The organism is Salinivibrio sp. MA607, from assembly GCF_001996245.1.
GTDB lineage: Bacteria > Pseudomonadota > Gammaproteobacteria > Enterobacterales > Vibrionaceae > Salinivibrio > Salinivibrio costicola.
In genome coordinates this window covers 57672-115342 of record NZ_MUFJ01000003.1, presented here as the reverse complement: position 1 = coordinate 115342, position 57671 = coordinate 57672, and the positions used below count along the sequence as shown (strand labels likewise).

Annotated in this window: 52 protein-coding genes (2 of these 52 cut by a window edge); 28 read left to right on the top strand and 24 right to left on the bottom strand. The window is 51.2% G+C overall.

The genetic code is table 11. The features are described from left to right. Positions 1-701, top strand: partial view of a thiamine/thiamine pyrophosphate ABC transporter permease gene (gene thiP / locus BZG81_RS02595; protein ID WP_077669225.1) — the 3' end only. It extends 889 nt beyond the left edge of the window; the window shows 701 of its 1590 coding nt (coding positions 890-1590); its start codon lies off the left edge, out of view; its stop codon occupies positions 699-701. Further along, on the top strand, positions 695-1393 hold the full coding sequence (gene thiQ, locus BZG81_RS02590) for a thiamine ABC transporter ATP-binding protein (RefSeq protein WP_021023364.1): 699 nt from the start codon (positions 695-697) through the stop codon (positions 1391-1393). Before thiP ends, thiQ begins: the two co-directional genes overlap by 7 nt. 38 nt (positions 1394-1431) lie before the next feature. Here the strand turns inward: thiQ and BZG81_RS02585 are convergent, their stop codons facing one another. Then, positions 1432-2805: a PhoH family protein gene (locus BZG81_RS02585; protein WP_021023363.1), complete on the bottom strand. Its 1374-nt coding sequence runs from the start codon at positions 2803-2805 to the stop codon at positions 1432-1434. A 315-nt stretch (positions 2806-3120) separates the two neighbouring features. On the opposite strand from BZG81_RS02585, the gene rapA reads away from it, so the two are divergent. From rapA to BZG81_RS02570, 3 genes are all read left to right on the top strand, one after another. Next, positions 3121-6030 carry an RNA polymerase-associated protein RapA gene (rapA, locus tag BZG81_RS02580; protein ID WP_077676669.1) on the top strand — a complete coding sequence of 970 codons (2910 nt, stop codon included), beginning with the start codon at positions 3121-3123 and terminating at the stop codon, positions 6028-6030. Positions 6031-6075: 45 nt separating this feature from the next. Continuing rightward, positions 6076-6798 carry a bifunctional tRNA pseudouridine(32) synthase/23S rRNA pseudouridine(746) synthase RluA gene (gene rluA / locus BZG81_RS02575; RefSeq protein WP_077676668.1) on the top strand — a complete coding sequence of 241 codons (723 nt, stop codon included), beginning with the start codon at positions 6076-6078 and terminating at the stop codon, positions 6796-6798. Between the two features lie 69 nt (positions 6799-6867). Next, a complete protein-coding gene (locus tag BZG81_RS02570; protein WP_077676667.1) occupies positions 6868-7848 on the top strand; it encodes a D-2-hydroxyacid dehydrogenase in 981 nt (326 codons plus the stop codon). A 33-nt stretch (positions 7849-7881) separates the two neighbouring features. On the opposite strand, the gene djlA is transcribed toward BZG81_RS02570, so the two are convergent. Further along, on the bottom strand, positions 7882-8703 hold the full coding sequence (gene djlA, locus BZG81_RS02565; protein ID WP_021023359.1) for a co-chaperone DjlA: 822 nt from the start codon (positions 8701-8703) through the stop codon (positions 7882-7884). 154 nt (positions 8704-8857) lie between these two features. Here djlA and lptD point away from each other — a divergent pair, with 154 nt between their 5' ends. From lptD to apaH, 6 genes are read left to right on the top strand one after another with little or no spacing between them, the layout of a single operon-like run. Then, complete coding sequence (lptD, locus tag BZG81_RS02560; protein WP_077676666.1) at positions 8858-11182, top strand: LPS assembly protein LptD; 2325 nt, start codon at positions 8858-8860, stop codon at positions 11180-11182. Between the two features lie 53 nt (positions 11183-11235). Continuing rightward, positions 11236-12531, top strand: a complete 1296-nt coding sequence (gene surA / locus BZG81_RS02555; protein ID WP_077460039.1) for a peptidylprolyl isomerase SurA — start codon at positions 11236-11238, stop codon at positions 12529-12531. Beyond that, positions 12518-13507, top strand: a complete 990-nt coding sequence (pdxA, locus tag BZG81_RS02550) for a 4-hydroxythreonine-4-phosphate dehydrogenase PdxA (RefSeq protein ID WP_077676665.1) — start codon at positions 12518-12520, stop codon at positions 13505-13507. Before surA ends, pdxA begins: the two co-directional genes overlap by 14 nt. Beyond that, on the top strand, positions 13504-14310 hold the full coding sequence (rsmA, locus tag BZG81_RS02545) for a 16S rRNA (adenine(1518)-N(6)/adenine(1519)-N(6))-dimethyltransferase RsmA (RefSeq protein WP_077669219.1): 807 nt from the start codon (positions 13504-13506) through the stop codon (positions 14308-14310). Before pdxA ends, rsmA begins: the two co-directional genes overlap by 4 nt. A gap of 14 nt (positions 14311-14324) precedes the next feature. Then, complete coding sequence (apaG, locus tag BZG81_RS02540; RefSeq protein ID WP_021023353.1) at positions 14325-14708, top strand: Co2+/Mg2+ efflux protein ApaG; 384 nt, start codon at positions 14325-14327, stop codon at positions 14706-14708. 17 nt (positions 14709-14725) lie between these two features. Next, complete coding sequence (apaH, locus tag BZG81_RS02535) at positions 14726-15541, top strand: bis(5'-nucleosyl)-tetraphosphatase (symmetrical) ApaH (RefSeq protein WP_077676664.1); 816 nt, start codon at positions 14726-14728, stop codon at positions 15539-15541. Between the two features lie 8 nt (positions 15542-15549). On the opposite strand, the gene folA is transcribed toward apaH, so the two are convergent. The 6 genes from folA to rplU form a co-directional block, all read right to left on the bottom strand. Continuing rightward, positions 15550-16032 carry a type 3 dihydrofolate reductase gene (folA, locus tag BZG81_RS02530; RefSeq protein WP_077669217.1) on the bottom strand — a complete coding sequence of 161 codons (483 nt, stop codon included), beginning with the start codon at positions 16030-16032 and terminating at the stop codon, positions 15550-15552. Positions 16033-16050: 18 nt separating this feature from the next. Further along, positions 16051-16515 carry a threonine/serine exporter family protein gene (locus BZG81_RS02525; protein WP_077646015.1) on the bottom strand — a complete coding sequence of 155 codons (465 nt, stop codon included), beginning with the start codon at positions 16513-16515 and terminating at the stop codon, positions 16051-16053. After that, complete coding sequence (locus tag BZG81_RS02520; protein WP_077676663.1) at positions 16512-17291, bottom strand: threonine/serine ThrE exporter family protein; 780 nt, start codon at positions 17289-17291, stop codon at positions 16512-16514. The genes BZG81_RS02525 and BZG81_RS02520 overlap by 4 nt, the downstream gene beginning before the upstream one ends. Before the next feature lie 145 nt (positions 17292-17436). Then, positions 17437-18600 carry an Obg family GTPase CgtA gene (gene cgtA, locus BZG81_RS02515; RefSeq protein WP_077459967.1) on the bottom strand — a complete coding sequence of 388 codons (1164 nt, stop codon included), beginning with the start codon at positions 18598-18600 and terminating at the stop codon, positions 17437-17439. A gap of 218 nt (positions 18601-18818) precedes the next feature. Beyond that, entirely contained in the window at positions 18819-19076 is a 258-nt protein-coding gene (gene rpmA / locus BZG81_RS02510; RefSeq protein WP_025675203.1) for a 50S ribosomal protein L27, read from the bottom strand. Positions 19077-19094: 18 nt separating this feature from the next. Then, the gene (gene rplU, locus BZG81_RS02505) at positions 19095-19406 is read right to left on the bottom strand and encodes a 50S ribosomal protein L21 (protein WP_021023346.1); all 312 of its coding nucleotides are present in this window, start codon (positions 19404-19406) and stop codon (positions 19095-19097) included. A gap of 361 nt (positions 19407-19767) precedes the next feature. Here rplU and ispB point away from each other — a divergent pair, with 361 nt between their 5' ends. Beyond that, the gene (gene ispB / locus BZG81_RS02500) at positions 19768-20739 is read left to right on the top strand and encodes an octaprenyl diphosphate synthase (RefSeq protein ID WP_021023345.1); all 972 of its coding nucleotides are present in this window, start codon (positions 19768-19770) and stop codon (positions 20737-20739) included. Between the two features lie 180 nt (positions 20740-20919). Here ispB and mdh read toward each other — a convergent pair whose 3' ends face one another. After that, entirely contained in the window at positions 20920-21858 is a 939-nt protein-coding gene (gene mdh / locus BZG81_RS02495) for a malate dehydrogenase (protein WP_077676662.1), read from the bottom strand. Positions 21859-22164: 306 nt separating this feature from the next. On the opposite strand from mdh, the gene argR reads away from it, so the two are divergent. The 3 genes from argR to BZG81_RS02480 all read left to right on the top strand — a co-directional run bounded on the left by argR (position 22165) and on the right by BZG81_RS02480 (position 26005). Beyond that, on the top strand, positions 22165-22635 hold the full coding sequence (gene argR, locus BZG81_RS02490; RefSeq protein ID WP_077459970.1) for a transcriptional regulator ArgR: 471 nt from the start codon (positions 22165-22167) through the stop codon (positions 22633-22635). A 306-nt stretch (positions 22636-22941) separates the two neighbouring features. Then, positions 22942-25512 (top strand): TRAP transporter permease, encoded by a 2571-nt coding sequence (locus tag BZG81_RS02485; protein WP_077676661.1) that lies wholly within the window; start codon positions 22942-22944, stop codon positions 25510-25512. Between the two features lie 61 nt (positions 25513-25573). Next, the gene (locus BZG81_RS02480; RefSeq protein ID WP_021023341.1) at positions 25574-26005 is read left to right on the top strand and encodes a universal stress protein; all 432 of its coding nucleotides are present in this window, start codon (positions 25574-25576) and stop codon (positions 26003-26005) included. A 71-nt stretch (positions 26006-26076) separates the two neighbouring features. Here BZG81_RS02480 and BZG81_RS02475 read toward each other — a convergent pair whose 3' ends face one another. Together BZG81_RS02475 and mpl are read right to left on the bottom strand one after the other, a co-directional pair. After that, on the bottom strand, positions 26077-26706 hold the full coding sequence (locus BZG81_RS02475) for a flavin prenyltransferase UbiX (RefSeq protein ID WP_077676660.1): 630 nt from the start codon (positions 26704-26706) through the stop codon (positions 26077-26079). Then, positions 26696-28069, bottom strand: a complete 1374-nt coding sequence (mpl, locus tag BZG81_RS02470) for a UDP-N-acetylmuramate:L-alanyl-gamma-D-glutamyl-meso-diaminopimelate ligase (protein WP_077676659.1) — start codon at positions 28067-28069, stop codon at positions 26696-26698. The genes BZG81_RS02475 and mpl overlap by 11 nt, the downstream gene beginning before the upstream one ends. Positions 28070-28328: 259 nt before the next feature. On the opposite strand from mpl, the gene fbp reads away from it, so the two are divergent. Both fbp and ppa read left to right on the top strand, forming a co-directional pair. Beyond that, positions 28329-29351 carry a class 1 fructose-bisphosphatase gene (gene fbp / locus BZG81_RS02465; protein WP_077459974.1) on the top strand — a complete coding sequence of 341 codons (1023 nt, stop codon included), beginning with the start codon at positions 28329-28331 and terminating at the stop codon, positions 29349-29351. Between the two features lie 128 nt (positions 29352-29479). After that, entirely contained in the window at positions 29480-30007 is a 528-nt protein-coding gene (gene ppa, locus BZG81_RS02460; RefSeq protein WP_077459975.1) for an inorganic diphosphatase, read from the top strand. Positions 30008-30056: 49 nt separating this feature from the next. Here the strand turns inward: ppa and tamB are convergent, their stop codons facing one another. Further along, positions 30057-33797 (bottom strand): autotransporter assembly complex protein TamB, encoded by a 3741-nt coding sequence (tamB, locus tag BZG81_RS02455; protein WP_198533619.1) that lies wholly within the window; start codon positions 33795-33797, stop codon positions 30057-30059. Between the two features lie 23 nt (positions 33798-33820). Further along, positions 33821-35524, bottom strand: coding sequence for an autotransporter assembly complex protein TamA (gene tamA / locus BZG81_RS02450; protein WP_077676657.1), 1704 nt, complete (start codon positions 35522-35524; stop codon positions 33821-33823). A 163-nt stretch (positions 35525-35687) separates the two neighbouring features. On the opposite strand from tamA, the gene msrA reads away from it, so the two are divergent. After that, complete coding sequence (gene msrA, locus BZG81_RS02445) at positions 35688-36320, top strand: peptide-methionine (S)-S-oxide reductase MsrA (protein ID WP_241827342.1); 633 nt, start codon at positions 35688-35690, stop codon at positions 36318-36320. A gap of 89 nt (positions 36321-36409) precedes the next feature. Here msrA and BZG81_RS02440 read toward each other — a convergent pair whose 3' ends face one another. Continuing rightward, the gene (locus BZG81_RS02440) at positions 36410-36616 is read right to left on the bottom strand and encodes a DUF1107 domain-containing protein (protein ID WP_077459979.1); all 207 of its coding nucleotides are present in this window, start codon (positions 36614-36616) and stop codon (positions 36410-36412) included. A 371-nt stretch (positions 36617-36987) separates the two neighbouring features. Between BZG81_RS02440 and BZG81_RS02435 the strand changes: the two genes are divergently transcribed. The 7 genes from BZG81_RS02435 (at position 36988) to BZG81_RS02405 (ending at position 42274) form a co-directional block, all read left to right on the top strand. Beyond that, positions 36988-37542 (top strand): YtfJ family protein, encoded by a 555-nt coding sequence (locus tag BZG81_RS02435; RefSeq protein ID WP_077660528.1) that lies wholly within the window; start codon positions 36988-36990, stop codon positions 37540-37542. A gap of 99 nt (positions 37543-37641) precedes the next feature. Beyond that, positions 37642-37929 carry a DUF2607 family protein gene (locus BZG81_RS02430; protein WP_077459981.1) on the top strand — a complete coding sequence of 96 codons (288 nt, stop codon included), beginning with the start codon at positions 37642-37644 and terminating at the stop codon, positions 37927-37929. 26 nt (positions 37930-37955) lie between these two features. Continuing rightward, positions 37956-38639 carry a zinc uptake protein ZrgA gene (zrgA, locus tag BZG81_RS02425; protein WP_077676655.1) on the top strand — a complete coding sequence of 228 codons (684 nt, stop codon included), beginning with the start codon at positions 37956-37958 and terminating at the stop codon, positions 38637-38639. A 41-nt stretch (positions 38640-38680) separates the two neighbouring features. After that, a complete protein-coding gene (locus BZG81_RS02420; RefSeq protein ID WP_077676654.1) occupies positions 38681-39376 on the top strand; it encodes an ABC transporter ATP-binding protein in 696 nt (231 codons plus the stop codon). Continuing rightward, positions 39373-40632 carry an ABC transporter permease gene (locus tag BZG81_RS02415; protein WP_077676653.1) on the top strand — a complete coding sequence of 420 codons (1260 nt, stop codon included), beginning with the start codon at positions 39373-39375 and terminating at the stop codon, positions 40630-40632. Before BZG81_RS02420 ends, BZG81_RS02415 begins: the two co-directional genes overlap by 4 nt. A gap of 3 nt (positions 40633-40635) precedes the next feature. Beyond that, a complete protein-coding gene (locus tag BZG81_RS02410; RefSeq protein WP_021023528.1) occupies positions 40636-41133 on the top strand; it encodes a DUF3299 domain-containing protein in 498 nt (165 codons plus the stop codon). Between the two features lie 238 nt (positions 41134-41371). Further along, positions 41372-42274 carry a TIGR03899 family protein gene (locus BZG81_RS02405; RefSeq protein ID WP_077459986.1) on the top strand — a complete coding sequence of 301 codons (903 nt, stop codon included), beginning with the start codon at positions 41372-41374 and terminating at the stop codon, positions 42272-42274. Between the two features lie 5 nt (positions 42275-42279). On the opposite strand, the gene cysC is transcribed toward BZG81_RS02405, so the two are convergent. The 4 genes from cysC to cysG all read right to left on the bottom strand — a co-directional run bounded on the left by cysC (position 42280) and on the right by cysG (position 46828). Continuing rightward, positions 42280-42900: an adenylyl-sulfate kinase gene (gene cysC, locus BZG81_RS02400; protein WP_077676652.1), complete on the bottom strand. Its 621-nt coding sequence runs from the start codon at positions 42898-42900 to the stop codon at positions 42280-42282. 145 nt (positions 42901-43045) lie between these two features. Then, positions 43046-44470 carry a sulfate adenylyltransferase subunit CysN gene (gene cysN, locus BZG81_RS02395; protein ID WP_077676651.1) on the bottom strand — a complete coding sequence of 475 codons (1425 nt, stop codon included), beginning with the start codon at positions 44468-44470 and terminating at the stop codon, positions 43046-43048. A 9-nt stretch (positions 44471-44479) separates the two neighbouring features. Next, positions 44480-45388, bottom strand: a complete 909-nt coding sequence (cysD, locus tag BZG81_RS02390; RefSeq protein WP_077459989.1) for a sulfate adenylyltransferase subunit CysD — start codon at positions 45386-45388, stop codon at positions 44480-44482. Positions 45389-45400: 12 nt separating this feature from the next. Further along, positions 45401-46828, bottom strand: a complete 1428-nt coding sequence (gene cysG / locus BZG81_RS02385; protein WP_077676650.1) for a siroheme synthase CysG — start codon at positions 46826-46828, stop codon at positions 45401-45403. Positions 46829-47116: 288 nt separating this feature from the next. Between cysG and cpdB the strand changes: the two genes are divergently transcribed. Continuing rightward, positions 47117-49081, top strand: a complete 1965-nt coding sequence (cpdB, locus tag BZG81_RS02380; RefSeq protein WP_077459991.1) for a 2',3'-cyclic-nucleotide 2'-phosphodiesterase — start codon at positions 47117-47119, stop codon at positions 49079-49081. 84 nt (positions 49082-49165) lie between these two features. Then, positions 49166-49633, top strand: a complete 468-nt coding sequence (locus tag BZG81_RS02375) for a GNAT family N-acetyltransferase (protein ID WP_077676649.1) — start codon at positions 49166-49168, stop codon at positions 49631-49633. A gap of 56 nt (positions 49634-49689) precedes the next feature. On the opposite strand, the gene BZG81_RS02370 is transcribed toward BZG81_RS02375, so the two are convergent. Further along, complete coding sequence (locus tag BZG81_RS02370) at positions 49690-51321, bottom strand: methyl-accepting chemotaxis protein (protein WP_077676648.1); 1632 nt, start codon at positions 51319-51321, stop codon at positions 49690-49692. Positions 51322-51727: 406 nt separating this feature from the next. After that, positions 51728-52384 carry a LysM-like peptidoglycan-binding domain-containing protein gene (locus tag BZG81_RS02365; protein ID WP_198533618.1) on the bottom strand — a complete coding sequence of 219 codons (657 nt, stop codon included), beginning with the start codon at positions 52382-52384 and terminating at the stop codon, positions 51728-51730. Between the two features lie 125 nt (positions 52385-52509). Here BZG81_RS02365 and BZG81_RS02360 point away from each other — a divergent pair, with 125 nt between their 5' ends. Next, complete coding sequence (locus tag BZG81_RS02360; RefSeq protein WP_021023517.1) at positions 52510-53130, top strand: FKBP-type peptidyl-prolyl cis-trans isomerase; 621 nt, start codon at positions 52510-52512, stop codon at positions 53128-53130. A 63-nt stretch (positions 53131-53193) separates the two neighbouring features. On the opposite strand, the gene alr is transcribed toward BZG81_RS02360, so the two are convergent. The 4 genes from alr to BZG81_RS02340 all read right to left on the bottom strand — a co-directional run. Then, on the bottom strand, positions 53194-54429 hold the full coding sequence (gene alr, locus BZG81_RS02355; RefSeq protein ID WP_077676646.1) for an alanine racemase: 1236 nt from the start codon (positions 54427-54429) through the stop codon (positions 53194-53196). 265 nt (positions 54430-54694) lie between these two features. Continuing rightward, the gene (locus BZG81_RS02350) at positions 54695-55474 is read right to left on the bottom strand and encodes a phosphoadenylyl-sulfate reductase (protein WP_077676645.1); all 780 of its coding nucleotides are present in this window, start codon (positions 55472-55474) and stop codon (positions 54695-54697) included. Next, positions 55467-57182: an assimilatory sulfite reductase (NADPH) hemoprotein subunit gene (gene cysI / locus BZG81_RS02345; protein ID WP_077676644.1), complete on the bottom strand. Its 1716-nt coding sequence runs from the start codon at positions 57180-57182 to the stop codon at positions 55467-55469. Before cysI ends, BZG81_RS02350 begins: the two co-directional genes overlap by 8 nt. Next, positions 57182-57671, bottom strand: the end of a protein-coding gene (locus tag BZG81_RS02340) for an assimilatory sulfite reductase (NADPH) flavoprotein subunit (RefSeq protein WP_077676643.1). 1319 nt of this gene lie beyond the right edge of the window; only the last 490 of its 1809 coding nucleotides appear in the window; its start codon lies beyond the right edge, outside the window; the stop codon is at positions 57182-57184. Before BZG81_RS02340 ends, cysI begins: the two co-directional genes overlap by 1 nt.

The window sequence follows — 57671 nt, the reverse complement described above, 5'->3', positions numbered from 1 at the left end:
TACCACCTCTCGGGGTTGTGATCGCGCGTGGCCTTAACCCTAGCGCGTTAATTGTGCTGAGCGACACGGCATTATGGCAAGCCACCATGCATTCACTGCTTATCGCTACCGGAGCAATCGTCTTGGCCTTCGTGTTGGCCACCTCTGTCATCTTAGCCAGTCGTCATTGGCGCTTGAACGGGCGTAAGAAACAAGCGAATGGCATTGAAACGTTAGGGGCGATGATTTTAGTGGTACCCAGTATTGTCCTCAGTACCGGGCTTTTTTTACTGTTTCGCCAGTTTAGCGATGTATTCAGCTTGGCGCTGTGGTTGGTGATGGCCGTGAACGCCCTGATGGCGTTGCCCTATTTAATAAAAGTACTGAGCGCGCCCGCCTATCAACTTGCCCAGTCCTATCACAATCTTTGCGCTACCTTGGGGCTAAAAGGTGTCAACCGTCTACGTCTTATCGAATGGCAGTGTTTACGCGCCCCGATCGCGCGCGGCGTGGCGGTGAGTTTTGTGTTATCGATGGGCGATCTTAGTGCGATCGCACTTTTTGGTAGCCAAAATTTTCAAACCCTGCCGCTCTATTTGTTTCGCTTGATGGGGAGCTACCAAATGGACGCAGGCGCTGCCGCTGCCATGCTATTACTGCTTACCAGTTTGGGTTGCTATGCCCTAATCACTCGTCTGATCCAATGGAGACACGCATGCTGACGCTTTCCAATGTCCACTATCGTTACCAGCAAGATTGGATGATCTTTGATGCCCAAATAGCCCCTGGAGAGATTGTGGCTGTGCTCGGGCCCAGCGGTGCAGGCAAAAGCACCTTATTATCACTGATTGCTGGGCTGATCGCGCCAGATAGTGGCGAGATCACCATTGATGGCAAGCCTGTCACCACGACGCCCGCCCACCAGCGGCCACTGTCTATCTTGTTTCAAGAGCACAACGTATTTACCCATTTGTCAGTATTCGACAACATGGCAATTGGCTTGTCTCCCTCGCTTAAACTCACGGCCACACAGCAAGAGGCCGTGCGCCATGCTGCACACGCAGTAGGGTTGACCGATTATTTATCTCGTCTACCCAGCCAACTATCGGGCGGCCAACGCCAACGCATCGCCTTGGGGAGAAGCATCGCACGCAACCAGCCTTTATTACTGCTCGATGAACCCTTTTCGGCACTTGATCCGGCGCTAAAACAAGACATGTTAGCCTTGGTCAAACGTACCGCTCAAGAACAAGGCACGACGGTGGTGATGGTCACTCACCATCCAGACGATGCACAAGCGATCGCCAATCAATTTATCTATCTCGATAATGGCCGAATCCAGCTTCACGATCCGGTTGATACGCTCAAAACACCGCCAGCCATCATGCGTGATTATATCGGTGTCACGGCGTAACCCCATCAGTGGCGGCATAGAGGCCGCCACCTTGATGGTTAAAGGTTCTCTTCGGCAAACTCAGCCAGCCGGCTTCGCACCACACCATTGAGGTACACACACGCACTGCCTTCAAAGTTTTTAAACCGCTCGACAATGTAAGTCAGTCCGGATGTTACAGGTGTCAAATAGGAAGAGTCGATTTGCGCTAAGTTCCCCGAGCACACTAACTTAGTCCCCTCCCCACAACGGGTGATAATGGTTTTAAGCTGAGAGGCGGTCAGGTTTTGGCACTCATCCAAAATCACAAACGCGTTTTGAATCGAGCGTCCGCGCATAAAGTTAATCGATTTAAACTGCAGATTCGCTTTTTCCATAATGTAGCGCATCGAACCGTCAGTGCATTCATCATTCATGTGTAACGCTTCGAGGGTATCGGTCACTGCGCCGAGCCATGGCAGCATTTTCTCTTCTTCTGTCCCGGGGAGAAAACCAATCGACTCGCCAATATCTGGCGTATTACGGGTAACGATAATCTTATCGTACATGCCCTTTTCTACCACTAACTCTAATGCCGCAGCCATGGCTAAAATCGTTTTCCCACAGCCTGCAGGCCCTGTCAGAATGGTTAGATCAATCGTGGGATCAAGCAACGCATCCATTGCCATGCCTTGGTAGATATTTTTCGGTTTAACATCCCAAGCAGCACGGTGCATTAATCGCTCTCGACTGAGATCTTTGATGATCGCTTTATCACCATCAATGGCTTGTACTCGTGCGGCGAAGTCGTCACTTTCATCCAATAAGTACTGGTTCACAAAAGGCGTTTCTAATAGCTCAGCCGGTAATGTGTGGCGTGTTTCGGAGCCATAGGCCTGGCTGTCGCATTGCCCCACTTTATCCCAAAAACTGCCCGCACATTGATGGAAGCCTTTGGTGAGCAACCGAACATCATCAATCAGTTGGTCGGTACGGTAATCCTCGACATACATCACCCCCGCCCCTTTGGCGCGCAGGCGCATATTGATATCTTTGGTCACCAGCACGACTTTGCGCGGTGAGCGTTTGGTTTGAAGGTATAACACCGCATTTAAAATGCGATTATCGCCCGCTTTATCGGCAAAGGCATGGACCGTTTCTTTAATCTCAAAATCAGCCAGAATGGAGACGGTACCCGTCGCATCGCCTTTACCAACCACAATACCCTCGCCAATTTCATCGGGTGTGGCTTCTTTAAAGATATCTTCCAAGGCACGAATCGCCACACGGGCATCCCGAGAGACATCACGCTTGCTATCTTTAATACGGTCAAGCTCTTCGAGGACGGTCATAGGAATCACGACATCGTGTTCTTGGAAGGAATAGATGGCGAAAGGTTCGTGGAGGAGAATGTTAGTGTCTAATACAAACAGCTTCCGGTCGGCGTCGCCCATAGGCACCTCCTGTGTCGGCAATTCACTGTCGATGACAGCGCTTAAAGTAAGCATAGACCTGGCCGTTGCGCATCGCCCAACTTGTTTGATTGTGCCAGTTCACGTTTTCATCTTTGCCGCGCGTTGATGACGTTTGTATGTCAAGACGATCTTTGCCGCGATTGATGGAGTTTCATCGTGACCCTCCTCACAAGTTCGAGTACTATTGGCGACCAATTTTTTCAGTGCCACACTGAATAACACACTATTTAATCGGGTTGCGTTTGCGCGGCACCGAGTCTTTCGACAATCGAGTTAATTCAGAGGTTTTCCCTTATGTCATTTGCGCTTGGACAACGTTGGATCAGTGATACGGAGCATGATCTTGGACTGGGCACTGTGGTGTCCGTTGATGGCCGTACCGTGACCCTAATGTTTCCTGCTAGTGATGAAACACGGCTGTACGCCAGCCATGATGCGCCCGTGACTCGGGTGATGTTCAACCCCGGCGATGAGGTAGAAAGTCACGAGGGCTGGACCATGACCGTCTCGCGCGTTGAAGAAAACGACGGGGTGTTGACCTATTACGGCTATCGCGAAGACACCGAGGAAGACGAAGTCTCGCTGCGTGAAATCTTACTCAGCCATCAGATCCGCTTTAACAAGCCGCAAGACAAACTCTTTGCCGGTCAACTTGACCGCATGGATCGTTTTGCGTTGCGTTATCGGGCGTTAACCAATCAGCATCAGCAGTTGCGTAGCCCTCTACGGGGGTTGACGGGGATGCGTGCTGGATTAATTCCTCATCAACTTTACATTGCCCATGAGGTGGGTCGTCGTCACGCACCGCGGGTTTTGCTCGCGGATGAAGTCGGCTTAGGGAAAACCATTGAAGCGGGCATGATCATTCACCAGCAAGTGCTTGCAGGCCAAGCCGAGCGGGTACTGATCGTGGTTCCAGAAACCTTGCAGCATCAGTGGTTGGTCGAGATGATGCGCCGCTTTAATCTGCACTTCTCTATTTTTGACGAAGAGCGCTGTGTCGAGGCCTTTGCTGACTCACCCAACCCATTTGATACCCAGCAACTGGTGTTATGTTCACTGGAGTTTTTACGCAAAAACCGGCGTCGCGTCGAGCAAGTCTGTGACACCCATTGGGACTTATTGGTGGTGGACGAAGCACACCATTTAACCTGGACACCAACGGCACCGAGCCGTGAATATCAGATTATCGAAAGCATTGCTGAGCATACCCCTGGGGTGTTGTTACTCACCGCGACCCCTGAGCAGTTAGGTCAGCAAAGTCATTTTGCGCGTTTACGCCTGCTCGACCCTGATCGTTTTTATGATTATGACGCCTTTGTTGAAGAAGCCGAACAATATGCCCCTGTCGCCGAGGCGGTTGAAGCGCTACTTGCCGATGCCCCGTTAAGTGATAATGCCCAACGTAGCATTCGGGCGCTATTGCAAAGTGACGAGCTTGATGAACGCTTCAGCGCTATTGATAGCGATGATGATGCAACCAAGCACACCGCTCGCCAACAGCTGATTGATGATTTAATGGATCGCCACGGTACCGGGCGCGTTTTGTTCCGTAACACGCGGGCTGCCATCAGTGGCTTCCCTAGCCGGCATCTGCACATGCACCCTATGGCGTTACCGAGCCAGTATCAAACTGCCATGCGGGTGGCGGGCATGATGGGACGCACAAGCTCGAGCGAACAAAAAGCGGTACAAAATCTTTATCCTGAAGATATTTATCAGCAGTTTGAGGGCGATAGTGCCAGCTGGTGGGGCTTTGACCCACGTATCGATTGGTTGCTGGATTATTTAAAAACCCACCGTCGCGACAAAGTACTGATCATTTGCTCACGCGCGCAAACCGCACTGACGCTTGAGCAGGCCTTGCGCGAGCGTGAGGGGATCCGTGGCACCGTGTTCCATGAAGGCATGTCGATTGTTGAGCGTGATAAAGCGGCAGCGTACTTTGCCCAAGAGGAAGGCGGGGCTCAAGTCTTGATTTGCTCTGAAATTGGCTCAGAAGGCCGGAACTTCCAGTTTGCCCATCAGCTGGTGATGTTCGACTTACCGATGAACCCCGACTTGCTCGAGCAGCGCATTGGTCGCCTTGATCGTATTGGTCAGCGTCAAGATATTGCCATTCACGTTCCTTACCTTGAAGGCACAGCGCAAACCATTTTAGCGCGTTGGTATCACGAAGGGCTTGATGCCTTTGAGGATACCTGCCCAACCGGCCGTGCGGTGTTTGAGCAGTATGGCGAGACATTGTTAACCCTGTTAGCCAATAATCAACATGATGATGCGCTAAATACGCTCATTCACGATAGCGCCGCCATGAATCAACGCCTTAAAGCAGAAATGGAGCAAGGCCGCGATAAACTGCTCGAGATGCACTCACACGGCGGGGAGGCTGCCAAGCAGCTGGCGCAAACCATCGCCGATCAAGATGGCGATACGGGCCTTGTCACCTTCACGCTCGGTCTGTTTGATACCATCGGCGTTAATCAAGATGACAAAGGTGAAAACGCCATCGTGGTCAAGCCGTCGGAGCAGATGATGGTGCCCAGTTACCCTGGCCTACCAACGGATGGGTGCACACTGACCTTCGACCGCGATACGGCACTCAGTCGCGAAGATGTGCAGTTTGTCTCTTGGGAGCACCCGATCGTGCGTGGCGGTATCGACTTATTGCTGAGCGAAAACATCGGCACCACCGCGGTCTCTTTGCTCAAAAACAAAGCGCTGCCTGTGGGAACCCTGTTTGTTGAACTGATTTACACCATTGATGCACAAGCCCCTAAATCGTCGGGTATTCATCGCTTTTTACCGCAAACGCCGGTGCGGTTGCTTTTGGATGCGAACGGCAATGATCTCTCAGCCAACGTTGAGTTTGAATCGTTTCATCGCCAGCTCAGCCCGGTGAATCGTCATTTAGGCAGTAAAATGGTCAACTCGGTTCAAGCCCAAGTCCACCAGCTGATTGAGAAAAGCGAACCGCTGGCCCAAAAAGCCTTGTCTGAGATTCAAACGGCCGCCCACCAAGAGATGGACAGCGAGCTGAATCAGGCCTTAGCACGGCTCGATGCACTGAAAACGGTTAACCCCAATATTCGTGATGATGAGCTCGACGCACTACGGGATCAGATCAGTACCTTGTCGCATCATATTCAACACGCACAAGTCGATTTAGACGCCCTGCGTTTGATTGTGGTCAGCCACCAATAATCACCCTTTGAACGAAGGCGGGGCCAGCCGGCCCCGAACCCTTATATGGCAATCATTGAGTATCATCCTCCCACTACACCTTGGCTCGATATCTTGTATCAAGATGCCGATCTGGTGGTAATTAATAAACCCAGTGGATTATTGGCTAACCCTGGCCGTGATCCTGCGCATTACGACAGTGCGTGGTCACGGGTTAAAGCCGAATTCCCGGACGCAGAGCTGGTCCATCGTTTAGATATGTCGACCTCTGGCGTCATGGCGTTTGCCGCGCACAAAGCCGCTGAGCGACACCTTAAAGCGCAATTTCGCGAGCGCGTGCCCACCAAGTTGTATTACGCCGAAGTGTGGGGGCACCCTATACACGACGAGGGAAATGTCGATCTGCCCTTGATTTGCGACTGGCCCAATCGCCCCAGACAGAAGGTCTGTTTTGAACACGGCAAGCCCTCGCAAACGCACTACCGCTGTTTGCATCAGCATGCACAGACAAGCTTAATGGCATTGTATCCTCTCACCGGCCGCTCTCATCAGCTCCGTGTGCATATGCAGGCCCTTGGGCATGGGATTGTCGGCGATGAGTTTTATGCGCTGCCAGAAGCTTTTGAGTATGCCTCTCGCCTTCATTTGCATGCCGCAGAATTAAGCATTTTGCATCCTGTCACTGAAACGCCGATGCACTTTCAAGCGCCCTGCACATTTTATCCGCAGATGCCGGATAATCGACTAGCGAGTGAGTATCAGCTTGCGCCTGCTAACCTCACAGGCTGACCATTAAGGTTTGCAGAAAAGCTACTAATCTCACATTCTAGGGCCATGCATTGAGACACGGAGATCAACATGGCTCATCACACCCCCATCAAGGTGGTTTTTCTCGATAGAGACACCATTCCTGCTCACATTACGCTGCCAACGCTTCATCACCCCCATCATTGGCAATCCTACCCTGCCACCGCTCCCGGTGACGTGATCGATCGCCTGCAACATGCCGATGTGGCAATCACCAATAAAGTCGTGATCAATGAAGCAATACTGACTGCACTTCCCAAGCTAAAACTGATCGCGGTCGCGGCAACCGGGGTCAACAATGTCGATTTAGCGGCTTGTCAGGCACACGGCGTACAAGTCTGCAACGTACAAGGGTATGCCACCCAATCCGTGCCCGAGCATGTCATGGCTCTGATTTATGCCTTGAAACGTCAGCTGATGGGTTATCATGCCGATGTGCGTCAAGGTGAATGGCAAAAACGGGGCCAGTTTTGCTTTTTTACTCACCCGATAGGCAGTGTCGCTGGCAGTTCCTTAGGGATTATTGGCAAAGGCGCACTAGGAGAAGCGGTCGGGCAATTGGCCCAGGCCGTTGGCATGAAAGTCATGTTTGCCGAGCATCAAGGGGCGAGCCATTGCCGGCCAGGCTATCAGCCCTTTGAACAGGTGATTCAACAGGCTGATGTGCTGTCGCTGCATTGCCCGTTAACCGACAAAACCCGACATCTGATTAATCAAGATGTGTTGGCCAAGATGCCACAGCATGCCATTTTGATTAATACTGGGCGCGGCGATCTCGTGGATGAACATGCCCTGTTATATGCGTTAAAACGCGACCAAATTGGTGGTGCTGGCTTGGATGTACTCAGTCAAGAGCCCGCCCCCGACGCACATCCGTTAGTTGCAGCATCATTACCCAACCTTATTGTCACCCCGCATATTGCTTGGGGCGCTGACGAAGCCGTTCACATTCTGGCACAACAGCTGATCGCCAACATTGATGGGTTCTTTCGTGGTGCACCACAACACACCCTGATTGATGCGCTTGATTGATGATCGCGACGATTAATCAACCTAACGAGCCCGCTATATATCGCGGGCTTTTTTCACTACGTCGTACGCTTTTTGGATTTCTTGCGCTTTTTCTTTCGCCATCTCCATCATTTCTGGCGGTAAACCTTTCGCCATCAATTTATCGGGGTGATGCTCATTCATCAGTTTCCGATACGCTTTTTTCACCTCCTGAGAGGAAGCAGAAGCGTCAACACCTAACACATCATAGGCATCGTCGATTTCATTCTGCTGCGGCGGCGCACCGGGGCCATCGGATTGATGCTGCCAGCCGCCTTGATAGCCTTGACTAAAGCGAAACGCAGCTTCTTGCATTCGCAAGCGCTGTTCCAGTTGCTGTGGCGAAAAGCCCAACTTTTCGGCAATTACATACAAAAGTTCACGCTCTTTAGGATGGATCTCACCATCGGCAAACGCAGCTTGTATCTGCATTTCCAAAAAGACACGCGATAAATCACGTTGCCCCTGGCTTAAGGCACGAATACCGTTGAGGGTTTCATCCAGCGGAAAGTCACTGTCTTTTCCCTCGCGAAACGCCTGCTGGGCCAATTGCCTGGCTTCACCTTGCAACTGCATGCGATCCATCAATAAGCTGGCGAGCTGAATTTCTTGTTGCGTCACCTGCCCTTTAGCTTTCGCCATATGTCCCATCACGGCAAAGGTGCCATGGAAAAAAACACGTTGTGCTTGTGGCCCTTGGCCACCCAAACCGCCGAAACGCGCGCGCTGTTTCGCTTTATCAAACTGATGACCTAAGAAAAGGCCAAGAAGAAAACCGATTGGGCCTCCCAACAATGTGCCGAGAATTGCCCCAATTACCTTGCCATTTAGTCGCATGCCATGGTCTCATTGCTAGTTTCACACCCTGCACATTTAAAGGTGATGCCGGGCGCAAATTGATTTATGATAATCGCATTTTGCAGCCAAAGCATACTGATGCGTTGCCTTCGTGTACACCACGCAATCAGATAAAACAGGAATGTCTTCTTCAATGTCACCGACTGCACGTAGCTTTTTAGCCACCATGATCAGCTTGGCGCTCTACGGCCCAGCCCTTGTGTTTGCCAACACAGACCCAGCGACTCAGCCTTGCTCTGACAAGGAGGCCCAGTGCGTTCCGGCCAGCGAGCAGACACAGGATGTGAATAACGCCCCCATTCGTGTGGTCGCAGATCGTGCTGAGGCGCAGACCAACGACAAAGCCATCTATAGTGGCAATGTCGAAGTCACGCAAGGCCACCGAAAGATGACGGCCGATACCGCAACCTTACGCGATCCAGAGCGGATCGTTACGGCACAAGGAGATGTGGTATTCAATGATGGCCAGATGATGGTGACATCAGATTATCTACAAGCCAACCTCGAAAGCGAAGACACCACGCTGAATAACGCCCAGTATAAGATGCTATGTACCCCAGGACGGGGCGAGGCGAAACGGGTGTTTAAAAACGGCACCACCTTCTACGAGCTTGAGGATGGCACCTATACCACGTGTCCAGATGAAGATAAAAGCTGGCGTTTTTCTGCCTCAAAAATTGAGAAAGAAGACAGCAGCTTATTTGCTGATCTTTACCACCCTAGATTTGAGGTAATGGACGTCCCGATCTTTTATCTGCCTTATTTGCGTGTACCGGTAGAAGAAGGTCGGCTGACAGGCTTTTTGTATCCGTCGCTTACCTGGAGTGATCGTGATGGCATCGAGATGGAAACGCCGTTTTATTGGAATATCCATCCGCAACTGGATGCCACACTGACACCCAAATATATGTCTGAGCGAGGCGTTCAATTAAAGACCAATATTCGCTACCTTACGCCAATAGGAAGCGGGTCGCTTTACTCTGAATACCTGCCTGACGATCAACTCAACCCCGAGCTCGATTCACGTTGGGGGTTCAATTGGCAACATAGCGGTGTACAAGGTCACTGGCGTTACGAAGCAGATTACAGCAAAGTCAGTGATATCGCTTACTTTCAGAGCCTGGACTCTAATGTGGGTAAACGGGAAGACAACACGCTACTCCAAACAGGCGAGATCAGTTATCGCGGTTTAGATTGGAACAGTACAGTTCGTGTTCGTGACTTCCAAGCGCTAACAGAAGGCACCCGTGTCTATCGCTTGATGCCACAAGTGGATCTTAACTATTACGCGCCACAAGTCACGGACTGGCTCGATATTAGTGTGCCTGCGCAATTTAGTGTATTTGCTAACGATGACCCCAATAAACCCGAAGCCACCCGGACACATTTAGCCCCGACCCTAACGCTGCCATATACCCGCCCTTGGTTTAATGCTACGGCGGAAGCCAGCATGCTGTATACGCACTATGATCAGCGATTTGATAGCGCCATCCAGGATGCAGAATCTAATGCGGAGCTAAGTCATTCAGTCGAGCGAAAAATCCCGACTCTGCGCCTGCACTCTGGCGTTGTCCTAGAGCGTAACTTCTGGGCCATGGGCGGTCATTTCAGCCAAACTATCGAGCCGCAAGTCCAGTATTTGTATATTAAAGATGTGGATCAAGACGGTATCTATAACCCGGTCAACTTTAGTGGCGGCGGTTATGATACCGCACGCTTGCAAACCGACTACTACGGCCTATTTCGCGGTAATCAATTCAGTAGCATTGATTACATTAATCCGGCAAACCAACTCACCTACGGCGCGACGACCCGCTTTTACGATGGCGGATATAAAGAGCGTCTGAATTTGTCCTTTGGGCAAATTTACTACTTTGACCAACCGTCTAACCAAGATGCAGAAACCTTTGATTATTCGTCTTGGGCGTTAGAAGGGGAAGCCAACATTGATGACAACTTGTTTGTCCGCGCATCGATGCAATATGACAGCAACTTACGCGAAATGCAGTTTGGTAACGCGATTGCTGAATATCGCCGCGGCCAGTTTTATGCACAAACCAGTTATCGCTACGTCGCACAGGAATATATTGTCTCGACGCTGCCAAACCGAGACATCAGCCGGCTCACCGATGATGGCCTCTCACAAGCTGGCGTCGTCACTGGGTTTCCTCTCGGCGGCGGGCTAAGTTTTACAGGCCAATATTGGCGCGACCTGACCCAAGATGTCATGTTGGAAAACCAAGTTAGCCTCACCTATCGCTCAGACTGTTGGGTCGTCGGGTTAAGTTACAACGAGTACTTAATGTCGCGCGCTGATATTAACGCCGATCCGGTTTACGACAACAATGTTACCTTGTCATTCAGCTTACTCGGATTGGGAGCTGACAGTGGCTTTAACTTTAACACTGACTCAGGCAACGCTCTGGGTTATCGTGATCCCTTTGCATTAAAGAACTAACACGCCTTATTGTGGTCTGGACTGTTGAACCTATGAAAAAAAGTGGACAAAGCATGAACAAATGGAGTCACGCCCTCATCACTGGCGTTTTAGTGTTGCTGACCCCCTTAACCCAAGCAGCACCTCAAGAGCTAGATCGCGTCATCGCCGTTGTGAATGATGGTGTGGTGCTGAACAGTGAAATGACGGCCATGCGCCAAACGGTCACCCGTAATGCGGCCAACGGAGATCGTGAATTACCGCCTCAAGACGTTCTTGAAGAGCAGATGCGCGAGCGACTCATTGTTGAAGAACTACAGCTACAGGAAGCAAAGCGACTAGGCATCCAAATTGACGACAGCCAGTTACAACAAGCGATCAAAAATATTGCTAAAGAGCAATCGGTCAGTGTGAGTGCTCTGCGCGACAAAATGGCAGAGCAAGGGATCGCATGGGATCAATATCGCGAGCAAGTTCGCCGAGAGCTCACGATTTCAGAAGCGCGCAATGCACAGGTACGCCGCCGTATTAGCATTTTGCCGCAAGAAGTTGAGACATTAGCCAGTCAGCTTAACGAACAGCAGATGCAAAAAGTGCGTTATAAGCTCTCTCATATCCAACTCAAATTGGATGATGACGCGGACAAAGCTGAACGTGACGCGGTGAAAAAGCAAGCGTATCGCTTAGTCGATACATTACGTCATGGCGGCAACGTGGCGGAGCTGGCGATGGAATATTCTAAGGGACCCAAAGCACTTGATGGCGGTGATTGGGGCTGGTTGCGCCTAGAAGAAATGCCAACGATTTTCGCCGACCAAATCACCAACCAAGGGAAAGACGCTATTATCGGGCCATTTCGCAGTGGTGTGGGTTTTCATATTTTGAAAATCGATGATGTGCAAGGTTTGGAAACGGTCGCCGTTACCGAAGTTAAAGCCCGCCATATTTTGATCAAACCCTCGATCGTACTCAGTGATAAAGGAGCGAAAAAAGAGCTCAATCAGCTGATTGCACAAATCGAGCGTGGCGAACAAACCTTTGCCGACCTTGCCAAACAATACAGTGATGACCCGGGCTCTGCCGTTAACGGGGGAGACTTAGGCTGGTCAACCACAGAAGCTTATGTGCCCGCGTTTAAAGCCAAAGTCGATAGTTTGCCAAAAGGTCAAATTAGTGAGCCTTTTAAGACCGTGCATGGCTGGCATGTGGTTGAAGTGACCGATCGTCGCGATGTCGATAAAACCGATGCGGCGGTTAAAAACCGTGCTTACCGTATGCTGTTTAACCGCAAATTTAATGAAGAAGCGCAAGCCTGGCTGCAAGAGCTGCGCGCGGGTGCCTATGTTGAGGTGATCAATGATGACAGCTGAGCGTATCGCGATCACCCCTGGCGAGCCGGCGGGCATTGGTCCGGATTTGGTCTTAGCAATGGCCCTGCTCTCTTGGCCACATCAGCTGGTAGCTATCGCCAATAAACAGATGCTGGCAGCGCGAGCTAAGGCGCTCAATCTCGCCGTGAGTTTGCGGGACTATGACCCATCAGCACGGCCTCGCCCTCATCAAGCAGGGGAGCTGGTCGTTGCAGATATCCCGATGGGCGCAGATGTTGTGCCAGGCCAGTTAGATGAGGCCAATGGTCGCTATGTGCTCGACACGCTGACTCGTGCGGCAGAAGGCAATATGACCGGCGAATTTGCAGCGGTTGTCACCGGGCCTGTCCATAAAGGGATCATTAATCGCGCCGGCGTTTCCTTCAGCGGTCATACTGAGTTTTTTGCCCAACACGCCAACGTCAACCAAGTGGTGATGATGCTGGCCACCGAAGGCTTACGTGTCGCGCTGGTGACGACGCACATCCCACTCGCCTATGTGGCTAAAGCTATTACCCGTGAGCGCTTGCATGACGTCATTGCGATTTTGCATCAAGACTTACAACAAAAATTCGCCATTAAGCAACCGCGCATTTATATCTGCGGTCTCAATCCGCACGCGGGAGAGGACGGCTGCTTGGGTCGAGAAGAAATCGACATCATTGAGCCAGCGCTTGATGAGTTACGCCAACAAGGCATGGATATTATTGGCCCACTGCCCGCCGACACCCTTTTTCAGGATAAATATTTGCAAGACGCCGACGCTGTCTTAGCGATGTATCACGACCAGGGCTTACCTGTGTTAAAATTCAAAGGATTTGGGCGCTCGGTGAATATCACCTTGGGCCTCCCATTTGTTAGAACATCAGTAGATCATGGTACCGCATTGGATTTAGCGGGTACCGGTACGGCGGATACAGGAAGCCTGCGGACGGCCATCTCCCACGCCATTGAATTAGTAGATAGCAAAGCATGAGCGATAAAGTCCATCAAGGCCACCGTGCCAGAAAACGTTTCGGACAAAACTTCCTAAACGACCCGTATGTCATCGACGGTATTGTCGCGGCAATCAATCCTTTATCTGGTGAAAACCTGGTAGAGATTGGCCCGGGTTTAGGCGCATTGACCGAACCGGTGACCGAACAAGTCGATCACCTCAACGTGGTCGAACTCGACCGCGATCTTGCCGCGCGCCTGCGAAGCCATCCATTTATGGGACCAAAGCTGACGGTTCATGAAGCCGATGCCATGGCGTTTGATTTCGCTGAGCTGGCAAACCAGGGACCTCTGCGCATTTTCGGTAACTTACCGTACAATGTCTCCACTCCATTGATGTTTCATCTCTTTTCCTTTGCTGACCACGTACAGGATATGCATTTCATGCTACAAAAAGAGGTGGTAAAACGTTTGGCCGCAGGCCCAGGCACTAAAGCCTATGGCCGCCTCACGGTCATGGCACAATACTACTGCAAAGTGGTGCCCGTGCTGGAAGTACCGCCAAGCGCCTTTAAGCCAGCGCCCAAGGTCGATTCTGCGGTCGTTCGCCTCGTCCCACATAAAACCTTACCGCATCCAGTCACTAATTTGTCGTGGTTGGAACGTGTTTGTCGTGAAGGCTTTAATCAACGCCGCAAAACTATCCGGAACGGTTTCAAATCGCTGGTCGATGTTGACACCTTAACTGAGCTCGGAATCGATCCCAGTTTACGTCCAGAGAACATGACACTGGCGCAATTCTCTAGCCTCGCAAATTGGTTAGATGCCAATCACTCATCATAAACAGGAGTCTTGACTTGCAAGCCACTGAACCCGCGCAATTCGAGGTCCACGTCGCCACTCAATACGTGGAAGACCAATCGGAACCAGACCATGAACGCTTTGTCTTTTCCTACACGGTTACGATTAAAAATGTAGGAGACGCCCCCGCACAGTTGATGCGAAGAAAGTGGCTGATCACTGACGCTAATGGCAAGGAGTTGGAAATCGAAGGTGAGGGTGTTGTCGGCGAGCAACCTAAGATTGCCGCAGGCGAAAAATATACCTATACCAGTGGTACCATCATTGAAACGCCTGTTGGGGTGATGCAAGGGTTTTATACCATGCAAGATCAAGATGCGCAGTCTTTTAAGGTCAATATTGCACCTTTCCGTCTCGCGCTCCCCAACATTCTTCACTAACTCCTCCAAGGAGGCATATGGCTACCTATCTTGTCGGGGACATCCACGGCTGCGATAAAGCGCTACATGCTTTATTGGCTGAAGCTGACTTTTCGCCGGCCCGAGATACGCTTTACTCGGTCGGCGATCTCGTCGCACGCGGTCCCGATTCCCTCGCAGTTTTACGGTATTTTTATCAGCTTGGTGAATCCGCAAAGTTGGTATTGGGCAATCATGATCTCCATTTGCTGGCGGTCGCCAATGGGGTTAAACCCGTCAAAGCAAAAGATAAAACGCAACCTATCTTTGATGCACCAGACGCAGACAGACTATTAAACTGGCTGGCTCAACAGCCGCTAATACGCGATGTACCCGCACCAGACGGCGGGTTTCTGCTGACCCATGCCGGCATCAGTCCGCAGTGGGATAAATCGACTGCCGTCGCCTGCGCCCGTGAGGTGGAAGCGATTCTGCGGAGTGAAGATCAAGTTTGGTTATTGGAGAATATGTACCATGACAGCCCTGATCAATGGGATGCTACGCTGACCGGGATAGCACGTTATCGCTATATTATTAATAGCTTCACGCGGATGCGTTTTTGTTCCCCTGACGGGCGTTTGGATATGCAGTGCAAACTCCCCCCAGATCAAGCCTTAGGCAGTGGCTTAGTACCATGGTTCGAGGTACCTAATCGCCAACGGCTTGAGCAAGCCGTAGTCTTTGGTCACTGGGCGGCATTGAATGGCACTATTCAGCCCAAACTTTATGGGCTAGATACCGGCTGTGTCTGGGGAGGAAAGTTGACACTCCTGCGTTGGGAAGACAAAGCCTGCTTTACCGTTCCCGCCGAATAGACAAAAGGTTAAGCGCGGTCCCAAACCGTAAAGGTAAGAGGGTGCGCATTTTTCTCATCCACGGGATGCGTGCCGACCTCGATTTTTGACCATCCGGTTCCCCATTCTGGAAAACGGGTATCACCGTCAACGTCTAAATCGATAAAGGTGAGATACAAACGATCAGCCTGAGGTAAAAACGCCTGATAAATAGTACCGCCGCCAATCACCATCACTTCTTCATAGCCAGCCACCACTTCAAGCGCTTGCTCGGGAGAGCGCACCACAGTCACGCCCTCGGGCGCAAAGTCCGCATCACCACTGACCACCACATTGATACGCTTAGGCAGCGGGCGTCCAATCGACTCAAAGGTTTTACGTCCCATCACCACAGGGTGGCCCAGTGTTGTACGCTTAAACCACGCTAAATCAGCGGGCAAGTGCCAAGGCATTTGATTGTCTTTTCCGATCACGCGGTCGTTTGCCATTGCGGCCACTAAACTAATTCGCATTGCGCTCGCCTTCCTCGATTAGATCACTGGTCGGCGACGATAAAACAATAGCCCAGGCATCGCAAGACCAATTGCCAACGCGGAGAGAATAAAGCCAGCGCTGAGTAAGTTTTCAATCAAACTGGCCCATAGCGCCGGGCTGTAACCTTGGTTATTAATCGTCACTAGCGCGATCATGGCCTTAAACGCGTACACCCCTGGAATCATGGGAATAATTGCAGCGACGGTAAAAACCTTCGGGTGAGCCAGGAAGCGCTGAGACCAATACACGCCCAGAAAACCAATCGTGGTCGCACCGGCCAGTGTCGCCCACTCAATCGCCACTCCCGACTCCATCAGAACAAAGCGTAAACCATGCCCAACCGCACCGCCATAAGCACAATACTTAAGCGCTTTCACCGGAACATTAAAGACTAACGCAAACCCCACGGCAGGGATCATCGCAAAGAACATATCTTGCAATAACGCCACGAGTAAGATCATAACCAGCCCCATGCATCTACCAAGTTCATCGCCCCCACAATACCCATTGCCGTGGCAAGGGTCAGTAATGACGCCATGGTCCAACGTGCGATCCCCATATCCACAAATCCTTTCATCATATCCGAGACGGCATTAATAAAGGGATACCCAGGGACCAGCATCAAGACAGATGATGCCATGATCAAAAAAGGCTCATTGCCCCATCCCATGATGGTCCCCGTGCTGGATAAGAGAGTGGTCACCATAGCGGTCACTGCAAAGGTCAAAAAAGGGTTAAAGTGACGATGGGCGATAAGTTGCCGAACCCGCATGCCGGTGGCAGAGGCGACAAAGGTCAGCGCAAACACCACGGCATCGCCGCCAGCTAACCGGCTAAAGGCGGCACATGACAAGCCTATCATCCCAACAACGAGCCAAGGAGGGTAACGGAATGGTTTGATACGGCTTAAGCGTTTGCGTACCGCTAACGCGTCGAGAAAGCCCTTCTCTGCTAAGATCACGGTCCGCTGTATGTCTGTGACAACTTTCATGTTAATACCACGATCTGGGCTACGTCTTGCCGTGGTAATACAATGACCATGACTCAAGGTGGTCACCACCAACGAGCTGGCGGATAACGACAGCTCAACACTGTCTAACCCTAACGCACGACCGAGCCGGATACTTACATCACTGATAAGTTTGCTCTCCGCACCATGCTGTAATAGCCGTTGCCCAACTTCAATCACTAAACGTGATATCGCGCGTTGCTCTGGCTCAGTAAGTCGTTTTGTCACCCAAAATCCCTCTTCTCTCTCTGCGACGCCTTCAGTATTGGCGATTGGCTCATGCCAGTCTTTGATGCAAATAAAAGTCTCTTCAATTGTTCGCTAAATCACGGACAAAAAAAAGCCGCTGCAATCGGCAGCGGCGTGAGTCTGATTATGGCTTGTAGATGATCTCGACGTCGTAGTCGTCTTCGTTCCAATCATCCCAGTCATCATCATTATCGTCATCTTGCTTGAGCTGTTGTTCGTGATGATCATCCCATTTAAAGGCGACGGTTTCATCTTCAGGCTCAACCTCTGGCTTCGGCGCAGGCAGTGCCTCAATCGACGCCATCAGATCATAAATAAGCGGTTGCACATTCGCTTTATTGATCGCCGAAATCGCATAATGCTTATCGTCCCAAGCGAGCGCATCAAGCACACGCTCAATCTGAGCTTGGGCCTCGTCTTCCGGCATCAGATCGACTTTATTGAACACCAACCAACGCGGTTTATCGGCAAGTTTCTCACTGTATTGGTTTAGCTCATCAATAATGGTAAACGCATTATCAACCGGATCGGTACCATCAACGGGTAGCAAATCAATCATGTGTAACAACACACGACAGCGCTCAAGGTGTTTTAAGAAGCGAATCCCTAGCCCTGCGCCGTCTGCCGCGCCTTCAATCAAGCCGGGAATATCAGCCACGACAAAGCTTTTGTCTGCGGCGACACGAACCACCCCAAGGCTTGGCACCAAGGTGGTAAATGGGTAGTCAGCCACTTTCGGTTTGGCAGCCGATACCGCACGAATAAAGGTCGATTTACCCGCATTCGGCAAGCCAAGCATACCAACATCGGCAAGCAGTAATAGCTCCAAACGCAGTGCACGTACTTCACCTTTCGTGCCCATGGTTTTTTGTCGAGGTGCACGATTGACCGAGGACTTAAAGCGTGTATTTCCGAGGCCATGGAAGCCCCCTTTCGCCACCATAACCTGCATACCATGCTCGGTAAGGTCTGCGATCACTTCGCCCGTGTCTTCATCGATTGCGCGCGTCCCCACCGGCACGTTCAAGACGCGATCCTCACCGCGTTTCCCGGTGCAGTTGCCGCCTCGACCATTCTCACCACGTGCCGCGGCATGAAAACGTTCAAATTGATAGTCAATCAGGGTATTCAGGTTTTCGTCGGCAAGCAGGTAAACGTCACCACCATCACCGCCGTCGCCGCCATCTGGGCCCCCTTTAGGCACATACTTTTCACGCCGGAAGCTGACGGTACCATTGCCCCCGTCACCGGCATCGACGCGAATAATCGCTTCATCTACAAACTTCATGCTAACTTCTCCGCACCAGTTATGAATGCCTATGGCGTCTCACAACCAGCCTTATCCCAGATTAGTGAATGGTGATCATATCGATCTTAGGATCATTTTTCAGCGTTGGCCGATTATCTGCGTACCGTGATGAGGCGGTGGCTTGATCGGTGATCCCCAGACACAATAAAAAGCCCCGCCATAAGGCAGGGCTTCAAAAATTTGCGTTGCGTTGAAGCTTATTCAGCTTCGATAGTAACGAATTTACGGTTATGACGACCTTTGGTCTCGAACTTCACTTTGCCGTCTGACAGAGCGAATAGAGTGTGGTCTTTACCGCAACCTACGTTGCTACCTGCGTGGAACTTAGTGCCACGTTGACGCACGATGATGTTACCTGCTAGTACAGACTCACCACCGAAGCGCTTAACACCTAGGCGTTTACTTTCTGAATCGCGGCCGTTTTTAGTGGAACCGCCAGCTTTTTTGTGTGCCATCTCTTCTCTCTCCTACTCTTAAGCGCTGATGCCAGTGATTTTGACTTCAGTGAACCACTGACGGTGGCCCATGTGCTTGCGAGAATGTTTACGACGACGGAACTTAACGATATTCACTTTATCGCCGCGACCGTGAGTAACAACTTCTGCTGTTACGGTTGCACCGCTAACAAAAGGCGCGCCAACTTTAACGTCTTCGCCGTTTGCCACTAGCAATACTTTGTCAAGTTCTACACTTGCGCCAGTTTCAACGTCTAGCTTTTCCAAGCGAATAGTCTGGCCTTCGCTTACTCGGTGTTGCTTACCACCACTTTGGAAAACTGCGTACATGTTTTACTCCGCATTTCCGCACGGCCTGCTGCATTTATGAACAACAAGGGGTGCGCATATAATTCATCAATAGGGCGCGAATTCTACGGTAGAAATTAATTAGAGGCAAGAGGGTAACGCAAGAAAATTGGTGAAAAGCTGCTCAGCATTCATTCCCACACATTTTACCGGTGTGATCGCTATCTCGTCACACGTTATCTGGTGTACCATGTCAGTCTTAATACCCGCTCTAGTGCCGATACTGACGAAAGATCCATCACCGTCTGTACGTATTAGCGATCGTGACTCACACCTTACATGGGGTAAGTTGTGTATCGTTAGCTCGGCAGGCAAGTAACTAGGACAACGCCCGGATATATACATGGATTTCAAATCAATCCAAGCCTTGATCAGTGATGACATGGCGCAGGTCGACCAAAAAATACTCGCTCAGCTCAATTCTGATGTCGCGCTGATTAATCAGCTTGGTTTTTACATCGTTAACAGCGGTGGCAAGCGTTTACGTCCCATGTTGGCCATTTTGGCCGCGCGTGCATTGGGTTACCAAGGTGATAAACACACCACTGCAGCCGCTTTCATTGAGTTTATCCACACTGCCACTTTGCTTCACGATGATGTGGTCGATGAATCCGACTTACGCCGTGGTAATGCCACCGCCAATGCTTTATTTGGCAATGCGGCAAGCGTCTTGGTGGGGGATTATATTTATACGCGTTCATTTCAGATGATGACCAGCTTACGCTCACTGAGAATTCTTGATTTGATGAGTGAAGCGACCAATGTCATTGCCGAAGGTGAGGTGTTGCAGTTAATGAACTGTAACGATCCCGACACCAGTGAAAGCAGTTACATGCAGGTGATCTATTCAAAAACAGCGCGTTTGTTTGAATCTGCGACACAGATAGGGGCGATTCTCAACCAAGCGGATACTGATACGGAAAAAGCCCTGCAAGATTATGGCCGTTACCTGGGGACTGCGTTCCAGCTCATTGATGATGTCATTGACTACACCAGTAAAGATGATGAGATGGGCAAGCAAACCGGTGATGATCTGGCTGAGGGCAAACCGACGCTGCCTTTGCTTCATGCAATGCAGCACGGCAGTGACGCTGAATCGGCGATGATTCGCGACGCGATCGAAAAAGGGAACGGACGCGACAAACTCGACGCTATTTTAGCGTGTATGGACGCCTGTGGCTCGCTCGCTTATACCCGTGAACGCGCAGAGCAAGAAGCGGAAAAAGCGGTCCGTGCCCTCGATAGCCTTTCTGATTCGCCCTACAAACAAGCCTTAGTCGCGCTCGCCAAGTTGGCCGTTGATCGCAATACTTAGTCAACGTAGAACTTAGTCAACGTAGAACTTAGTCAGCACAGAACTTAGTCAGCACAGAACTTAGGCAACGCAGAGCTTAGTCAGCGCAGACTTCACCGCAGTGATGCCTCGCTATCACGCTTGTGCCTACATGTAAAAAGCGGCGCCCTAATTGGACGCCGCTTTTTTCGTTCTTGCCGTTTATTTTGCGGCGAACTCTTCACCCATTTGGATATCGTTATGCAGGGTGTCTAACATCTTGTCCATCGCTTGCTGTTCAAAGGCGCTCAGCTCACCGATGTCTAAGATTGCCTCGACACCATTTTTACCTAAATGTACAGGCTGCGCGAAAAAGCGTGCGTGTTCACCGCGGCCTTCAACGTACGCACATTCAACCACATTAGCTTCACCTTGCAACGCTCGCACTAAAGACAGGCCAAAACGGCATGCCGCCTGTCCCATGGATAGGGTTGCTGAGCCTCCCCCTGCTTTCGCTTCAACCACTTCCGTCCCTGCGTTTTGAATACGTGGCGTCAGTGACTCCACTTCTTCTTGACTGAAGGTAACGCCTTTAACTTGCGATAATAGAGGCAAGATCGTCACACCTGAGTGGCCACCGATCACGGGAATGGAGACGTCACGAGGATCCATTCCTTTAAGCTCGCCGATGAAAGCTTCAGAACGAATCACATCCAGCGTCGTCACACCAAACAGTTTGTTTTTGTCATAGACGCCTTTCGCTTTTAAGACATCCGCAGCAATCGCTACCGTGGTATTGACTGGATTAGTAATAATACCAACACAGGCTTTTGGACACACATCGGCGATTTTTTCCGCCAATGACTTAACAATACCTGCATTGACATTGAACAAGTCAGAGCGATCCATGCCCGGCTTACGTGCTACCCCTGCAGAGATCAGCACAACATCGGCCCCTTCTAGCGCCGGGGTTGGATCTTCACCGCTAAACCCTTTAATGCTCACGGGGGTCGGAATATGGCTCAAATCGACGGCCACACCGGGCGTCACCGGTGCGATATCATATAACGCCAAGTCGGAACCGGCTGGCAGGTTATTTTTAAGTAGTAGGGCTAAGGCTTGACCAATGCCTCCCGCAGCGCCAATCACAGCAACTTTCATGTCGTTCTCCTTTCGATATTTCTTATTGTCCGGATCCGGTCCGGCTTCTGTTCGGGCACAAATCGCCCATCAATGGTGCGAACTGTTGCTTCATCATATGCCCGGGTATACCCCCACTCAAGCTTCGGGCGATGATGATCAGCCTAAGCTCTCATTTTTTCGCTCACCCTCGAAACCGGTGTGCGTTCAAGGCTTAGCCGAGACGTAACAACAGTGATATTGTCGCCATTTTAGGCGCGCAATGATTGCTCCTGATTGCATGTATATGCAAAATAGCTACTCGTTTGTCATTACGAGTCTGCCGTCATGCGTAACTCAGAAAAACAAGACCAATTAGTTCGAGCGTTTAAAGCGATCCTCAAAGAAGAAAAATTCAGTTCTCAAGGCGAAATAGTCGAAGCCCTACGTGCTCAAGGATTTGAGGGCATAAATCAATCGAAAGTCTCGCGCATGTTGACCAAATTCGGCGCTGTACGTACCCGTAACGCCAAAATGGAGATGGTCTATTGCTTGCCGATTGAGCTCGGTGTTCCGACCACTGGCAGCGCGTTACGCGAGCTGGTGATGGAAATCGACTACAACGAGGCCGTGGTCGTGATTCATACCGGTCCAGGTGCCGCCCAATTGATTGCGCGTCTACTCGACTCACTCGGTAAGGCCGAAGGCATTTTAGGCGCTGTCGCCGGGGACGATACGATCTTTATCACCCCCACCCGAGGTACCAGCACAGAAGCGCTATTTGAAGCGATTTGTGACTTGTTCGAATACCATTATTGATTTTTTTATCAGGCAGCGTGACACCGCTGCCTGTCTGCCTTGTCTCATATTTGAAGCGCCCTCCCTAAGACAAAAGCGATAACATCTTTTTAATTTTTCTGTACCGCTCTGTTACTATCGGTTTTTAGTACTATCTGTTTTTAGCTGCTAACACACTGTCCACGCTTTCGTTGAGGGTCAATGAAAACGCGGGGAGCAGTGAGCTGCAGACTGGCCAATCACCACACCAGTGAAATAGGCCAAGTAGGCTTTTCTCGGGACACTGCCGCCGCATCAGCGGTGCATATGATAATAAGGACAAACTGCATGACGAAGACACATCAACCGTCTCCTGATGTGCAAGACATGGTGGCGCAAGCAGATACGGGTGCGCGCTCACCACATGGACTATCAGGACGTATTCTTTGGCTGGTACCACTTATCTGGTCCCTTTTTCAGCTTTGGTATGCGTCGCCACTTCCCTTTGCGCTCGATTTTGGCGTCCTCAATAATACACAAGCACGCTCACTCCACTTAGCGTTCGCGATGTTTTTGGCCTTCACTGCCTACCCCGCACGTAAAACATCGCCTCGCGACCGTGTACCTCTTCTAGATTGGATTTTTGCCCTTATCGGCAGCCTAGCCGCCGGGTATTTATTCTTATTTTACAATCAACTGGCCGATCGTGCCGGTGCCTATACTGCCTTCGATATTAGTGTTGCCGCGATCGGCATGGTATTGATGCTCGAGGCAACACGACGCGCTTTAGGGCCACCATTAATGGTGGTAGCCGCCGTTTTCTTGCTTTACACCTTTGCTGGCCCCCACATGCCCGATGTCATTGCCCACAAAGGCGCCAGCCTTAATAAGGCGATGTCGCATCTGTGGCTAACCACTGAAGGGGTGTTCGGGGTCGCATTGGGCGTCTCTACCTCATTCGTTTTCCTGTTTGTACTCTTTGGTGCCTTACTCGATCGCGCGGGCGCTGGGGGCTATTTCATCAAAGTGGCGTTCTCTTTACTGGGCCACATGCGCGGCGGTCCCGCGAAAGCCGCAGTGGTCGCCTCGGGCCTGTCCGGGTTAGTCTCAGGCTCCTCGATTGCTAACGTGGTGACCACCGGCACCTTTACCATTCCACTGATGAAGCGGGTTGGTTTCCCAAGCCACAAAGCGGGGGCAGTAGAAGTGGCCGCGTCCACCAACGGTCAGCTCACACCGCCGATAATGGGGGCCGCCGCCTTCTTGATGGTGGAGTACGTAGGGATTTCTTATGTCGAAGTGATCAAAGCTGCCCTGCTCCCGGCGTTGATTTCCTACATTGCGCTGATTTACATCGTTCATTTGGAAGCTTGTAAAGCGGGTATGGAAGGCTTGCCGCGCCGCCACTCTAGTACGGTATTGCAAAAGCTCTTTTCCTTTATGACGGTATTTGTTGGGCTATTAGTGCTCAGCGCAGCAGTCTATTACGGCATTGGCTGGACCAAGGACGTATTTGGCGTCATGGCCACCGTGGTGATCGGCATACTGACCCTAATTGCGTATGTTCTTCTGGTGCGCTATTCCGCCCGCTACAAGTCTGAAGCCGCCGAAGATCCAGCGGCCACGGATTTATCAGAGGTGCCAGAGCCAGGCCCTACCGTTCGCTCCGGGTTGTATTACTTGCTGCCAATTGGCGTGCTGGTTTGGTGTTTGACCGTCGAGCGTTTTTCACCCGGCCTATCGGCGTTCTGGGCGACTATTTTTATGATTTTTATCATAGTGACCCAGCGTCCACTGATCGCCTACTTTAATCAACGCACCAACTTCAAAGAAGAAATTCGAGAAGGGGGCGTTGATCTGCTCGAAGCCTTTGTCACTGGCGCGCGCAACATGATTGGCATCGGTGTCGCCACGGCGGCTGCCGGGATCGTTGTCGGCACCGTGACTCTAACCGGCATTGGTTTGGTCATGACTGATTTTGTCGAGCTAATTTCTGGCGGTAATATCTTCTTGATGTTGCTCTTTACGGCAGTGATCAGCTTACTGTTAGGCATGGGGCTACCGACCACGGCAAACTATATTGTGGTTTCTACACTGATGGCCCCTGTCATTGTGACCTTGGGGGCACAACAAGGGCTGATTATTCCGCTTATTGCCGTGCACCTTTTTGTGTTCTACTTCGGTATTCTCGCCGATGACACGCCACCGGTCGGTCTCGCCGCTTTCGCGGCCGCGGCCATTGCTAAATCGGATCCGATTCGTACCGGTGTACAAGGCTTTACCTACGATATTCGTACCGCCATTTTACCTTTCATGTTTATCTTCAACACTCAGTTGTTGTTGCTCGACCTCGACGGTCCTTTCCACCTGATATTGACCATTATTTCCGCGACCATTGCGATGCTGGCTTTCTCTGCCGCAACCCAAGGGTGGTGGATGACCAAAAATAAATGGTGGGAAACCGTGTTGCTGTTGCTTATCACCTTCTCTCTATTTCGACCTGGTTTTTGGTGGGATGAAGTCTATCCACCCACCACCAGCTATCCAGGAACAGAAATTATGCGCGTAGCCGAGCAACTGCCTGACGGAAAACCGCTGCAACTGGTTGTGGAAGGGGAAGACTTCTTTGGCGATCAGATTTCCAAACATGTGGTTTTGTCGGTAGATAATCGCCTCGAAAGCGGCGATGCACGGGTACGTGATACCGGTTTGATACTGCGCGAAGAGGATGACTCATTACTGGTTGATAGAGTTCAATTTGGAAGCGATGCCGATAAGGCGGGGATCGACTTTGATTGGCAAATTAAAACCGTCACGGTGGATAACATTCGCCCGTGGAAAGAATGGGTCTTTGTGCCGACACTATTACTCTTGGCATTGCTAGGCTGGAATCAACGCCGTCGTATCCGCCAAGCCTAATGACAGGGGGCACGTGCGCGGCGCGTGCCCTTTTCTTTTTTTGATAGCAAAGGATATCGCTATGTATAAACACATTTTGGTTCCGGTCGATTTAAATGATGAGAGCTTCGCGGATAAGGCGGTCGATCACGCTGCATGGCTGGCCAGTCAATCCGGCGCTAAGCTCCATCTTCTGACAGTCCTGCCGGGGATTCATAACTCCATGGTGGCCTCTTATTTCCCTGAAGAAGCTGCCAATAAAATGAAACGTGATATGAAGCGAAATCTGCAAGGATTTGCGGATAAATATGTTCCGAAAAACGTGGCCTGCCAGGTGTCTGTTGAAGAAGGCAAGCCTTACAAAGGGATTATCAAAACCGCCGAGCGCTTAGGGTGCGACTTGATCGTCATGCCAAGTCATAAGCGTTCTCGCGTCAACAAGATGATGTTAGGATCGGTGGCCGCGAAAGTGCTTGAAGGCGCCACCATGCATGTGATGGTACTCAAACCTTAGTCGATATCTGGCTGCTCGTTTAGGGCCACCCTCGTAAAGTGAAGGTTCAGGCCTTGCCTGAACCTGATTGATTATGCTTTATCGCGAGGGCGTTGATCATACCCCCAGCGCGGCACCAAGGTTTGCGCCGCGCCTAAGTGGTCGAGAATGCGCGCCACCATAAAATCGACCAAGTCGTCAATAGACTGGGGTTGGTGATAAAAACCCGGCGCAGCAGGCATAATGGTGACGCCCATCTGCGATAGCTTGTGCATGTTTTCTAAATGCAGCGTTGAAAACGGCGTCTCGCGAACGACCAGTAACAATTGCCCCCGTTCTTTGAGCACCACATCCGCCGCCCGTTCAATCAAGTTATCGGATAGACCATGGGCAATCGAAGACAAGGATCCGGCCGAGCAGGGACAGACAACCATTTTCTTCGGCGCTGCCGAGCCCGAGGCGACCGGCGAAAACCAATCTTCTTTACCGCAAACGATCAGTTTATTGCTATCACATTGCAGATGTTTGGCTAATATTTTCTGTGCCGCTTGCGGGCCTGACGGGAGTTTCAACCCGTGTTCGGTCGCCAGCACCACGCGAGCGGCCGAGGATATCAGTAAAAAGACCTGATAATCTTGCGCAAGCAGGCACTCCAGTAACCGTAGGCCGTATGGCGCGCCTGACGCTCCTGTCCATGCCAGCGTGATACGCTTATCCGTCATGCTTTTCTCCTTTGTGACTCAACGCACTGAGCAACTTATCGTGAATACCACCAAAACCCCCATTACTCATGACCAACACGGTATCGCCCGGCAAGGCTTGCTCACTCAACGCGACAACCAGTGTGCCTATATCAGTGTGAATTTGCGTAGGTTGAGCACAACGATCCGCCACCGCATCGAGCGACCAATCGAGCCCTTGAGGCTGATATAAAAACACACTGTCCGCACTCGCCAACGACGCGGCTAGCGTGTCTTTATGGACCCCTTGTTTCATGGTGTTCGAGCGCGGTTCTAATACGGCGAGAATACGCCCTGCGCCGACCTTGGCTCGCAAGCCCTCCAAGGTCAGTCGAATAGCAGTCGGATGATGGGCAAAATCGTCATATACCGTGACGCCAGCCCGCTCGCCACGCCACTCAAGGCGACGCTTAGTATTGATAAATCTCTCGAGCGATTGACAAGCCAGACCCGGGGTCACTCCCACATGACGCGCCGCTGATAACGCCATCAAGGCATTACGCACGTTATGATCACCGACCAAATCCCAGCTAACCGATCCCACGAGATCACCGGCAAAGTACACATCAAATTGGCTGCCAGCTGCGTCTTTTTTCACGCTTTGCCACTGGCCATCAGGCCCCGCATACACACACTCACTCCAACACCCCATTGCGAGTGTTTCAGCTACGTTGGGATCATCGGACGGCGCAATAATCTGGCCAATCCCAGGTACGGTGCGTATCACATGATGGAATTGCTTTTGGATCGCGGCCAGATCATCAAAAATGTCGGCATGATCGAACTCAAGGTTGTTAATAACCAAGGTTTTCGGTTGGTAGTGAATAAACTTGGAGCGCTTATCAAAAAATGCACTGTCGTATTCATCGGCCTCGACCACAAAAAACGGGCTATCCCCCAAACGGGCTGACGCATTAAAATTGCTGGCCACGCCACCGATTAAAAATCCAGGCTGATAACCACAGTCTTCTAAAATCCACGCTAGCATGCTGGCGGTGGTGGTTTTTCCGTGTGTCCCTGAAACCGCTAACACCCAGCAGTCTTGGAGTAAAAAATCATGCAGCCATTGCGGACCAGACGTGTAAGGCAAACCTTGATTGAGTACGGCTTCAACACAGGGATTCCCGCGGCTCATGGCATTACCAATCACCACTAAATCCGGCTTAGGTGTAAGCTGCGCAGGATCATAGCCTTCAATGATAGCAACCCCTTGGGATTCGAGTAAGGTACTCATTGGGGGATAAACCTGGCTATCTGAGCCTGTCACTTTGTGCCCCAATTGTTTTGCCAGCATGGCGGCTCCACCCATAAAGGTGCCGCAAATGCCTAAAATATGAATATGCATGGCCTTCACTGTATTGTTGGTTACCCAGCCGTTGGACGCGGGCCATTATTATGCCTTGGATTAACGCTTGGGTCTTATCGCTTGCGCGCATATGACATGGTTTTTTATGTCGCGATCACACTTCCCTGGCCTCATCCATTTCTTCAGTACGATTAAAAAGTCACGAGCGCTAGAATGACAACGATTTCAAGAGGCAGACCACTGCCCACTTAAATGCCATTGAATTAGAAAGACAGTTCATCATCACTAAGGATTGAGAATGCCCGACATTAAGACCCTCGGCGAATATATTGTTGAGAAGCAACACGCGTTCCCGCATGCCAGCGGCGACTTATCTTCTTTGCTTGCCTCGATTCGTCTCGCCGCCAAAATTGTCAACCGTGAGATCAACAAAGCGGGCTTGGTCGACATCGCCGGCGCTATCGGCACAGAAAACGCACAAGGTGAAGAACAACAAAAGCTCGACGTTTACGCCAACGAAAAGTTTAAAGCTGCGATGGAGGCTCGCGACCACGTTTGCGGTGTCGCGAGTGAGGAAGAAGATGAAGCGGTCATCTTCAACAAGCAACTGAATCGTAATGCTAAATATGTGGTATTGATTGACCCGCTTGATGGCTCATCAAACATTGATGTCAATGTCTCCGTCGGCACCATTTTCTCCATTTATCACCGTGTTTCACCGGTCGGCACCCCCCCTACCGAAGACGACTTCCTGCAACCGGGTCATCGCCAAGTGGCTGCCGGCTATATCATTTACGGCTCATCCACCATGTTGGTTTACACCACAGGTGATGGTGTGCATGGTTTTACCTATGATCCATCGCTGGGTCTGTTTTGCCTCTCTCACGAGAATATGACCGTTCCTAAAGAGGGAACGATTTACTCGATTAACGAAGGCAACTACATCAAGTTCCCGCAGGGCGTCAAAAAATACATCAAATACTGTCAAGAAAACGTCCCTGACGAGAAACGGCCGTATACGTCACGCTACATTGGCTCTTTGGTGGCCGATTTTCACCGTAATCTGCTAAAAGGTGGCATTTACTTGTACCCGAGTACCCTAGCTTATCCAAATGGTAAATTGCGGTTGCTGTATGAGTGCAACCCCATGGCGTTTATTATCGAGCAGGCCGGCGGTAAAGCCACGGATGGGATGCAGCGGGTGATGGACATTGAACCCAAAGAACTTCATCAGCGCGTTCCCTTCTTCGTTGGCTCTAGTAATATGGTGGATAAAGTCGGCGAATACCTGGAAACCTATCCTGATCATGAAGACAATTAACGCGTATTAGCAAAAAGAATGCCGCGCTTTTTTATGATGACGAGGCGACCTGGTAGGTCGCCTCTGTTATTTTCACGCTTGGCGGTTATAATTGGCACACACTGTTTGATTTAACAAAAGGACATTCCATGAGCCTGAATCAGGTCCCTGCGGGCAAAGATCTGCCTGAAGATATTTATGTGGTGATTGAGATCCCAGCGAATGCTGATCCAATCAAGTACGAAGTGGACAAAGATAGCGGTGCGGTATTCGTCGATCGCTTTATGTCTACCCCAATGTTTTACCCATGTAACTATGGTTATGTAAACCATACCTTGTCACTTGACGGTGACCCGGTAGACGTACTGGTTCCAACCCCATTCCCTCTCGTACCCGGTTCAGTAATCCGCTGCCGTCCAGTGGGTGTGCTAAAAATGACCGACGAGTCTGGTGAAGATGCCAAAGTTGTCGCAGTGCCTCATAGCAAGCTGACCAAAGAGTACGATCACGTGAAAGACGTGAACGATCTGCCTGAGCTACTCAAAGCACAAATCACGCATTTCTTCGAGCGTTACAAAGAGCTTGAAGCCGGCAAGTGGGTCAAAGTCGATGGCTGGGCCGATGCACAAGCCGCAAAAGACGAAATCCTGTCTTCTTTTGAGCGCGCACAGAAATAATCGAGCGTGTAACTGAGACAGTAAAGGCCCGCTCTATCAGCGGGCTTTTTTATTTAATCTCAAACTGATAAAGCACATCGACCGCTTGGTCAACACCCGACACCGCTTCTAGGTAAAGGTCTTTCATTAAACGATAGCGCACAGTAAATACCCCAATCGCATCAAAGATCCCGACCCCATATTTCACTTCCAAATCCGGTAAAATATAGCCTGACACTTCGACCTTTTGTTCGTCGCCGGCACCCGCGGTATCTAAGGTGAGATCCTCAACACCAAAGGCTTGGCCGATCTCTCCTACCAATTTTCCGCTTTGCGCCAACCCAATACCAATCAGCATCGAGGTCATATTGGCATCGCCGGCGCCAGCATCCAGCGCTCGGCCACGCAATAGATAAGATAAGGCATTCGCCTGCGAGCCAGCCGGATCCATAAATATATCCGCCACCGGATCATCGGCCGGGCCACTCAAACGAATACCTGCGATCACATCCCCCTCTATTCGCTCTGGGTTACGAATCGCTTCCACTTGCAGGTAGGGTTGGTCGGCGGGGCCATTAAACAAGATTTCCCCTTTGCGGATAATCAAGTCTTGTCCGAACGAGCGATACGTTCCGTCTAGTAAGCTGACATTCCCGACAATTAATACACCTTGCGGATTGTTTTTGATATTCAGTTCACCGGATAAGCGCGACTTTAAACCAAAGGCTGCGAGACTAACGTCATCCCCCAGTGCTAACTTTACATCGGTGACTAGGTTAAACGGCATCGGCTCATCTTGTTCTGCACTTTCTGGCGTATAGTCTTGGTTTAACAGCACCGTATCGTCTGACACCGTCACCGCTGACGCAGGTAAATTTTCGACTTCTATCCGTCCCCAAGGCACATGAATATCACCACGAATCGCGACCTGATCAGGCGTCGCAGAAACGGTAAGATCTGGCGCGACATCGAGCTTTACCATTGGGGGAAGGTTAACACGTAACGTATCACCCGATACATTCAAGCCAAATTGCCAATCATCAATGCGGGGCCATTGGCCATCGCCTTTTAGTGTTAGCGGACCCTCAGGCGTGATTAACTGCCCATCCAGTTGCCCTTGTTGCCCATCAACCGTCAGAGCCAATTGCCCGTTATCTACATCCACCGGTGACGATAAGCCTTTCATCCGCAGCCCACTGACCGTCATGCCGCCATACACTTGCGGTAACGTTAGTGGGCCTTCAAGACGTAAATTCGCATTCACTTCACCATTCATATCCGCTTGTTTATCGTTTCCGAGTAAGGGCTCAAGCTTGGCCAATTGCACAGCAGTCACGGTAAGGTCGCCAGTAATCGTAGGTGTAGGGGCCAATAAATCGGTTAGGGTAAAGCCAGACGCAAGGGTGCCACCATCATCCAACGTCAGAGCAAGCGCCCCTTGTAATTGGTCATTGTGCCAGCGTGCATCCATGTTCGCGTGTTGCCAGTCAATGACTAGTGGCCTTTCTGCTTGCTGACGCAGTGCACCGTCGGTGATATCAATCGAGGCGCGTACATCTGGCGAGGCGTCAGGCTGCCATCGAGCGTGAACGGCTGCATTGGCACGTGTTTCAACGTGCCATTCCGGCGGCATGAACGCCGCAATTTGCTTCGCATCAAACCCTTCAATATTGGCAACGACCTCTCCTTGCTCACCAATATAGGCCGGTTGTGATAAGCATAAAGAAGTGGCTTGCCACTGCCAGCAATGCTCGCCGATCTGGGTTTGCGTATCGGCGAAAGTAAACGCAATGGGCGCCGCGGTTTGCTGCACGATGTCGCCAATGTCTTCTACATTCACCCGCGTATCGAGCAGTTGCCCTTGCCAACCGGACTCGCGCGACAACGCACCTTGAATACTCAGCACGCCAGAGGTAGGAACGCCTTGCCAGCGTAAATCCAGCTGATGCTCGGCTTCATCACCGCGGACGGTAAGATCTAAGTTCTCTAAACGCAGCGTTTGATAACGCCCTCCCAGCACAGACACATTCAGGTTGCCACCTAAGGTATCCTTTAAGGCCAGGGCGCCGTCCAAAGTGAGCTGATTGATGCGCAGATCTTGCCAGCGCAACTGCTTGGCATGGAAGGCCAGTTTGGCATCGGGATGGGCAAAGGGCCCGCTCAGACGCGCATCGCCACGAATCACACCAGTTAACATCGGTAATGATTGAGACAGATCAGCAATATCCACCGATAGCCCCATTTGCCACTCGTCACGCACTTGTCCTTGTGCAGTAATACGGTTAGGGCCGTGGGAAAGCGTCAGACCGGAGGTAGAAACGCTAGGTTGCCCATCGCCATCACGATCATGAGCATTGAGCGCGCCAGATACCGAAAGGGGGAGTTGCTCAAGCTCACCATGAACAACCAAGGTTGGCATAGATACATCCCAACCACCCTGTGGCGTTAAGCGCCCACGATGACTCACGGCGCCGGTGAGATCACCATTCACTTCAGGCCATTGCCGCTGAGGCTGAATATGGGCAAAGCCTAACTCGGCTTGCCAAAAGGGCACGCTGGACCAATCGACGCTGGCGCGACCGGCCACCTTCCCCCCCAGTGTATTGGCCTCCAGCCGCGAAAGGGTCAGCGCCGTTAGACTGCCTTGGCCGGTCAAATTCAGCTGGGTGGTCGGCACGTCAGGGCCATCGACGCCGGTTTGTAAGCCGAGCTGATAGTCAGATAAGTCACCATCGGCGTAAAAGTGTAGCTCGCGTAATGCCGCGATCGCTTCCCCCGTCAGCGGCCACGCCAATGCCTCGCTATCCAATTGCACGGCAAAAGGTAAGTTCGGTGCCAGGACATTCGCCTCACCATCAAGTTTGGCATTCACCGGTCCTGTTGCCTCAGCGCGCAGCGCTAAAGCCGCTAAACTCCCCGTCGCCGACAGTGACAATGCTTGCCCTTGGAGCGGTGCCAAGTTCGTGGTCAACTGTGTTTCTAAGGTCAGTGGGTACTCACCTTCCAACAGAATATCGCCAGAAAGCTTAGCCGTGCCCTGAGGGGCGGCCACCGAAAAATGGTCAATCGTCACCGCACTGCCTTTGACGGCGCCGACGAGATCTAACGAAGAAAAGGTATGTACTGTACCGGCGTCAATACGAGTATCGCGTAGGCTAAATTGCTCAACATTGATATTTAGCGGCACATGAATGGACGGCAAGCGGAGCCCTGGATAATGAAAAGGGGCACTCGAGGCGTCGCTATCAGGTTTACCAACCGCACGGTCGGTGTTTTCTTGATCACTGTCGTTGGTGGGCAGGGTAACCACCAGCTGCTGCCACTTTGTGGGCGATAAGGTTAAGGTGTCTCCCTCGACATGCACACCGCCTTGAAGCTGCTGCCAGTCAATCGCCTGTCCCGCCACCTGAATCGCCACATCATTGAATGCAAACGCGTTAATATGTATCGGTAGCGGCGATTGGATCCTCGCGGTAGACGGCTCGGCGGCAGTGTTGTCATCGCTTGGCGGGAAATTAAGCGCAAGCGTTACCCCTTCAGCCGCCAGTTGTTCGACACAGATTGATGGAGTAAGTAAGCACTTACCTTTTATCTCAATCCCCAGCTTATTAGCGGCCAATTGGATTTGCTCATCCTGATATTGCAGACCACGAAGTTCAAAGCCGGTCAGCAAAGTGCCCTCGGCTTGTTCAAGCGATAATGCAGGTATAGCTTTCTGTGCCCCCCACACTCCAACTTGTAACCCGATCGGCGTAAATAAGGTGGTGGACACCAAACCTACCAGCGCAAATATCGTGATTAACAGAATCAAAGTTAATCTAACCAACCACCGGCTCATAATTCAGGCCCCAACGTCAGGTGCACACGAAAGTCGTCATCGTCATTATCAAAACCATGGGCGACATCAAGGCGAATCGGGCCCACCGGTGATGACCAACGAATGCCTGTCCCGGCTGCGCGCTTCCATGACAAATGGTTGGTCCATGCATCGCCGCCGTCAGCAAACAACGCCCACCACCAATTGCCACCAAGACGATACTGATATTCTAAAGTCCCGGTTAACATATAGCGTGCACCACTTAACTGACCGCTGTCATCGACAGGCGAGACGGTTTCATAGCCATAACCACGAATGCTGTTATCCCCCCCAGCGAAAAAGCGTAATGATGGTGGTGCTTCACGAAACTCCTCGGAAATCAGGACGCCACCATCGACCCGGAGTAAGCCACGATGATTCTTATTTAAACTGCGAATCCAAGCACTACGACCTTGAAGTCGCAGCAAGCTAATATCCGACAGCCACGCGGGATCGGCTGCCTCCAGCGTCAGTGATTGCTTGTCTCCCCAATGCGGCATCAGACCACCACGCACGCGCGTTCGGGTAACGTTGACGCCCGGCAGCACCACGCTGACGATATCTTCATCTTGCCCTTGGCTATAGTTTTCGTACAGCCAGCGCAGCGATACACTGCGCTGCCAGCCGGTATCATAAAGCCAGTGTCGGGAGACAGAGGTCGTCGCTTCAAAACTGGTGGTATCGCGTTGGTCTGTATTTTTTAACCCCAGCTGAACTTGATAATATTCCCGTGAAACATCGTCAAGCGGCACTTTATAGGTAGAAGTAAGGGTTTGCTCTGGCTGAGAAACCGCCAGTGATGTGCTCAGGCTATGCCCCCTTGAATTATACCAAGGCTTACGCCAATTAAGCTTAAGACGCGGACCAATGTCGGTGGAATACCCCACCCCAGTTTCAAACTTGTTGCGCGCTTCCGGCGTCAACGTCACCTTGATCGGCACTTCATTGTCCTCGGCGTCTTCCATATCCGCTTGGACTAACGCACTGGCAAACCAGCCCGTATTTGCTAACGCTTGGTTAAACTCGCCTAAGTCCGTAACTTGATAGAGATCACCTGGTGAAAAATCTCGCAGTGTATCAAGTCGCTTACGTTGGATTTGTGAGCCTTGATAATCGATCGCACCAAAATGATAACGCTTGCCACTGGCAAAATGCAGACGAATAAAGGCTTGCTGGCGGTCAGGCGCAACTTCGAGCCGGGCTTGCGTAAAACGACCATCAAAATAGCCCTTTTTCACGGCTAAGCTCTGGATCTGACTTTTGAGTGACTCATAATCACTGTGATTGAGCCGATGACCAGGTTGCGGTCCTTTCGCTTTAAGCGAATGAAAGTCATCATCCATCGCAGCTTCACCGGAAAAGACGACATCGACTTGCGCCACGTTAACCGGGGGGCCTGGATTAACGGAGACAACCAGGGTATCGCCCTCTGGCGCGTTCAGCGTGATTTTTGGCTGATAGTAGCCTACTGCCTGGAGTGCTTGTCGGACATCGCGCTCGACACGCGCCTTAAACCGATACGAACCATCGCGTTCTTCGGGCGCGATCGCCGCCAAATAGGTTGCTACATTTTGTTGCGCTTCACCCTCGAGTCCTTGGAGCTCAACGTCGAGGCTCGCGCGTACCCAGCTAGGTAGCAGTAAAAAAGCGATCGCAATAAGGGAGAGTTTACGTATCTTCATGCAATGAGAACCATTACTAGGGTGCCGCTCAACAAAATTGATGATATCTTGCCATATTACGCGTTGAGCTGGGCTTGATGCTAGCGCCATTCACATCAGTCCACACCCAAAGCGGTTTCATACAACACATAACGCTTTTCATCACAGCAGTAAAAGGATGCCTATGTCGATGCAATCTTCGTTCAGCCAACCCGATAATGCGATTGCGGATCGTGCTGATGCCATCACGCCCACCGAGCCACATGCCGTATTTGGGCAACCTATCACAACGGCCCCAGCGAACGGTCAGAAACAGGTCATTTTAGGGATGGGCTGTTTTTGGGGAGCGGAACGCAAACTCTGGCAACAACCAGGTGTAGTCATGACCTCTGTTGGCTACTGCGGTGGGGTAACACAACACCCGCGCTATCAAGATGTCTGTACGGGTCAAACAGGCCACGTCGAAGTGGTTAATGTCATTTTTGACCCGAGTGTCACCAGTCTGGACGCTTTATTGACGATCTTTTGGGAAAACCACGATCCAACTCAAGGGTTGCGCCAAGGTAATGACGTGGGCCCACAGTACCGTTCAGCCATTTATTACTGTGATCCTGCCGATCGCGCGACGGTAGAAGCCAGCTTTGCCGCCTATCAAGCCGCTTTAAAAGCAGCGGGCAAGTCGGATGCCGTCACCACAGAGATCGCCCCCGCAGGTACTTATTTCTTAGCAGAAACAGACCATCAGCAGTATCTGCACAAAAACCCCCAAGGCTACTGCGGCTTGGGTGGCACCGGCGTTTGCTTCCCGCCACAATAGTCTGAAGGCACGCAAAAGTCTGAAGACACGCAAACTCAGAGATAAAAAAAACACGTCATTAGACGTGTTTTTTCTGCATCGCACGTTTTTTATGCGGTGATGGCCATCGATTTAATTTCTTTATTTACTTCGGTCATGACCGAGAGTGCACGTTTATCACTGTGTCCTGGAGGTAGCAAACGCCCACCATCAAACTCAAACGCGCCGACACCTTCAATATAAAGTCGGCCCTTAAAAAATCGTTTCACATATCGCGCAATCTGGGTTGGTCGATATTGACGAAAGATGCGAAGCATAGGGATCCCTTTATTTCTCAACCAAGTCTGATGAACAGACCGAAACAGTAACAACGCTCTTTCACCGTTTCTTGGTAAATTATGTGTTACCACCTTGGAGCACCGAATATTATCTGGCAATCTCCACGTATAAAGCTAAGCAAGCAAAGTGCCATCTTATTCTGATGACAAGCACAGAATTAGAGCCTACTTGGCACGAAAAGTTCCTACCTTAGATCAATACGCGCGCTTTGAAGTGACGATCACTGGATAAAACTCCGATCTCGCGCACGGATTAACCCTTGGCACTTGGCACAACGCACTGTCTGGCGTAACCATAGATAACTTGGCACCGAATGCCAAATAATGACCACAGACATGGATGATAAAGCATGAATAAAACCCTACTTGCTCTCACTTTTGCGTTATTCACAGGCACCAGTTGGGCGCACACGATCCAAAACGGTGCACCTTTACCGTCAGCCAAGGTCGCCGAGCACGGCGAACTAACCTTGAATGGCGACGATATCGTTTATCAAGCTTGGCAAACCGAACAGTTGCAGGAAAAAGTACGCGTGATCCAAGCCATTGCTGGACGCAGTAGCGCCAAAGAAATGAACGCCCCCCTCATGGCGGCAATTACCGCCGCGGATTTTGACGATGCACGCTATCAAACCACCACCATCATCAATCAAGATGATGCCATGTGGGGAACTGGCGGCTTTGTAAAATCGTCAGCCGAAGACAGTAAACGCGAATTTAGCTGGTCATCGATTGTGCTCGACGAAAATGGCAGTGTCGCAGAGGCATGGCGCTTAAAAGAAGAGAGCTCGTTGATTGCCGTACTGGATGACAAAGGCATGGTGCGTTTTGTAAAAGAAGGCAAGCTAAACGAGGATGAAGTGAATCAAGTTGTCAGCTTGGTGACAGAGCTGGTAAACCAATAATCATATCGCGGGCAAGGCCCGCGCTTTCATTTCAGACTTGGCGTTCAAGGCTACAATTGTTATGTTATCACATTACTTAATAACCTCATGGACGTCTGGATGACTCGGCGAGTGCTCGTCAACCTGCTATTTGTATTGGTGCTTAGCCAAGCCGGACTGTGGGCGCACCATCAAGTCGACACCTTAGCTCCGAGCCACCACAGTGAGCATTGTGGTGTCTGTCATCTCATCCCACCAGCAATACTGGCTTCCAGTATCGTGACACCGACGCCCACCTATGCTGCCAATACCCTCATCGTTTGGTCAAAACCTCAGCGAGCTTATCGTACCGCTATAGCCTTTTCGGCGCGCGCCCCACCGAGTGAAATAAATGCCTTCATTATCTAATTCATTTATTCACGAGGAGAAACCACATGAAAGCTCGTTTATTACCCAGCGTTATCACTATGGCCATCGCGACCACCTCTGCAGCAACATTAGCCGATGAAGCCAGCTATCAGTCGTTCGATGCCCACGTCCACGGGGAGGTAGCACTGAGCCTCGCCCAAGACGGTGAGCGCGTATTCATTGAGTTAACGGCCCCCGGCAATGATGTGGTCGGCTTTGAACACCAGCCTAAAAACGCCGCCGACCAGCAAGCGGTCGAAGATGCCTATGCGCTTCTGCGTGATGGTGGAAAACGCTTCCAACTTGCTGAAGCAGCGAATTGCCAGCTTGCCGAGACCAAAGTCACTAGCAGTTTTGACGACTACGATGAGCATCACGGCCATGACGAACACCACGGCCACGACGAACACCATGACCACGACGAACACCATGACCACAATGAACACCACGGTCATGACGAGCACCATAACCACGACGAGCACTACGGCCATGACGAACACCACGGCCATGACGAGCATGATCAGGGTAACCACAACACTTTATCCGTGAACTATCAATTCGTTTGCCAAACCCCACAAGCCTTCACCGAATTGAAAACGGATTGGTTTAGCCTGTTCCCTAACACAGAAGCCATCAAAATTCAGGCCGTTACCGATGATAAGGTCTGGGTTGACACCTTGATTCGTACTAAGTCGCACATCCAGTGGTAGTGAAAAAAGGAGGCGGGGCGCATCCAGTGCCCCTGTCAGGCATGATAACCATCAAACAACTAGGTTTTACGTGGCCCGATCAGTCGCAACCGATCTTAGACATCGATAGCTTTACGGTCGGTGAAGGCGAGCATGTATTTTTACAAGGTCCCAGCGGCAGTGGTAAATCCACCCTGCTAAGCCTGATTGCGGGTATTCATATCCCCCAGACGGGTACGCTGACGGTCAATCATCAAGCGCTAACGGCACTGAATGATCGCGAGCGTGATCAATTCCGTGCTAACCACATTGGTTATATTTTTCAGCAATTTAATCTGCTGCCTTATTTATCGGTGATCGATAATGTCACCGTGCCGCTGCGCTTTTCTCACCTGCGTCGTCAGGCGTTGACACGATCGCCTCATCAAGAGGCCGCCACCTTGCTCGACCAATTGGGCTTACCCACAAACTGCCACCACCAGCCGGTCACCGCGCTGAGTATCGGCCAGCAACAACGGGTCGCGGCGGCGCGGGCGCTGATTGGTGCGCCGGCGTTAATTATCGCTGACGAGCCGACTTCTGCGCTCGACGCTGACACCCGCAACACCTTTATTCAGTTGCTTCAAGACCGCTGCCGAGAAGCCAACAGCAGCTTATTGTTTGTCAGCCATGACAGTCAATTAGCGCCCTTGTTTGACCGTGATGTCTCGCTTCCCGCGCTGAATCGCGCCATGCGTCGCAAGGAGGATCAGCAATGATTTCGCTATTGGGACTCGCAGGGAAAAGCCTGAAAAATCGCCGCGCCACCGCATTGCTTTCTTTGCTGACCGTCACCATCGCCGTGGTGCTGTTACTCGGCGTCGAAAAGGTGCGCACGCAAGCGAAGGCCAGCTTTGCCAACACCATTTCCAACACCGATTTAATTGTGGGCGCCCGTTCCGGCTCCATTAATTTGCTGCTCTATTCCGTGTTTCGAATTGGTAACGCCACCAACAATATCGGCTGGGAAAGTTATCAACGCCTTCGCGAGCACTCAGATGTGAGTTGGACCATCCCCATTTCACTCGGGGATTCTCACCGTGGCTTTCGCGTGCTCGGCACCAGCAATGATTACTTTTCCCATTATCAATATGGTCAAAAACAACCACTCGCCTTTCGCCAAGGCGGCCCATTTTCCGGTCTATTTGATACCGTGATTGGCGCCCAAGTGGCGAAAGATCTGGGATACAAAATGGGCGATAACCTAGTGATTGCTCATGGACTGGCCGATAAAAGCTTTAATCAACACGACAATTTGCCGTTTACTGTCACCGGTATTTTGGCGCCCACCGGCACGCCCGTCGACCGCAGTGTGCATGTGTCGCTCGAAGCCATAGAAGCGATTCATGTCGGCTGGGAAAGTGGCGCACGACTCGGCCAAGGCCTCACTCAAGCCCAAGCACAGCAGCGTGAATTACAGCCCGAGCAACTCACTGCAGTCATGGTGGGTCTGAACAGTAAAATCAAAACGTTTGCCGTCCAGCGTTGGGTCAATACTTATTCACGCGAGCCATTGACTGCCATCATGCCCGGCATTGCCTTGCATGAGCTATGGGACATGATGCGCGTGGGCGAGCAAGCGCTATTAGTGATCGCTGGATTTGTCGTCGTTGCTGGATTATTAGGCATGCTCTCCAGCCTGCTCACCAGCCTGAACGAGCGTCGACGAGAAATGGCAATTTTACGGGCAATGGGCGCACGTCCGGTACATATTATTCTGCTGTTGGTCAGTGAGGCGGTTGCCATCACCCTGGCGGGTATCATCTTAGGTGTGCTACTGCTTTATGGCGGTCTTGCGCTCACCCAGCCCTATATTATCAGTGAATTTGGCCTGTTCTTACCGCTCGACTGGCCCTCTTATTATGAATGTTTGTTAATGGTCGGCGTGTTTATCGCTGGTCTCGTGGTCGGCTTAATTCCCGCTTGGCGCGCGTACCGACAAACACTGTCCGACGGCATGACAATGAAGGTATAACCCATGAAAAAACGGATAACGCTCCATCTTATCGCCTTGCTTAGCGGCCTTTTGAGTTCGCTTGCTTGGGCAAGCAGTGAACCACTCATGCTCGATTGGATAGATTTGGTTCCTGAGCACGAACGGGCACAGTTTGATAGCCGCGGCATGCCAGACATTAGCCACGACGGTGATAACCCGCAAAGCTTGGTCGGATCGGTTCGCCCTGAACTCAATAATAGCCAAGTTAAAATCCCCGGCTTTGTGATCCCGTTAGAAGGTGACGATCAACGGGTGACCGAATTCTTGCTGGTCCCTTTTCTTGGCGCCTGCATCCATGTGCCACCCCCACCGCCCAATCAAATTATTTACGTAAAGTTTGCCGATGGCGCGCCGATTCAAGAACTATGGGATGTGGTTTATGTCGAAGGGACACTCAATACTGAGCATGTCAGTCATGACTTGGCAGAGGTGGGATATGTACTGCAAGGTACAACGCTAAGCGCCTACGACGACGGATAGATTTCTATCAATCAGTGAGCTTGATCGGCGCCGACACCATTGTCAGACAATATAATGAGACAATATCGCCAGTGCGCCGATATAAATGGCGATCAACAGTAAATTGATGGAGTTAGGTTTTTGCCTTCGCACACGCATCCCTACGCTTAATAGATAACACCATAATGTTAACAAATTTAATCATTAATTAACATATTTGCCAGCATAAAATTTTGCTGACAATCAGTGTGAGAACCGCATGGCAGAGCAAGACAAACCCGTGGTCGTCGACGCCCACCCAGAGAAACGGCAACACCAAGATCACAGCTATAAAGAAGATGCCGATCTACGCGGCAGTAAAGGGCGACTAAAAGCGATTGCGAGCGAGTATCAAGTTGATGCTCGCTTACAAGACGTGGAGCAAGAGGATCTCGCCCATCGCAGCGCAAACCGCCAACGCCAGGTGATGCAAAAGCAACAAGCCAACCTCGAAGCGATCATTGCTCATACCTATGAAAGTTGTCACAGTGAAACGGCACAAACCCCCGATCCGGATTGGCTGGTACGCTTTTTCGACTTAGCCCGCAATATTCACGGCTATGCGATGCAACAGCTTTGGGCCAAGATCCTTAAACAGGAAATATTGCGTCCGGGAAGCACCTCGATCAAAGCACTCACCCTTTTAGAAACCATGACCCAGCGCGAAGCGCAAGCACTGCAACGCGCCTGTGCATTGTCCAGCACCTTTGGCCAAGACAGCACCAAAAAGCTAGTCACCGGTTTTCGCCGCCGCCAAGGCTTGGTGCAACTGCTACGCCCAGAGCCGCCCCATAAGCTCTCTCTGGGTCACTATCAACTGTCTTACACCGACTTAATGCTGTTGATGGACTTGGGGCTGATCCTGCGCACTGAGCTCGAATCCGGCGTGATTGAAATGCATCCTGCCATGCCATTTACACTGCAAGACACCCAATACATGCTCACTCCGCTCCACAAAGGGATGCGCCTGTATTATTACCGCTTTAGTCCCACCGGCCACGAGCTGGCTAAACTGGTCGGCAAACGCGTGCATCCCGACTACCACCACGCGATTTGTGCGTTGCTCGCCGAAGGCTTTGAGATGCACAGCGATATTGGCGATACCGTCAACACCCATGCGTGATACCTTTAGGTGCGCAGCACCCCCCGATCGCGCAACACATCAAGGCAGACCGCCACATGCTCAGCAACACGCTGATCGCCAGTTAAATGAATCGCCGGTGCGTGCGGCGGTTCATAATCTGACGATATGCCGGTAAACGCAGGGATCTCGCCAGCGCGCGCTTTTTTGTACAGCCCTTTTGGATCGCGCTGCTCGCACACCGCCAGCGGCGTATCGACAAAGACTTCGATAAACTGCCCCTCTGGCAAACGCTCGCGCACCCTCTCTCGCTCCGCGCGGAATGGTGAGATAAAAGCACTGAGGACAATCAGACCAGCATCGGTCATCAACTTAGCCACCTCGCCAATTCGGCGAATGTTCTCGGCTCTGTCCTGATCGGAAAAACCCAGATCGCGACACAATCCATGGCGAATATTATCGCCATCCAGCAAATAGGTATGGTGCCCTTCTGCCACCAAGGCGGCCTCCAACGCACCAGCAATGGTCGATTTGCCCGAGCCAGACAAGCCAGTAAACCAAAGCACGACCGGCTGCTGCTGCTTTTGTTCACTGCGCGTTGCTTGATCAACACTATGTGTATGCCAGATCACGTTAGGATCGGAAGACGATATAAAAGATTGCGTCATAAATAGTCTCTCCGTCCGCCATGCCAAAATACGTGTGTTATCACGATTCACCTATTCTCTTATCATTGCCTTGATGAGACCTCGTATCGGGCTAGCGAATGATGTGGCTAGCCCGATATAGGGCTTATTAACACTCAGGTATTATCTATCCCAGCTGACCAAGATCCCGCGCTTGCCAATGCGGAAAGTGCTTGCGGATAAGCTGGTTTAATTCAAGCTCAAACGCTGAAAACGACGAGGTGGTTAGTGGCTGCGTCTCAGCGACATGACGAATCATGCCCGCGCCGACCGTCACATTGGTGAGACGGTCAATCAGGATAAAGCCACCGGTATTCGGACTATCGTGATAGGTATCTAGCGGCACCGCTTCGCTCAGGGTCAAGGTGCAACGACCTATGCCATTGAGCGGCAAGGTGTCTGCGTCATGGGTGTTAAGCGTATTAACATCGACCCCATACGACAGTGCCTCAACCTGCGCTGAAGTTTTCTTGCTGGCCAACTGAATGTCGTATTCGCGCCCCGGTGCCAGTGGGGTTTGCGTCATCCACACCACGTCGGCGTCAAATCGTTGACCCACCGCCACGTCATCATCCGCTCGCACCAAGAGATCGCCACGCGAGATATCAATTTCTTTATCTAAAGTGAGGGTGACCGCTTGACCGCTAAAGGCGAATTCACGATCACCGTCAAAGGTGACGATGCGCGCGATCTTCGCGGTAAGCCCAGAAGGGAGTACCTTAACCTCATCGCCCACATGCAACTCGCCACTGGCAAGGGTGCCTGCATAGCCACGGAAGTTCAGATCCGGTCGATTGACATACTGCACCGGAAAACGGAACGCGCCCGTCCCGCGTGATTTTTCAATGTCGATGGCTTCTAGCTGGCTGAGTAGCGGCTCGCCTTGATACCACGCCATCGCGTCACTGGCATTGACCACGTTGTCGCCTTCCAGTGCCGACAAAGGCACCATAGACACTGACAAGCCGGGGTTGAGCTGATCGGCAAATGCCAGATACTGCTCTTGAATTTCATTAAACCGGGCTTGGCTATATGCCACCAAATCCATCTTGTTTACCGCTACCACAAAATGCTGAATACCCAGCAAGTTAGCAATGTACGAATGACGGCGGGTCTGATCCAAGATGCCGTGACGGGCGTCGATTAAGATCACCGCTACATCACAGGTCGACGCGCCGGTAGCCATATTACGGGTGTACTGCTCATGGCCTGGGGTATCGGCGATAATAAACTTACGCTTGGCGGTGGAGAAATACCGGTACGCCACATCAATGGTGATCCCCTGCTCGCGCTCGGCTTGCAGGCCGTCTACCAGTAGCGCCAGATCCGGTTTCTCCCCCGTGGTACCGACACGCTGGCTGTCGGCATGGACAGCAGCAAGCTGATCTTCATAGATCTGTTGCGAGTCGTGCAGCAAGCGGCCAATCAAGGTCGATTTACCGTCATCGACCGAGCCACAGGTCAAAAAGCGCAATAAACTTTTGTGTTGGTGCTGTTGCAGATAACCCTCAATACCCAGATCGGCCACCTGTTGTTGAATTGCTGGATTCATAACTGCTCCTTAGAAATAACCCTGACGCTTCTTGCGCTCCATGGATCCGGACTGATCGTGGTCGATCGCCCGCCCTTGCCGTTCACTTGAGGTAGCGACCAACATCTCTTCGATGATCTCTGGCAAAGTGGTCGCAGTGGATTCAATCGCCCCGGTAAGCGGGTAACAGCCCAGCGTGCGGAAACGTACCGATTTATGCATCACGGTTTCCTCAGGCCCAATCGGCATCCGCGCATCATCGACCATGTACAAGGTGCCCTCACGCTCCACCACCGGGTGTTCAGCCGCCAAATAAAGCGGGACAATATCGATATTTTCCAGATAGATGTATTGCCAGATATCGAGCTCAGTCCAGTTAGAGAGCGGAAACACACGAATGCTCTCGCCCGGGTTCACTTGGCCGTTGTAGTTGCGCCACAGCTCTGGCCGTTGATTTTTCGGATCCCAGCGGTGGTTCTTATCGCGAAACGAATAGACGCGCTCTTTGGCGCGGGATTTTTCTTCATCTCGACGCGCGCCGCCAAACGCCGCATCAAACTTATGTTGATCCAGCGCCTGCTTCAGCGCTTGGGTTTTCATGATGTCGGTGTGCTTGTCGGAGCCGTGATCAAAAGGATTAATCCCCTGTGCTATTCCTTCTGGATTTTTGTGCACAATCAGATCTAGCCCCAGCTCTTTAGCGGTGCGATCGCGAAAGGTAATCATGTCGCGAAACTTCCAATCGGTATCGACATGCAACAGCGGAAACGGGATCTTACCGGGGTAAAAGGCTTTGCGTGCTAAATGCAGCATCACCGACGAATCTTTACCAATTGAATACAGCATCACGGGGTTATCAAACTCCGCTGCGACTTCCCGCAGTATATGAATGCTCTCGGCTTCCAACTGCTGGAGGTGAGTCAGTGTTTTTGCGTCCATCTTCATTATCCTTTAAGCGAAGTTAACCACAGCGGTTGGCGCTTGCGTGGGATCAGCATCGGTTGCCACATTATTATCACCAAACCAAGTCAACTGACCGGCGAGGGCCGCGACTTCGCCTACCACGATTAGGGCTGGCGACGCCGCTTGCTCAGCCAGCGACGGTAAGTTGTTGAGTTGACCGGTAAAGACTTTTTGCTCTGGGCGGGTGCCGTTTTCAATCACCGCCACCGGCGTCTCCGGTGAACGGCCATGAGCCAAAAGCTGGCTTTGAATGTGGGCCGACTTCATTAGCCCCATGTAGATCACCAAGGTTTGCTGCGCGCGTGCCAAGGTGGCCCATTCCAGAGTGTCTTGTTCTTTTTTCAAATGGCCGGTAATAAACAGCGCCGTTTGAGCGTGATCGCGATGGGTTAGCGGAATACCGGCATACGCCGTTGCCCCTGCAGCGGCGGTGATACCAGGCACCACTTGAAACGAGACACCGGCGTTGGCCAGTGTTTGTAACTCCTCGCCACCACGGCCAAACATGAACGGATCGCCCCCTTTTAAGCGCACTACCCGTTTTCCTGCTTGGGCATGCTCCACCAATAAACGATTGATGTCGTCTTGGCTCACACTGTGGTAGCTCGCCCGTTTGCCCACGCAAACCAGCTCTGCATCTCGGCGACACAACTCCATAATCGGCTCAGCGACTAAGTAGTCGTATAACACCACATCGGCTTGCTGCATCAATTGCAACGCGCGCAAGGTCAATAGCCCAGGATCCCCTGGCCCAGCGCCAATCAAGGCCACTTCGCCTTGGGTGGTGATTTGTCCACTAAGCTGTTCAAGCGCCTGCTCGGCTTGCTGGTGTTTGCCCGCCGCGACTAAATCAGCAAACCGGCCACTAAAAGCGGCTTCCCAGAATTTACGCCGCCCCGTTAAGGTCGGAATGCGTGCTTTCAGTTTGTCGCGAAACGCGCCCGCCATCGCTGCCATTTTGCCGATATGTTGGGGGACCAAGGTTTCAATTTTTTCACGTAGCATCCGTGCCAATACCGGTGCTTTACCGCCCGACGAGATAGCAATGATAATGGGGGAGCGATCAACCAAAGAAGGGACAATAAAGCTACATTTAGGGGTGTCATCGACGACATTGACCAAAATATTGCGGCTGTCAGCGGCCGTGGAGACCAGCTCGTTGACGAGGGCATTATCGGTCGCCGCAATTGCCAGCATGTTTCCATCCAGGTGTTCGGGACGAAACGCCTCGCGCAACACCCTCAACTTTCCTTGCGCTTGCGCCTCTTCAATTTCACGGTCGACCTCAGGGGCCACTAAGGTGACCGCCGCCCCGACTTTGAGTAGCATGCGGGTTTTTCGCCATGCCACTTCGCCGCCGCCCACCACGAGGCAAGGACGATGTTTGAGCTGAGCAAAAAGAGGAAGATAATCCATGATCGCGCATTTCCTTGATGACAATACCGCCACTATATCGCTCCACAACTATTACCTGAAATTCTATAAATTCATTTTTTATTCTTTTTAGTGCTTTAGGAGGGAGTGGAATGGGTAAGGCATCGGGTCAATAAAACAATGACTGCGATCGCAAAGCGCTCAATTGCCGCCTCAGAGCCTTGAAACGGTTCGATAAAGCCGATCAAGCGCACAGCTTCATATGAATGATAAACGGCATAATTCAATTGCTTGATAACTAACGCACACTTTTCACTTGGAGATCCTGTTATGCGTTTGCTCCCTTCTGCTGTCGCCACCGCGGTGGTTGCTGGTCTGTTTGCCGCATCTGGCAGTGCCTTTGCCGATACCATCAACCTGCGTGTGATTGAAACCACCGATATTCATACTAATGTGATGGATTACGACTACTACAAAAACAAGCCGTCACAAAAAATCGGTTTGGTCCGCGCCGCGACCGTGGTCAAACAAGCTCGCGATGAAGCACAAAACGCGCTATTGGTCGATAACGGTGACCTGATCCAAGGCAGTCCAATGGGCGATTACATGGCGAGCAAAGGTATCCAACCTGGCGAAGTGCACCCAGTGTACAAAGCGATGAACTTGCTCAATTATGAAGTGGGAAACATCGGTAACCATGAATTCAACTATGGCTTGGCCTTTTTAAAAGAGTCAATCAACGACGCTAACTTCCCGTACATCAACGCCAACGTGTTTGATGCCGATAGCGGCGAGCACTACTTCGACCCGTATTTAATTAAAGAATACCAACTCAAAGATGAAGACGGTGATAGCCACACCATCAAAGTCGGTTACATCGGCTTTGTCCCGCCGCAGATCATGACTTGGGATAAAGCCAATCTCGAAGGAAAGGTGATCGCCAAAGACATTAAACAAACCGCAGAAAAGTTAGTGCCGGAAATGAAAGCCAAAGGGGCCGATGTGGTCGTGGCTATTCCTCACTCAGGTATTTCACAAGCGCCTTATAAAGCGATGGCAGAAGATTCTGTGTATTACCTCACGGATGTCGACGGCATTGATGCCATTGCCTTTGGTCATTCACATGCCGTCTTCCCTGGAGAAGACTTCGCCAATATTCCCGGTGCGGATATCGATAAAGGCACGATCAATGGTGTGGCCAGTGTGATGGCCGGCCGCTGGGGCAGCCATGTCGGTGTGATAGATCTGGCGCTCGAGCAAGTCGATGGTCAATGGCAAGTCACCGACAGTCAGGCTCAGGCGCGTCCGATTTTTGATCAGGCGAATAACAAGGCCTTAGTCGAGGCCGATGAAGCTTTGCTTAAGGCTGTGGAGTCAGACCATAAAGCCACACAAGATTTCGTCAATCAGCCAATTGGTCAAGCTAATGATGTGATGTATTCCTACTTGGCCCTGCTTCAAGACGATCCGACCGTACAAATCGTTAACCTCGCACAGCAAGACTATGTCGAGCGCATGATTCAAGGGGACCCTGACTTAGCCGATCTGCCGGTGCTGTCTGCCGCCGCGCCTTTTAAAGCCGGTGGTCGCAAAAACGATCCGAGCAACTTTACCGAAGTGGAGGCGGGCCAACTGACGTTCCGTAACGCCGCCGATCTTTATCTGTACCCGAATACCTTGGTGGCACTGAAAGTCTCTGGTGCCGAGCTTACCCAATGGCTAGAGTGCAGTGCCGGCCAGTTTAACCAAATCGATCCCAACACAGAGCAGCCCCAGTCACTGGTGAACTGGGATGGATTCCGCACCTATAACTTTGATGTCATTGACGGTGTCGAGTATCAGATTGATATCACCAAGCCTGCCCGCTACGACGGAGATTGCAATGAGGTCAATCCAGACGCGTCGCGAATCATCAACCTGACCTATCAAGGTGAGCCGGTTGACCCTGAGCAAACCTTCCTGATAGCGACCAACAATTACCGTGCTTATAGTGGTAAGTTCCCAGGCACCGGCAGCGACCATATCGCCTTTGCCGCGCCGGATGAAAACCGTACCGTGGTCGCCAACTACATCAGCCGTGTGAGTCAAGAAGAAGGCCAAGTCACAGTGAGTGCGGATAACAACTGGTCCATCGCGCCTATCGAAGGCGACGCTGTGGTCAGCTTTGAAACCTCACCAAGCGAGAAAGCGGCGCAATTTATCGAGCAAAAAGGCCAATGGTCAATGCGCCGCCAAGGCACTGATGAAGTGGGATTTGGCGTTTATCATGTTGATTTAAGCCAGCCTCGTCAGTAGCTGGTTAACGACACCCAATAAATAGCTTTTGAATACCGCAGCCTGTCTGCGGTATTTTTTTACTTTCCCCTTTGGAGTTTTGGTATGGATTGGCAAATCGTGACATTTGACGCGCTTGATACGCGCACCTTATTCACACTGATGAAATTACGGGTAGATGTGTTTGTAGTGGAACAAGTCTGTGCCTACCCAGAGCTTGATGCGCTCGACACCGCGCCAGAGACGCTGCATTTAATGGGCTGGCTGAATGGCGAGCTGGCGGCTTATGCCCGTGTGCTGGCACCAGGTGCAAGTTACTCAGGCGCCAGCATTGGCCGTGTGATCGTTGCGCCCGCTCACCGAAACGGTCAATGGGGGCATCAATTGGTTCGCCACGCGATTCAGGCTTGCCAGCAACATTGGCCACATGATGATATTGAGATTGGCGCACAAACACATTTACAGCGATTTTATCAAACCCATGGCTTTTCGGCGTTTTCCGACGCCTACTTAGAAGATGGGATCCCCCATATTGATATGCGTTTATCGGTGAGTGACGCATCCGCCGTTTAAAGCAAAAAATCCCGCTGAATCAGCGGGATTTTGTTTTCATCTATTGGCGGTAAGACCTATTTGGTTAGACGGAAGCGCTGCATGGTCGTTTGCAGTGATTGCGCCAACTGGCTGAGCTCGCTACAGGCTTGTGCGGTTTGATCAGCACCGCCAGCGACTTCTTGTGACGAATCATTGATGCGCTCGATGTTACGGCTTAGCTCATCCGCTACCGAGTCTTGCTCGCCACAGGCACTGGCAATTTGCATGCCCATATCAGCGATGTTTTCAACCGAGGTTTCAATCCCACGCACCAGCTGTTGAGCCTGGTCGCCCTGCTCTACGCATTGCTCAATGCTCTCACAGCTTTGCGTGGTGGCATTGCGCGCTTGCGTGGCGTGTTGCTGCAGTTTTTCGATGATGGTGGTGATTTCGCCCGTTGAGTCTTGGGTACGGCCCGCTAAGGTACGCACTTCATCGGCCACCACCGCAAAGCCACGGCCCGATTCACCGGCACGCGCTGCTTCAATCGCCGCGTTCAACGCCAGTAAGTTGGTTTGCTCGGCAATATCACGAATAACATCCACCACCATGTTGATTTGTTTCGACTGCTGATCGAGCTCACTCACGGTATTGCCCGTTTGACGCATGTCCTCTGCTACTTTGCGAATCGATGCCACCATGCCATCGATGTCTTGCGCCCCCATACGGGACTGCTCGCTCGCTTCGTTGGCGGCGGTGGATGAGCTTTCAGTATTCTGCGCCACGTCGGCAACGGTTGCCTTCATTTGTGCCATCGCGGTCGCCACTTGCGACACCTCATGTTGCTGGTTTTGCATCCCAGTCGAAGTTTGGCTCGAGACTGCACTGACTTCTTCGACTGCACTGCTCAATTGGGTGACCGCGGCAATGACTTCTTCAATCAGCGTGCGCAGACTGTCTTGCATCGCCATGCTCGAGTCCGCCAATTTACCCATTTCATCATTACCAATCTGGCTGCGATCCAATTGATAACTTAAATCTCCTTTGGCGATTGCAGAAGACTGCTCCATCACTAAGCGCAACGGACTGATGATCGCTCGAGTGAACACCACTGCCACCACAATCATAAAGGCGATCACTGCAAGCAGTACCCCAATAATGGTCATACTCACAGTAGAAACTTGGCTTAGCATGGAGGCGCGGTTTTTACCAATAAAGCCTTGCATCAACTCAGACATTTCCGTTAAGGACTTATCTAACTGTCCGAAGGTACCAAACGACTTAGATAAAATTTGTTGTGCTGCGGTCAGTTGCCCGTCTTCAACACGGTCAGGAAAAGCACTTAGCTCTTGATTATATTTGTCCCAATTGTTCTGGATACGACTGAAAATGGCTTTTTCATCATCGTACCAAAGGCTTTCTTGGTAGGCGTCGAGAGCACGGCTATAATCGCGCTTCATAACATCGATCTCGCCTAAGATTTCACGTCGTTCTGCCGGATCACTAAAGGTAAGAACCGCATACTGATCCTGACGAATACGAACGATTTCTTCGCTAAGTCGTTCGATCTCAAGCACTGCGGGAAGGGTGTCGTCAGTAAAGTTCAGCATATTATCGCGCATGCCGCTGACTTGGGTGAAGATGTAAAACCCAAAGATCACGACAGCAATACCAATGAGGGAAAAAGCCGCGGTAAACTTTTTGCCAATAGATAGATTTTTCAACATGGAAAAGCGAGTCCTCAACAAATTAGTGATTAGCGTGTTAATGCCTAGACATCCATGTTGAGGCGGGCTTGCGTGTCTGTCCTACACAGCGGCGCGAATACTAGCACAAAAAATAACCAAAGTGTGATGAAAGACTCATTATTTTCGTAAAAAGTATGTCATACAACACTGGCTTGTTTGGCAGGCATTCACACCCTTAACCGCAATTTGTCCCTTTTCCGCCTCAATGATGCAATGTATCCAGCCGTATTGACTGATTTATAAAAAATAGCTTAAAAATCGTGCTGCAGCGACTTTAATCACAAAATTGCGCAAAAAACAGACAGAGTAAGGACTATAAAAGACAGGGAAGAGACCGAAAGCACCACCTATCAATGCCTTCGGTTAGATTGACGGTTTCAAGAAACTAACGTTGACGGGCAAAACCGCCATCAGAAAGGCGAAAATACAGTGCGGATTGACCTTTCTCCGTTTCGATCTGCAATATATCTAGCGCGCCACTGGATGTCCGTTTAAAACGAATCCATTGGCCAGGCTGAATGCGACTGATAGGTTTGCCTTCACCTTCAATATTGGCAATCGAATACAAGTCCGTTAAGGCGAGATCGTAGCGTCGGAACACTTTGGCCAAGGTATCACCAGACTCAATTTGATGACGTGTCCAAGCGCTCTCTTCTGCGGTTGAGGCCTTCTGTGACGTCGCAGAGTCAGCCACTGACGATGCGTTTTGTGACGCTGTTGACGATGGAGCTGTTGACGATGATAACGAACGGCTCGCATCTGGATTGATCGCAACCGGCTGTCGCGCCTGGCGCACAGGTTTATCCGATGACGACTCAGGCGGCGTAGAGCTAGGAAGTAAGGCCAATACCACAACGACGGGAACCAGGATCATCAACAGTCGCCGGTGGAGACGAGGCAGGTGGCGCCACGCGTGTTGTATTCGCGTTAGCATCGCACTGTGACGACTTAACGTCGCCGCTTGCTCTAAAACAGTGGTGAGTTTGTCTCCACCTTTCGCACGCAGTTTATCCCAGAGCGCTCGTATTGCTATTAACTTCATTGCCACTCCGCGCATATATTGTTGTTTTGTCCTCACATTGGACGCCTTTTTGGCACAAAAGTTTACCCACGAATCCATCACCTGTTATCCTTTCACACTTTATTGACCCACAAAAGAGAGACGTTATGTCTGACGTACAACTGGAAACCGTCGAACAGAAGGCCAGCTATGGCATCGGCCTACAAATGGGCCAACAACTTGCGGGCAGTGGCCTTGAAGGTTTAAACGTCGATGCGATTGCCAAAGGCATCAGCACGGCCTTAGCTGGCGAAATGCCAGAGATCGAAATTGATGACATTAATAACGCATTGCGTGAGCTTCACACAAAAGCGGAAGAAGTTCGTCAAGAAGCTGCAAAAGCACAAGCCGCAGAAGGCGATACTTTCTTGGCTGATAATGCCAAACGTGATGAAGTGACGGTAACCGAATCAGGCCTACAGTACGAAGTGCTGGTACAAGGCGACGGTGACATCCCAACCAGCGATAAGCAGGTACGTGTGCACTATCATGGCCAACTGATCGATGGCAGCGTTTTTGATAGCTCAGTTACGCGTGGCGAACCGGTCGAGTTCCCAGTGACTGGCGTGATTAAAGGTTGGGTGGAAGCCCTGCAAATGATGCCAGTTGGCTCTAAGTGGAAACTGTATGTACCACAAGATCTGGCCTACGGCGAGCGTGGTGCTGGCGCAGCAATCCCGCCATTTGCTGCATTAGTATTTGAAGTAGAGTTGCTTGATATCCTGTAAAACGGATCAGCGCTTGAATAACAAGCAAAGCGATGCCAATCGGCATCGCTTTTTTTGTACTGATTACTGCACGTATTCACGTGGGTTGACCGCGCCCCACCAGCTGTATATCTCAGGGAAGATCACATCCGCACTCGATTCATATTCTTCAGCGCCAATGGTCTCCTCCCCTTGCTGACCAAAGAGCACCACTTCATCGTTTGGCATCACTTGATCCGCAATCTCGGTAATATCGACCATAATGGTGTTCATGGATGAAACACCGACCACGGGGGCTCGGTGACCTTGAATCAAGACATCAGCATTGTTGCCCATTTTACGTGGCACACCATCCGAATACCCCACCGGCAGGTTCGCCAACACCGAATCACGCTTTAGCGTATAGGTACTGTCATACCCCACGGTGCTGCCTTCAGGCAAGTGATGCACAGAGGCCACTTTAGTTTTAAAGCTCATGATCGGTGGCAGTTCACGGTTAGTGGGCTGATCGCCATACAAGGCGCCTCCCGGACGAACCATATCAAGATGGCCTTCAGGAACATTCAGGGTCACAAAAGAATTCGCCGCGTGCAGCAATACGTCTTCACGTTGAAGCCCAGCTTCCTCTATTAGCCATTCGCTGTTCGCAGTAAACTGTCCTAACTTGCTACGAACATACTCCGCTTCATAGTTAGGAAAGTGAGTCATGATACCGACGACGTTAAAGCGTGGGTCGGTAGCGATATCCACCGCAACTTGTTTGCCAGATTCCTCGTTCATCTCAATACCATTACGCCCCATACCTCCGGCATTAAAGGCCATATGGACCGGAATGGTAATATCATGCTTGTCGGCTAACTCACGCATTTGCTCGGCTTGCTCTGCCGAGCCAATGAGCTCTTGCATGTTCAATGCTAATGCACTTTCCATTTCCTGCAAGGTCGCGGTCCGTACACGCATAATCTCGCCGGTAAAGCCGCCTTCGCGCAACGTCCGAGCTTCTTCATTACTGGCAATACCAACACAGTCGATACCACTTGCAATCACGGTGGGCAATAAGCCTGCAATACCATTGCCATAGGCATCCGCTTTCATGACGGCACAGATTTTCGTCCCTTCACTGACTTGCTGTTGAACACGTTGAATATTGTTAGCAAAAGTGGCCGTGTTCACTTCCAGCCAGCCGTTGCCGTGCCCCATATAACGCTGGTTAGCATCAGACGTGGAGGGAGCTGCTGATGTATAGTCAATGATAGCCGGGGCGCCAATGGCAACGACACCGGCGACGGCAAGCGCGACTAAAGATAGTTTTTTGTTCATAAGATTCACTGTTGGTCACATTAATGGCGCATCCGTGACACGTTGCGAATAAAAGTATTAGGCTCTTATTCACTGCCTCCTAGCTTTACCCGCTATTTATAGCACAAAACACGCCACGGCTGATGAGTTACTCAGTTAAAGAGTAGACAAACTCAGTGAAATTGAACAAAAAAATGCCACCACAAGGTGACACTATTTAAGGGCCGAGAGTTAGTTACATTCTTTCTCGGCGGGGCTATTCTCGACGAGGCTATTCCCGACGGGGCTATATCCCCGAACCATCATTTAAGTCGTCCTCATGCAAGCCGCACTCGCGTTTGAGACCAAAAAACCGTGTTTGCTCTTCACGCATGCCCGGTTCTAACCGCTGGGTGGTATGAACATCCCCCACCGACACATAGCCTTTTTCGCGCAATGGATGATAAGGCAAGTCATGCTCGCGCAGGTAGTCATCGACCTGTTGGTTCGACCAATCAATCACAGGCAAGAACTTAAACACCCCATGCTGGACACTGAGTATCGGCAAATTAGCACGCGAGTCAGATTGACCTCGGCGGAGCCCAGAAAACCAGGTCCCGGCTTTTAGCTCTCGCAGCGCACGCTTCATCGGCTCAACTTTGTTGATTTGATTATATTGGCTGATCCCCTCCACGCCTTGCTCCCAGAGTTGGCCGTAACGCGCTTCTTGCCACGCGGGGGAAAGCTCAGCACGATAGACGCGCAAATCCAAGTTAAGCCGTGCAGTTAAGGTATCGATAAACCGGTAAGTCTCGGCAAATAAGTAGCCCGTGTCGGTTAAGATCACCGGAATGTCCGATTTCACCTGACTCACTAAATGAAGCATAAGCGCCGCCTGTACACCAAAGCTGGACGACAGAACACATTGCCCTTCGAGGTGCTCCAGTGCCCAGGCCACACGCTCAGGGGCCGAAAGTGACTCCAATGTGGCATTGACCTCCGCCAATGCCAAGGCTTGCTGGCTTTTATTCATTGCGGCAATGTCAGCCAAGGCTAACGTCGCATTAGGTTGAACGGTTTCAAGCATAAAAATCCCTCTTAGATACATGCACGGGGGCAATCACCTCGCGGCGGATCAAGAAATCACCAAAGTGCTCACCCGCTTCACGCTCCGTTGCCCAGCGACCAATTAATTGATCCAATTCTTCAAGGATCTGACGATCGGTGATGTTCTCTTTGTACATTTTGGGGATTCGGGTACCTTCCCAATTTCCGCCTAAATGCAGGTTATAGCGCCCTGGCGCTTTGCCGACCAAACCCACTTCTGCCAGCATCGCGCGGCCGCAACCATTGGGACAGCCGGTCACTCGTAAAACAATCGGATCGTTTTCTACTTGGTGTTTTTTCTGAATCGCTTCCACTTCGGTGACAAAATCGGGAAGAAAGCGCTCCGCTTCTGCCATGGCAAGTGGACAGGTTGGGAAGGAAACACACGCCATCGAATTCGTGCGCTGTACACTGTGCGCATCATCAATTAACCGATAACGACGCGCTAACGCCTCAATCTGGTCTTTTTGCGCTTCCGGGATCCCGGCAATGATCAGGTTTTGGTTGGCGGTCATACGAAAATCGCCTTGGTGTACCTTGGCGATCTCTGCCATGCCGGTTTTGAGCGGCTTTTCTGGTGTATCACGCAAGCGGCCATTTTCGATAAATAGGGCGAGGTGGTATTTACCGTCAATCCCTTTGGTCCAGCCCAAGCGATCACCGCGACCAGTAAAGCTATAAGGCCGGCTTGGCGCAAATGTTACACCAGCACGCTTTTCCACTTCCGCTTTGAATACATCCGCGCCAACACGATCAAGGGTATATTTGGTTTTCGCATTTTTACGGTTCGAACGGTTTCCCCAATCACGTTGGGTGGTAACCACGGCCTCAGCAATCTTCAACGTATGTTCAAGCGGAATAAAACCAAAATCATCTGCGCGGCGCGGGTAGGTGTTGGTGTCACCATGGGTCATCGCCAGCCCACCCCCGACTAAGACGTTAAAGCCGATCAGCTGTCCTTGTTCGGCGATGGCGACAAAGTTAAGGTCGTTGGCGTGCACATCCACGTCGTTTTGTGGCGGGATCACCACCGTGGTTTTGAACTTACGCGGCAAGTAACGCTCACCCAAAATCGGCTCTTTATCTTGGCTGCCTTCGACTTTTTCACCATCGAGCCAAATCTCTGCGTAAGCGCGAGTTTTAGGCAGCAAGTGCTCGCTGATGCGTTTTGCCCAATCATAGGCTTGCTGATGGAGCTCGGACTCCACTGGGTTGGAGGTACACAGCACATTACGGTTCACATCCCCAGCAGTAGCAATCGAGTCAATACCATATTCATGCAAGGTCTGATGCATGAGCTTGATGTTAGGCTTTAGGACACCATGAAACTGAAAAGTTTGTCGCGTGGTCAGGCGAATGCTGCCATAGAGCGAGCTTTCGCGGGCAAACTTGTCAATCGCTAACCATTGCTCAGGGGTAATGATCCCGCCCGGCATCCGCGCGCGTAACATCACGTTATGCAGTGGCTCCAATTTTTGTTTTTGCCGCTCCGCGCGAATATCGCGATCATCTTGCTGATACATGCCGTGAAAACGGATCAGCTGGAAATTATCATCGGTAAAACCACCCGTAATAGGATCCTGCAAGTCGTGATCAATGGTGCCACGCAAATAATCACTGTCTTTTTTTAGCCGTTCATTATCGGCCAGTGGGCCCAGTGTATCGCCCGCAAATTTCTGCTCACTCATTAGTACACATCCCTTTGATAGCGCTTATCTTTGCGCAATTCGTTAATAAAGGCTTCGGCTTGCTCACGGCTTTGCTGACCCTGTGTTTGGGCAATCTCGATTAACGCTTCATGGACATCTTTCGCCATTTGGTTAGCATCGCCACACACATAGAGGTAGGCACCGTTTGATAGCCATTGCCATACCGCTTCAGCGCGTTCGCGTAACCGATGCTGGACATACACTTTCTCTGCCTGATCACGGCTAAAGGCCACATCCATCCGCGTGAGTAGGCCAGATTTAAGGTATTGCTGCCATTCAACCTGATAGAGAAAATCATCAGTAAAGGTGCGATCACCAAAGAACAACCAGTTGTCACCTTGTGCTTCCCGTTGCTCTCGCTCTTGCAAGAAGGCGCGGAAGGGCGCAATACCGGTGCCTGGGCCAATCATAATGATCGGGGTGGCATCGTTATCAGGAAGCTTAAAGTTATCGTTATGCTCAACAAAC

Excerpts from the sequence above, each read along its gene's own strand:
- thiQ (WP_021023364.1), top strand. The coding sequence starts at position 695 with ATGCTGACGCTTTCCAATGTCCACTATCGTTACCAGCAAGATTGGATG.
- BZG81_RS02585 (WP_021023363.1), bottom strand. The coding sequence starts at position 2,805 with ATGGGCGACGCCGACCGGAAGCTGTTTGTATTAGACACTAACATTCTC.
- rapA (WP_077676669.1), top strand. The coding sequence starts at position 3,121 with ATGTCATTTGCGCTTGGACAACGTTGGATCAGTGATACGGAGCATGAT.
- rluA (WP_077676668.1), top strand. The coding sequence starts at position 6,076 with ATGGCAATCATTGAGTATCATCCTCCCACTACACCTTGGCTCGATATC.
- BZG81_RS02570 (WP_077676667.1), top strand. The coding sequence starts at position 6,868 with ATGGCTCATCACACCCCCATCAAGGTGGTTTTTCTCGATAGAGACACC.
- djlA (WP_021023359.1), bottom strand. The coding sequence starts at position 8,703 with ATGCGACTAAATGGCAAGGTAATTGGGGCAATTCTCGGCACATTGTTG.
- lptD (WP_077676666.1), top strand. The coding sequence starts at position 8,858 with ATGTCACCGACTGCACGTAGCTTTTTAGCCACCATGATCAGCTTGGCG.
- surA (WP_077460039.1), top strand. The coding sequence starts at position 11,236 with ATGAACAAATGGAGTCACGCCCTCATCACTGGCGTTTTAGTGTTGCTG.
- pdxA (WP_077676665.1), top strand. The coding sequence starts at position 12,518 with ATGATGACAGCTGAGCGTATCGCGATCACCCCTGGCGAGCCGGCGGGC.
- rsmA (WP_077669219.1), top strand. The coding sequence starts at position 13,504 with ATGAGCGATAAAGTCCATCAAGGCCACCGTGCCAGAAAACGTTTCGGA.
- apaH (WP_077676664.1), top strand. The coding sequence starts at position 14,726 with ATGGCTACCTATCTTGTCGGGGACATCCACGGCTGCGATAAAGCGCTA.
- folA (WP_077669217.1), bottom strand. The coding sequence starts at position 16,032 with ATGCGAATTAGTTTAGTGGCCGCAATGGCAAACGACCGCGTGATCGGA.
- BZG81_RS02525 (WP_077646015.1), bottom strand. The coding sequence starts at position 16,515 with ATGATCTTACTCGTGGCGTTATTGCAAGATATGTTCTTTGCGATGATC.
- cgtA (WP_077459967.1), bottom strand. The coding sequence starts at position 18,600 with ATGAAGTTTGTAGATGAAGCGATTATTCGCGTCGATGCCGGTGACGGG.
- rpmA (WP_025675203.1), bottom strand. The coding sequence starts at position 19,076 with ATGGCACACAAAAAAGCTGGCGGTTCCACTAAAAACGGCCGCGATTCA.
- rplU (WP_021023346.1), bottom strand. The coding sequence starts at position 19,406 with ATGTACGCAGTTTTCCAAAGTGGTGGTAAGCAACACCGAGTAAGCGAA.
- ispB (WP_021023345.1), top strand. The coding sequence starts at position 19,768 with ATGGATTTCAAATCAATCCAAGCCTTGATCAGTGATGACATGGCGCAG.
- mdh (WP_077676662.1), bottom strand. The coding sequence starts at position 21,858 with ATGAAAGTTGCTGTGATTGGCGCTGCGGGAGGCATTGGTCAAGCCTTA.
- argR (WP_077459970.1), top strand. The coding sequence starts at position 22,165 with ATGCGTAACTCAGAAAAACAAGACCAATTAGTTCGAGCGTTTAAAGCG.
- BZG81_RS02485 (WP_077676661.1), top strand. The coding sequence starts at position 22,942 with ATGACGAAGACACATCAACCGTCTCCTGATGTGCAAGACATGGTGGCG.
- BZG81_RS02480 (WP_021023341.1), top strand. The coding sequence starts at position 25,574 with ATGTATAAACACATTTTGGTTCCGGTCGATTTAAATGATGAGAGCTTC.
- BZG81_RS02475 (WP_077676660.1), bottom strand. The coding sequence starts at position 26,706 with ATGACGGATAAGCGTATCACGCTGGCATGGACAGGAGCGTCAGGCGCG.
- mpl (WP_077676659.1), bottom strand. The coding sequence starts at position 28,069 with ATGCATATTCATATTTTAGGCATTTGCGGCACCTTTATGGGTGGAGCC.
- fbp (WP_077459974.1), top strand. The coding sequence starts at position 28,329 with ATGCCCGACATTAAGACCCTCGGCGAATATATTGTTGAGAAGCAACAC.
- ppa (WP_077459975.1), top strand. The coding sequence starts at position 29,480 with ATGAGCCTGAATCAGGTCCCTGCGGGCAAAGATCTGCCTGAAGATATT.
- tamA (WP_077676657.1), bottom strand. The coding sequence starts at position 35,524 with ATGAAGATACGTAAACTCTCCCTTATTGCGATCGCTTTTTTACTGCTA.
- msrA (WP_241827342.1), top strand. The coding sequence starts at position 35,688 with ATGTCGATGCAATCTTCGTTCAGCCAACCCGATAATGCGATTGCGGAT.
- BZG81_RS02440 (WP_077459979.1), bottom strand. The coding sequence starts at position 36,616 with ATGCTTCGCATCTTTCGTCAATATCGACCAACCCAGATTGCGCGATAT.
- BZG81_RS02435 (WP_077660528.1), top strand. The coding sequence starts at position 36,988 with ATGAATAAAACCCTACTTGCTCTCACTTTTGCGTTATTCACAGGCACC.
- BZG81_RS02430 (WP_077459981.1), top strand. The coding sequence starts at position 37,642 with ATGACTCGGCGAGTGCTCGTCAACCTGCTATTTGTATTGGTGCTTAGC.
- zrgA (WP_077676655.1), top strand. The coding sequence starts at position 37,956 with ATGAAAGCTCGTTTATTACCCAGCGTTATCACTATGGCCATCGCGACC.
- BZG81_RS02420 (WP_077676654.1), top strand. The coding sequence starts at position 38,681 with ATGATAACCATCAAACAACTAGGTTTTACGTGGCCCGATCAGTCGCAA.
- BZG81_RS02415 (WP_077676653.1), top strand. The coding sequence starts at position 39,373 with ATGATTTCGCTATTGGGACTCGCAGGGAAAAGCCTGAAAAATCGCCGC.
- BZG81_RS02410 (WP_021023528.1), top strand. The coding sequence starts at position 40,636 with ATGAAAAAACGGATAACGCTCCATCTTATCGCCTTGCTTAGCGGCCTT.
- BZG81_RS02405 (WP_077459986.1), top strand. The coding sequence starts at position 41,372 with ATGGCAGAGCAAGACAAACCCGTGGTCGTCGACGCCCACCCAGAGAAA.
- cysC (WP_077676652.1), bottom strand. The coding sequence starts at position 42,900 with ATGACGCAATCTTTTATATCGTCTTCCGATCCTAACGTGATCTGGCAT.
- cysN (WP_077676651.1), bottom strand. The coding sequence starts at position 44,470 with ATGAATCCAGCAATTCAACAACAGGTGGCCGATCTGGGTATTGAGGGT.
- cysD (WP_077459989.1), bottom strand. The coding sequence starts at position 45,388 with ATGGACGCAAAAACACTGACTCACCTCCAGCAGTTGGAAGCCGAGAGC.
- cysG (WP_077676650.1), bottom strand. The coding sequence starts at position 46,828 with ATGGATTATCTTCCTCTTTTTGCTCAGCTCAAACATCGTCCTTGCCTC.
- cpdB (WP_077459991.1), top strand. The coding sequence starts at position 47,117 with ATGCGTTTGCTCCCTTCTGCTGTCGCCACCGCGGTGGTTGCTGGTCTG.
- BZG81_RS02375 (WP_077676649.1), top strand. The coding sequence starts at position 49,166 with ATGGATTGGCAAATCGTGACATTTGACGCGCTTGATACGCGCACCTTA.
- BZG81_RS02370 (WP_077676648.1), bottom strand. The coding sequence starts at position 51,321 with ATGTTGAAAAATCTATCTATTGGCAAAAAGTTTACCGCGGCTTTTTCC.
- BZG81_RS02365 (WP_198533618.1), bottom strand. The coding sequence starts at position 52,384 with ATGAAGTTAATAGCAATACGAGCGCTCTGGGATAAACTGCGTGCGAAA.
- BZG81_RS02360 (WP_021023517.1), top strand. The coding sequence starts at position 52,510 with ATGTCTGACGTACAACTGGAAACCGTCGAACAGAAGGCCAGCTATGGC.
- alr (WP_077676646.1), bottom strand. The coding sequence starts at position 54,429 with ATGAACAAAAAACTATCTTTAGTCGCGCTTGCCGTCGCCGGTGTCGTT.
- BZG81_RS02350 (WP_077676645.1), bottom strand. The coding sequence starts at position 55,474 with ATGCTTGAAACCGTTCAACCTAATGCGACGTTAGCCTTGGCTGACATT.
- cysI (WP_077676644.1), bottom strand. The coding sequence starts at position 57,182 with ATGAGTGAGCAGAAATTTGCGGGCGATACACTGGGCCCACTGGCCGAT.